We start from the raw sequence: 56390 nt of genomic DNA, 5'->3' as shown, positions 1-56390 counted from the left end.
CCATCGTCCCTGCCAGCGAATGCGACTGGCCGCTGGATACGTCGCTGTGGCTGCAGGTCAATGGCGAGGAGCGCCAGCGTGCCCACCTGAGCCAGCAGACCTGGGCATTGGCCGAAGTGATCAGCCGGCTGTCACGCCAGCTGCCGCTGCACCCGGGCGACCTGATCATGACCGGCAGCCCGCCCGGCGTGGCCCCGCTGAACCCGGGCGACACGATACACGCCGGGATCGACGGTATTGGCGAGCTGCACCTGCGTGTCGGCCCCCGCCCTGCCGGGCAAACAGCCAACGCAGCCTGAGCCTGACGGAGACCCGACATGACCCAGAACAAGAAAATCGCCCTGGTCACCGGTGCCGGTAGCGGCATCGGCCGCGCCGTCGCCCTCGCCCTGCTGGAGGATGGCTTCAGCCTGGTGCTCGCCGGGCGCCGCGCCGAACCCCTGCAAGCCGTGGTTGCACAGGCGCTGGCAGCAGGCGGTGAGGCACTGGCCGTGCCCACCGATGTACGCGACGAGCAAAGCGTCGCGCAGCTGTTCGCCACCATCGAAGAAGTGCACGGCCGGCTCGATGTGATCTTCAACAATGCCGGCATCAACGCGCCCGCCGTGCCGGTGGACGAGCTGCCGTTGGAGAACTGGCGCAACGTCATGGCCACCAACGTCGATGGTGTGTTCCTGTGCGCCCGCGCCGCCTTCGGCCTGATGCGCCGCCAGCAGCCGCAAGGCGGGCGAATCATCAATAACGGCTCGATCTCGGCGCACACCCCACGCCCGTTCACCGCACCTTACACCGCCAGCAAGCATGCGGTGCTGGGCCTGACCAAGGCGCTGGCGCTGGATGGTCGGCCTTACCACATCGTGTGCAGCCAGTTGGACATCGGCAACGCCCTGACCGAGTTGTCCGAGCGCATGACCCGTGGGGTGCGCCAGGCCAATGGCGAGATCGCCGCCGAACCGATGCTCGACGTGCGCCATGTGGCCGATGCGGTGCGCTACATCGCAGCGCTGCCGCTCGACGCCAACGTACTGAACATGACCGTGATGGCCAGCAACATGCCGTTCGTTGGCCGTGGCTGATCCCTGTTTATGATGGAGTGACCGATGAAACCAGAAGTCCTGCAACTGAGCCCTATCCTGATCCCGCAGATCCGTGAGCGCCTGGAACAGCTGTTCACCGTACACCGTTACTACGAACAGGCCGACAAGGATGCCTACGTCAGCCAGTATGCAAGCAACATTCGGGGCGTGATTACCGGCGGCCACACCGGCATCAGCCAGGCGCTGATGGCGCGCCTGCCCAACCTCGAAGTGATCGCCGTCAATGGCGTCGGCACCGACGCGGTAGACTTGGCCTATGCCCGCGATCACGGCATCCAGGTGACGGCGACCCTCGGTGCGCTCACCGAGGACGTCGCCGATCTTGCCATCGGCCTGCTGATCGGCTTGTGCCGGGGTATCTGCACCGGTGACCGCTTCGTTCGCGCCGGCCGTTGGGCCACCAGCACCACGCCGCTGGCACCGCTGCCACTGGCCCGGCAGGTGTCGGGCATGCGCGTGGGCATCGTCGGCATGGGCCGGGTCGGGCGGGCGGTAGCACAGCGGGCGACAGCCTTCGGTTGCCCGATCCGCTACACCGATCTACAGGCGCTGGATGTGCCCTACGGGTTCGAGGCAGATCTGCTGCAGTTGGCCAAGGACAGCGATGCGCTGATACTCGCGGCGGCGGCTGACAAGGGCGAGGCGCTGATCAATCGCGACGTGCTGCGGGCGTTGGGCGCCGAGGGGTATCTGATCAATATCGCACGCGGCAAGCTGGTGGATGAACCCGCGTTGGTCGCGGCGTTGCAGGCCGGCGAGATCGCTGGCGCGGCGCTGGATGTGTTTGCCGATGAACCGCGAGCGCCCGAGGCGTTGTTCGAGCGCGAAGATGTAGTCCTGCAACCGCATCGCGCCAGTGCCACGGTACAGACACGCACGCGCATGGGCGAGATGGTGGTGGCCAGCCTGGTGGATGTATTTGCCGGACGCACACCGCAGGGGTTGGTTATCTAGTCGGCTTGTGCTGGCCTCTTCGCGGGAAGGCCCGTTCCCACAGGTGCAGCGCCGTATTTGAAGGCGGTGCAGATTCCGTAGGCGCGGGCGTGCCCGCGAAGAGGCCGGCACAGGCAGCAAAGGGGTATCAGGCCACCGCCAGCTCCACCGCCTCCCCCTTCAACCGCACCGGCCACACCCGCAACCTCTGCCCGGCATCCTCCAGGCACTCCCCACTCAGCAGGCTGAAGTGCTGCTTGTAGAGCGGCGCTGCCACCACCAACTCACCTTGCACACTGCCCACCAGCCCGCGGCCGATGATGTTGGCGCCGGAGCGTGGGTCGCGATTGTCCACTGCATACAGCGGCTGGGACTGCCCCGGCAGGTAGAACAACGCCACCTGGGCCCCATCGAACCAAACCACGACGCCGGAGTCGGCCACCAGGTCTTGTGCCTGGCACACCGTCTGCCAGTTTTCTTGCGTGTTCACAGCAGCATTGGCCAGGTTCATCAGACAGCCTCCTCGACAGTTGGGATCAGGTGCAGCGGTGCAGCAGGCCGGCGTTGCTCGCGTTCGCGCACGAAGTGCACGTCCGGGTCGGCGCGTCGGTCGTTGACGAAGGTGCGGAAGCGCTTGAGCTTCTCCGGGTCGTTGAGGGCATTGGCCCACTCGCATTCATACTGGTCGACCACCTGCTGCATCTGCGCTTCCAGCTCATTAGCCAGGCCCAGGCTGTCGTCGATGATCACCTGCTTCAGGTAGTCCAGCCCGCCTTCCAGGTTTTCACGCCACACCGAGGTGCGCTGCAGCTTGTCGGCCGTGCGGATGTAGAACATCAGCACGCGGTCGATCAGGCGTACCAGGGTTTCGTCGTCCAGGTCGGTGGCGAACAGCTCGGCATGCCGCGGGCGCATGCCGCCGTTGCCGCACACGTACAGGTTCCAGCCCTTGTCGGTGGCGATAACGCCGATGTCCTTGCTCTGCGCCTCGGCGCATTCACGGGTGCAACCCGATACCGCGAACTTGAGCTTGTGCGGGCTGCGCAGGCCCTTGTAACGGTCTTCCAGGCGCAGGGCCATGGCGACACTGTTCTGCACGCCGTAACGGCACCAGGTACTGCCCACGCACGACTTCACCGTGCGGGTCGACTTGCCGTAGGCGTGGCCGGTTTCGAAACCGGCCTCGATCAGTTCGCCCCAGATCAGCGGCAGCTCGTGCAACTGGGCGCCGAACAGGTCGATGCGCTGGCCACCGGTGATCTTGGTGTACAGGTCGTATTTCTTGGCCACCTGGCCGATGACGATAAGCTTGTCGGGGGTTATTTCACCACCGGGAATGCGCGGCACCACCGAATAGGTGCCGTTTTTCTGCATGTTGGCCATGAAGGTGTCGTTGGTGTCCTGCAGCGGTACCAGCGCCGGGTCCATGATCGGCTGGTTCCAGCACGAGGCGAGAATGTTGCCCACCGCCGGCTTGCAGATGTCACACCCCAGATGGCCCTTGCCATGGCGCTCGAGCAGTTCACTGAAGGTGCGGATACCCTCCACCCGCACCAACCCGTACAGCTCCTGCCGGGTGTAGGCAAAGTGCTCGCACAGGCTCTTGTCCACCGCCACGCCGCGGGCCGTCAGTTCGTGCTCGAAGACTTGCTTGAGCAGGGCCGCGCAACCGCCGCAGCCGGTCGCGGCCTTGGTGCAGCCCTTGACCGCAGCCAAGTCGCTACAGCCACTGTCGATCGCGGCGCACACCGCCCCCTTGCTGACGTTGTGGCAGGAGCAGATGGTCGCGCTGTCGGGCAGCGCATCGGCGCCCAACGCCGGCGCACCACCGCCTTGCGGCAGGATCAGCGCTGCCGGGTCGGCCGGCAGGGCGATGCCGTTCTGGGCGTACTGCAACAGGGTGTCGTAATAGCTGTTGTCGCCGACCAGCACCGCGCCGAGCACGTGCTTGCCGCTGGCATCCACCACCAAACGGCGGTAAGCGCTGTTGGCTTCATCGATGAAGCGATAGCTGCGCGCGCCCGGCGTGGCACCGTGGGCATCGCCGATCGAACCGACATCCACCCCCAGCAGCTTGAGCTTGGTCGACATGTCGGCGCCGGTGAACGCCACCGCCGCCTCGCCCATCAGCAGCCCAGCCAGGTTGCGCGCCATGCTGTAGCCTGGGGCGACCAGTCCGAACACACTGCCGTTCCACGAGGCGCACTCGCCGATGGCGAAGATGCGTGGGTCGCTGCTGCGGCAGTGGTTATCGATGACCACGCCACCGCGCGCGGCGATGTCCAGGCCGCAACCTCGGCCCAGTGCATCCTGTGGGCGGATACCGGCGGAGAACACGATCAGGTCGGTTTCCAGGTGCTCACCGCCGTCGAAGTTCATGCGGTAGCGGTAGGTTTCACCGGCACTGACCGACTGGGTGGCGCGCGCCAGGTGCACCCCCACACCCAGCGCTTCGATCTGCGCCTTCAACGCGGCACCGCCCTCGCCGTCCAGCTGTACCGGCATCAGCCGTGGGGCGAATTCCACCACGTGGGCTTCCAGCCCCAGCGACTTGAGGGCGTTGGCCGCTTCCAGGCCAAGCAGGCCACCGCCGACCACCACCCCTCGGCGGGCACCGGCTGCAGCAGCACGAATGCCATCGAGGTCGTCCAGGGTGCGGTAGACCAGGCGGGCATTGCCGCTGGAGCCTTCGATCGGCGGTACGAAGGGATAGGAGCCGGTGGCCAGCACCAGTTGGTCGTAGCCATAGCGACCTTCGGCAGTGACGACTTCGCGGCGCTCACGGTCGATCTCCAGCACGGCCTCACCCAGGTGCAGGTGCACGCCATTGGCGTCGTAGAAATCGTGCTCACACAGGGCCAGGGTTTCGGCACAGCTGCCGCCGAAGTATTCGGACAGGTGCACGCGGTCATACGCGCGTTGGCGCTCTTCGCCGAATACCCGCACCTCGAAGCGCTGCAGGGCGCCGCGACTGACCAGTTGTTCGACGCAATGGTGGCCGACCATGCCGTTGCCGACGATGACCAGTCGCTCTCGTTGCCCGCTGCTCGCTGTTGCCTTCATAAGCCGATCCTCGATCAAAAAAAAAGCGCCTGGAGCCGAAGCTCCAGGCGCCTTTGCCTGTATTCATCACGGTAGGGGGCCCGGTTGATCGCCGTTGATCAGTGGGCTTTGTTGTATCCAAGGTTAAGCAGGGAGCGTGCCAATCGGGTTGCCTGGGTTGCCTGGGTTGCGTGGGTTGCCTGTGTCGGCCTCTTCGCGGGTAAACCCGCTCCTACACTTGCGCTGGGCCCGCCCAGCCAATGCACATTCAAGGTGCACAACACCCCATCTTGGAGCACGTCAGTACACATCGCGCCGATAACGCCTGGCCTTGCTCAAGCCTTCGACATAAGCCGCCGCCGCCGCCGCATCCATCCGGCCATGCTCGGCGACGATTACCCGCAACGCCGCATCCACATCCCTGGCCATACGCTGCGCATCGCCACACACATAGAAATACGCCCCCGCCTCCAGCCACTGCCACAACAGCGCACCCTGCTCAAGCATGCGCTGCTGCACATAGATCTTCTCGACCTGGTCCCGCGAGAACGCCGTGTTCAGCCGCAGGTGCCCCGCCGCCTCCCAGGCCTGCAACTGCTCCTGGTAATAGAAATCGGTCGCTGCGTACTGCTCACCGAAGAACAGCCAGTTGTCACCTTTTGCCCCCCGTGCCTCTCGCTCCTCGAGGAACGCACGGAACGGTGCAATGCCAGTACCAGGGCCCACCATGATCACCGGCACGCTGTCGTCCTCGGGCAAGCGGAAGTGCTTCGACACCTGCGGGAAGATCGCCACTTTCTGCACCTGCGCACGGTCGGCAAGGAAGCTTGAGCACACGCCTTTACGTTCGCCATAACGCACCGTCGATACCGTCAGATGCACCTGGCCTGGGTGCGCCAGCGGGCTGGAACTGATCGAATAGAGCCGCGGCTGCAATGGCTTGAGCAGTTCCAGCCAGCTGGCCAGCGGCAACTGCTGGGGGAAAGCGCGCAGCACATCGACCAGCTGCCGGCCCCACAGCCAATCTTGCAGCTCGGCCTTGCATTCAGGCTGCAGCAACCGCTGCAGGTCAGGCGCATTGCTGGCAAATGCCTGCAGTTGTTGTGCAGTGACCTTGGCAATTTCCAGATGTGCTTGCAGGGCTTCGGCCAATGGCATGGCGCAATGACCTTTAAGCTCGACCATCGCCTGGCCATCGAGCTGCATCAGTGTCAGCAGCTCTTCTACCAGGGCCGGGCAGTTGCGCGGCCATACGCCCAAGGCATCGCCGGCAGCATAACTGAAGCCGCTGCCGCCCAGGTCGAAGACCAGCTGGCGGGTTTCCTTGCTGGCGCCGGGGCCATTGAGCAGGCGGTTTTCCAGCACGGTGGCCATCCAGGGTTGCTGCTTGCTGAAGGCCGATACGGGTGCAGCTTCACTCGCCGGAGGTGGCGCCGCGGCAGTGCCCAGTGCAGGTAATAACGCTTCGAGCCAACTGGCAAAGGCTTCGTCGAAGTCTGGCTCGCAGTCCACCCGTTGCAGCAGGCGCTGCCCTCCCAGCTCGGCCAGGCGCTGGTCGAGCTTGCGGCCAAAACCGCAGAACTGGTCGTAACTGGAGTCGCCCAAGGCCAGTACGGCATAGGGCAGCCCGGCGCAGTGGGCGCCCTCCTCGCCCTGCAAGGCCTGCCAGAATGCCGCGCCGCTGTCGGGCGCGTCGCCATCGCCAAAGGTGCTGGCGATCAACACCACACTGGCAACACCCTGCAGCTGGCTTGGGCTGACCGCCTCCAGGCAGCTGAGTTGCACGTTCAGACCAGCATCGCGCAGGCGCGCGGCACAGCGTTCGGCCAGTTGCTCACCATTGCCGGTCTGCGAGGCCCACAGCACCTGATGCCATGGCGCGGCCTGTGCCGCGATGGGCGCAGTTGCAGGCTGGGCGAACAGCCCGGCCAGCAAACCGTCGACAAACAAACGACGGCTGGCAGCCAGCGGCGCACTGGGCGGCAGGCGGGGTACGCCCTCGGCGCGGGCCTGGTCCAGGCCCAGCAGGAAACCTTGCAGGTAATGACGCTCTTCTTCGGCCAGCACCGGAACCGGCAGGGTGTGCAGGCCAAGCAGACGGGACAGGGTGGCGGTCGGCATGCGGACAGGCTCTACAGTGGCAGTGTTCAGATCAAGGGCGTCGATGCGCTCGCCTGCGACCCGCTCCAGGGCTATGGCGCAGTGTTTGAAGGCAGGCTGCAGCGACAGCGGGTCGACCGCATCGCAGGTCGCGGCATTGATCGCCAATTGCTCGCCGATCAGGTCATTCCAGTGAAACGGCGCAAAGCAGTTGCCCGGCATGACCCGGTCACTGATGCGCGCCGGCAACACGGCGTGCCCCCGGCGTGAGCGAACGGCCACCTGGTCCTTTTCAGCGACACCCAGCCGGGCGGCATCCTCGGGGTGAATCTCAAGGTAGGGGCCGGGCTCCAGCTTGTTCAGTGCCGGCACCTTGCCGGTCTTGGTCAACGTGTGCCATTGGTGCTGCACACGGCCAGTGTTAAGCACCATGGGGTAGTCATCGTCCGGCACTTCCGCTGCCGGCAACCAGGGCCGCGCAAAGAAGCGCGCCTTGCCGCTGGCGGTGGGAAAGGCCAGTGCCGGCCGCCTACCCCGGGCATCGAGCAGGAGCGCCTGGCTGCTGCCGTCGTTGAGGTAGCGCAGCGGGCTACGATGCTGCTCGCTGCCCGGTGCACAAGGCCACTGGCGCGGCTGTGTCCGCAATTCGGCATAGCCGATACCGCGCAGGTCATAACCGGTAACAGGGTTGTGGAAGCGGCGTATTTCCTCATACACCGCTTCGGCATTGGGGTAGTCGAAGGCGTCGGCATAGCCCATGGCACACGCCACGCGGGCAATGATCTGCCAGTCCGGCAAGCTTTGCCCGGGGGGCTCGACAGCGCGTGGCATCAGGGTCAGGTTGCGCTCGCTGTTGATCATCACACCCTCACCTTCGGCCCACAGCGCGGCCGGCAGGAGGATGTCGGCGTAGCGGTTGGTTTCGGTGTCGAGGAAGGCGTCCTGGGTAATGACCAGTTCGGCCTTGCGCAGGCCGTCGATCACTTGCTGGCGGTTGGCGACACTGGCTACCGGGTTGCTGCAGATGACCCAGCAGGCTTTCACTTCACCGGTTTTCATCTGCCCGAACAGCGCCACCGTACCCTCGCCACCCTCGCTGCGCAGGCTGCCGGGTGGCAGTTGCCACTGTCGCTCGACGAACGCGCGGTCGTCGTCCGCCAACGCTGAGCGCTGGCCTGGCAAGCCGGGGCCCATGTAGCCCATGTCGCGGCCGCCCATGGCATTGGGCTGGCCGGTCAGCGAGAACGGGCCGCTACCGGGGCGGCAGATGGCACCCGTGGCCAAATGCAGGTTACAGATGGCGTTGCTGTGCCAGGTACCGTGAATGCTCTGGTTCAAGCCCATGGTCCAGCAGCTCATCCAGTTGTTGGCGCTGCCGATCCATTCGGCGGCCTTGATGATATCGGCCTCGGCCAGCCCGGTGATGGCGGCGACGCGCTCGGGGGGGTAGTCGTCGAGGAAGGCCGGCAGTTCGTCCCAGCCTTCGGTGTGGCGGGCGATGAAGTCGGGGTGGGTGCGGCCATTGCGATGCAGCAGGTGCAAAAGGCCGTTGAGCAAGGCCATGTCGCTGCCGGGGCGCACCTGCAGAAACAGGTCGGCCTTGTCGGCGGTGGCGCTGCGACGTGGGTCGACGACGATCAGCTTCGCACCGGCCTTGACCCGATCAAGCAGGCGCAGGAACAGGATCGGGTGGCAGTCGGCCATGTTGGCGCCGATCACCAAAAATACGTCGGCGTGCTCGAAGTCCTGGTAACTGCCAGGTGGGCCATCGGCGCCAAGCGACAGCTTGTAGCCACTGCTGGCGCTGGCCATGCACAGGCGCGAGTTGGACTCGATGTGGCGCGTACGGATAAAGCCCTTGGCCAACTTGTTGGCCAGGTACTGGGCCTCCAGCGACATTTGCCCGGACACGTAGAGCGCCACGGCATCCGGGCCGTGCTGGTCGATGATGCTGCGCAGACGCTCGGCGGTGGCAGCGATGGCCTGGTCCATGCTGGTGCGCACTGGCGGCTGGCTGCGTTGCTGGCGCACATAGGCGTCGGCCATGCGCCCGCTGGCACTCAGTGGCAGGTGTGCGGTGAGGCCTTTGGTGCATAGGCGGCCAAAGTTGCTCGGGTGCAGCTTGTCGCCGCTGATCTTGCCGACCTTGCCATCGGCAACGCTCATGACGATGCCGCAGCCCACGCCGCAGTAGGGGCAGACGCTGCGTACTTCGCTGTTGGCCATGGGCGGGCTCCTGTGGAAAACGCAAAAAGGCGCCGGCTGCCCCGGCATGCTGATGCAAGCGGGGCAACACGGCGCCTTTGTCGTGAAGTGGTGAGGGCTGTCGACGTTGATAGCCCGGGATGAGGGTAGATCAGCAATTTATGGGCCAGCTATACCGGCCCTTTCGNGGCGCCGTACCTGTGGGAGCGGGCGTGCCCGCGAAGAGGCCTGCACAGGTTACGCACCATGCAGTGGCAAGCCGGTACCCGCTGGCGCTATGCTGGGGCAATTTCCAGCATGAGCAACTGCCCTCCCCCCATGTCCCAGGTGATCCTCAAGACCCCCGCCCAACTCGACCTGATGCGCCGCGCCGGCCAGCTACTGGCCCAGGTGTTCACCGAACTCGACAGCTTCATCCGCCCCGGCGTGACCACGATGCAGATCAACGACCGCGCCGAGGCGTTCATCGTCGATACGCTCAAGGCACGGCCAGCAAGCAAAGGCCAGTACGGTTTCCCTTACTCGCTCAATACGTCGGTGGACCACGTGGTATGCCACGGCATCCCCAAGGTCGATGAGGTGCTCAAGGAAGGCTCGATCATCAACGTCGACATCACGCTGGAACAGGGCGGCTACATTGCCGATTCGTCGAAGATGTATTGCATCGGCAAGATCAGCGAAGAAGCCCGGCGCCTGGTCGACACCACCTATGACGCGTTGTGGAAAGGCATCGAGCAGGTGCGCCCTGGGGCAACGCTGGGCGATATCGGCCATGCCGTTCAGGCCCATGCCGAGGCGGCGGGTTACAGCGTGGTGCGCGAGTATTGCGGCCACGGTATTGGCCAGCAGATGCATGAAGGGCCAGAGGTACTGCACATTGGCCAGCGCGGCATGGGCATGAAGCTGAAACCGGGGATGGTGTTTACCATCGAGCCGATGATCAACCAGGGTGGCCGCGGCACGCGCGAGTTGAAGGATGGCTGGACGGTGATCACCCGGGACCACAGCTTGTCGGCGCAGTGGGAGCATACCGTGGCGGTGACTGAGGGTGGGTATGAGGTGCTGACATTGCGGGAGGAGGAACGGCGTGGCTGAAGCTGCGGCAAACGCGTGCAGGTAGGGGGACAAAATTCAGGCACAAAAAAAGCGACCCTAGGGTCGCTTTCTTTGTTACTTCCGGGTGTTCAGTGGGCCCTGGAAGTGGAATATGGCGCAGCGGACGGGACTCGAACCCGCGACCCCCGGCGTGACAGGCCGGTATTCTAACCGACTGAACTACCGCTGCGCTATACATCGAGTGGTGGGTGATGACGGGATCGAACCGCCGACCCTCTGCTTGTAAGGCAGATGCTCTCCCGGCTGAGCTAATCACCCTTCGTCTCGGTGTGGCGCGCATTCTACGGAGCGTCCCGCACCCTGGCAAGCACTTTTTAAACTTTTTTCAAAAAAAACCTCAGGCCTTTCAAAGACCTAGCGTTGTCGGGCGATTCTTTCGTGCATAAGCCACTGCTGGCCCTCTGACAGGGCTGGCCTCAATTCACCGCTCGGAGAATAATGCCCGCCTTATGCATTAAGGAGAGATTGCCCCTCATGTGGTTCAAGAACCTGCTGACCTACCGCCTGACCCAGGAAGTTCCGTTCGAGCCTGAAGCGCTGGAAGCCGCCCTGGCCAGCAAGCCGGCCCGCCCCTGCGCCAGCCAGGAGCTGACCACTTATGGTTTCGTCGCGCCGTTCGGCAAAGGCGAAGACGCTCCCCTGGTGCATGTCAGCGGCGAGTACCTGCTGATTGCCGCGCGCAAGGAAGAACGCATCCTGCCGAGCAGCGTGGTCAACGACGCGGTCAAGGAAAAGGTCGAAGAGATCGAGACCGAGCAAATGCGCAAGGTCTATAAAAAGGAACGCGACCAGATCAAGGACGAAATCATCCAGGCGTTCCTGCCGCGTGCGTTCATCCGCCGCTCGATGATCTTCGCTGCCATTGCCCCACGCCTGGGCGTGATCCTGGTCAACTCGGCCAGCGCCAAGCGCGCCGAAGACCTGCTGTCGACCCTGCGTGAAGTGATGGGTTCGCTGCCCGTGCGCCCGGCCACGGTGAAGATTGCGCCGGTGGCCACCATGACCGACTGGGTCAAATCGCAGCAAGCCGCCGAAGGCTTCTATGTGCTGGACGAGTGCGAACTGCGCGACACCGCCGAAGATGGCGGTATCGTGCGCTGCAAGCGCCAGGACCTGACTGGCGAAGAGATCCAGCTGCACCTGAGCACTGGCAAAGTGGTGACCCAGCTGGCCCTGGCCTGGCAAGACAAGCTGTCGTTCATTCTCGACGACAAGATGGTGATCAAGCGCCTGAAGTTCGAAGAGCTGCTGCAGGAGCAGGCCGAGCAGGACGGTGGCGATGAGGCTGCGCAACAGTTCGACGCCAGCTTCCAGCTGATGATGATGACCTTTGCCGAATTCCTGCCGGTGCTGTTCGAGGCGCTGGGTGGTGAAGAGATTCCGCAAGGGGTCTGACGGGTATGAGATGCGGTGCTGGCCTGTTTTCTGCCAGCACCGGCCTCTTCGCGGGTAAACCCGCGCCTACGACGGCCTGCACCCAATCACCAATGTGTGCCCACCCCCGATCAGGTGTAGGAGCGGGTTTACCCGCGAATACGGTAGCGGCGGCAACGGTGAACGACGGGTGGAAATTGGCCAGCAGGCCCGGCCCATTCGCGGACAAACCCGTGCCTACACATTTTGAGCAAGACAGTTGACCCTACAAGTGGGTGTGGTACCCCTTGCAGGCGTGGACTTGCCCGGAAGGCCGCAGATTGGCACCATGATGCACACTGTGAGGACGACCTCACGACGCACCGCGTGACCATTCCGGGGACGGCCCCATCATTCAAACGATGGAGACACACTCATGTCCTGGATCATCCTGTTTTTCGCCGGCCTGTTCGAGGTTGGCTGGGCCGTCGGCCTCAAATACACCGACGGTTTCACTCGACCACTACCCACTGTCCTTACCGTCGGCGCCATGGTCATCAGCCTGGGCCTGCTGGGCCTGGCCATGAAGGAGTTGCCGCTGGGCACCGCCTATGCCATCTGGACCGGCGTAGGCGCAGTCGGTACGGTCATCGCCGGGATCATGCTGTTCGGCGAGTCCATGGCCCTGGTGCGGCTGGTCAGTGTGGCGCTGATCGTCTGCGGCCTCGTCGGCCTGAAAGTCAGCGCCAGCTAACCCCCTATCGCAGAGGGCCGCGCAGGCGGCTGACCTGTTCGCGCAACACTTCAGGCTGCGCCGCCTCCACCGGGACGGCGGCGCCTGCCACGATGGTCACCCGCGACCACAGGCGCTTGAAGAAGCCCTTGGCCGGGTCGCGGCTGAAGAAGCTACCCCACAACCCCTGCAAGGCCAGCGGAATCACCGGTACCGGCGTTTCTTCGAGGATGCGGCTGACCCCACCCTTGAAGACATCGATTTCGCCATCGCCCGTCAGCTTGCCTTCCGGGAAGATGCACACCAGCTCGCCATCAGCCAGGTACTCGGCAATCCGCGCGAAGGCCCGCTCGTACGTCGCCTGGTCTTCGTTACGCCCGGCAATCGGGATGGCACCGGCAGTGCGAAACACGAAGTTGAGCACCGGCAGGTTGTAGATCTTGTAGTACATGACAAAGCGGATCGGCCGGCGTATGGCCCCGCCCAGCAGCAACGCATCGACGAACGACACGTGGTTGCACACCAGCAACGCTGCACCTTCGTCGGGGATGCGCTCGAGGTCTCGGTGCTGCACGCGGTACATCGAATGGCTGAGCAGCCAGATCAGGAAGCGCATGGTGAACTCGGGCACGATCCTGAAGATATAGGTGTTGACCGCGATATTGAGCAGCGACACCACCAGGAAAAGCTGCGGGATGCTCAGCTTGGCCACGCCTAGCAGGATGATGGTGAGCACCGCCGACACCACCATGAACAAGGCATTGAGGATGTTGTTGGCCGCGATTACCCTGGCGCGCTCGTCCTCGGCCGTGCGGGCCTGGATCAACGCATACAGCGGCACGATGTAGAAGCCGCCGAACACACCCAGGCCAATGATCGACAGCAAGATCCACCAGGCCTGGCTCATGCCCAGCAGTGCCAGCCAGTCGTGCGGCGCTGCTGCAGCCGGTACATCACCAGAGTGCCACCACCACAGCAGGCCGAACAGGGTCAGGCCGAACGAACCGAACGGCACCAGGCCGATTTCCACCTTGCGTCCACTGAGCCGCTCACACAGCAGCGAGCCCAGGGCAATGCCCACCGAGAACAGGGTCAGCACCAGGGTCACCACGGTGCCGTCACCGTGCAGCCAATCCTTGGCATAGGCCGGGATCTGCGTGAGGTAGATAGCGCCAACAAACCAGAACCACGAGTTGCCGACGATCGAGCGCGACACCGCCGGCGGCTGGCCCAGGCCCATGCGCAAGATCACCCACGACTGCTTGAAGATGTTCCAGTCCAGCGGCATTTGCGGCGAGGCGGCAGCCGCCCGCGGGATCCAGCGGCTGGCGAGGTAGCCGAGTACCGCCGTGCCGACCACGCCACCGGCCACCACTGTTGCGTAGCTGTCGGCCGACATCATCACCCCCGCGCCGATGGTGCCGGCGAGGATGGCGAGGAAGGTGCCGGTTTCCACCAGCCCGTTACCGCCCACCAACTCTTCCTCGCGCAGGGCCTGCGGCAGGATCGAATACTTCACCGGGCCGAACAGCGCCGAGTGGGTCCCCATACCGAACAGGGCCACCAGCATCAGCCACAGATGGTTGGTGACAAAGCCCAGCGCACCCATCGCCATGATCACGATTTCGGCCAGTTTGATTGCACGGATCAGCGCATCCTTGGCGAACTTCTCGCCAAACTGCCCGCCCAGCGCCGAAAACAGGAAAAACGGCAGGATGAACAGCAAGGCACACAAGTTGACCCAGATCGATCGGTCACCATCGCCCAGGCTGAGCTTGAACAAAATCGCCAGGATCAGCGACTGCTTGAACAGGTTGTCGTTGAAGGCACCCAGCGACTGAGTGATGAAAAACGGCAGGAAACGCCGCTTGCCGAGCAAGGTGAATTGCGAAGAGTGACTCATCGTCCTTGGTCCTGAGGGCTTTTCAATTGGAGGCTCGCCAAGCGCGCCGGGCCACAAATCTGCATGGGAAATGCGCTGGCTGGCAAGCACAGGCTCAGGCATGGCCACGCAAGATTGCGTTCAAGGACCTGCCAGCAGTTGCAGCACTGGCGCTACGTCACTCGAAGCCAAACAACGCCCGCGCGGTATCCACCAACAGCGCCTGGCGCAACTGCGCTGAACACCCTAAGGCCTCGAACTGTTCGACAGCGGTGCCGAAACTGACCTCCGACTCATGCTGGGTATGCGGCCAGTCACTGCCCCACATCAACCGCTCTGCGCCGTAATGGGCTTCCAGCGCGCACAGCGCCTGACGGGCGAATGCCAGGTTCTCTTCCGGCGAGCCCTGCAGCCTGTAGATGCCGGACACCTTCACCCACACCTTGCCCCCACCGCTCAGGGTCAGCAGTTCGGCAAACCCCGGCTGGCCCAGGCCAAGGCGGGCATCCGGGCGGCCGAAATGGTCAATCACGATGTCCAGCCCGTAAGGCTGCAATGCCCGCACCAGCACTGGAATGTCCGCCACCTGACGGTGCAGTTCCACGTGCCACCCCTGCTCGCCGATGCGCTCCAGCAGGGGCCGCCACTGAGCGCCGGTCAGGTCAGGCATGTCGTGCCCCATGAGGTTGAGGCGTACCCCCCTGACTCCCAACCGGGCCATTTCCGCCAAGGTCGCCGGCTCGACCTCCCGCTCCAGCATCACTACCCCGCGCAGCTGCCCCGGCACGGTCTGCAAGGCGCTGAGCAGGTAGCGGTTGTCCGTACCCAGGAAGCTGGGCTGAACCAGTACGCCATGGCTGCAACCATGGGCCCGCAGTTGGCCCAGGTAGTCGCCCAGCGGCGCATCGTAACTGGGCGCATAACGCCGCTGGCGGGCCAGGTTCAGCCCACGGCTGAACACGTGGGCGTGGCTGTCGATGGCAGTCAGGTGCAAAGCAGGTGCGTCGGGCATGGTTCTCATACAAACACGTTCAGGTTACTTGGCGACGGCACCGGCCGTTTCCGGCGCAGGTGCAGATTCAAGGTTGCGGCCACGGGTTTCGGGCAGGCACAGGGCTGCGATCACCGCAACGCCATACGCGATGCCGGCATCGATGCCGATGGCACTGCCCAGCGACATCGACTCGCTCATGTGCCCGACCAGGAACGGGAACACGGCCGACAGCACGCGACCGAAGTTGTAGCAGAAGCCCACCCCGGCGCCGCGCACGTCAGCCGGGTACAGCTCATTGAAAAACGCACCCAGGCTGGCCGGGATGCCGGCGGCGAAAAAGCCCAGCGGGAAGCCGAGGAACAGCATCTGGGTATTGGTCAGCGGGAAGAACACGTAGGCCTGCACGGTCAGTACACAGCACAGGGCGAACAGCAGGATGTTCTTGCGCCTGCCAATACGGTCGATCAGCAGGCCGCTGACCACGCAGCCGCACCAGAAGGCCAGGATGATCACCGCCAGGTAACCGCCCGAGTTCAGCACCGAAAGGTTGCGCTCTGTCTTGAGGAAGGTCGGCAACCAGGTCATCACCGCGTGGTAGCCACCGTGGGCACCCAGGCCGAGCAAGCCGCCCAGCAGGGTCACACGCAGCAGTTCCGGGCGAAAGATGCCAGCCATCGACTGCAAGAAGCTGGAGGGAATGGCTTTTTCTTTCTGCAGGCGCTGGAAGCTGTCCGGCTCAGGCACGTTGCGGCGTACCCAAATGATCAGCAGCGATGGCAGCAGACCGACGAAGAACATCACCCGCCAGGCAAACTCCTGCGGCACCAGTGAGTAGATCAGCGTAAACAGTGCCACCGCCAGCCCCCACCCCACAGCCCAGGCACTCTGCACCGTGCCCATGACCTTGCCGCGATACTTGGGGTTGATGGTTTCGGCCATCAGCACCGCGCCGGCTGCCCATTCGCCACCGATGCCAAAGCCTTGCATGGCCTTGACGAACAGCAACGGGTAGAAGCCGGTGACGAACGCCGAAAGGAAGGTGAAGAACGAGAACCAGAGAATCATCCATTGCAGGGTACGCACGCGACCATAGCGGTCGGACAGTGTGCCACCCAGCCAGCCGCCGATTGCCGAGGTCACCAGGGTCAGGCCACTGATCAGGCCGGCATCGCCCTTGGTCAGGGAGAACGCAGCGATCAGCGCGGGGATGGCCAGGCCGAACATTTGCACTTCCAGCGCATCGAGCGACCAGCCGCCGAAACAGGCCCAGAATGTCTTGCGTTCCCGTGAGGTGATCTCGCGATACCAGCTGAACATGATTGTTATCCTTCTATTCGTGGTGTGACGGGCAGGCGAAGCCACTGCGCCGTGGCAGCACGGCGCAGACAGGTAAAAGGGTGAAGCGACCGGTTTAGCGAATGTCGATGCGGTAGCGGAAGTGCTGCGCATGGCCGCGCGAGCGGCGCCATTCCAGAGGTTTGCCGGCGTAGTCGCGGGCCAGGCGCTCGATCACGACCACCGGGCTGTCGGCCGGCAGTTGCAGCAAGCGGCCATGCACCGCGTCGACCGCTTCGGCGGTCAGGGTTTCTTCGGCGTAGGCGACCACCTGACCGCACAGCGCTTCGTAGATCGGGTACAGCAATGGGCCCTTGCTGTTCAAATCCACGTCCAGCAGCGGCTGGAAGGTTTGGCGCGGCAGCCAGATTTCTTCGGCCAGCACCGGCTGGGCGCCGAGCAGACGTGTGCGAATGATGCGGATCACTTCTGCCTCCCCTGCCAGGCCCAATGCCTCGGCCACTGCCGAAGGCGCCGGCAGCGACTCGATGGAAAGAATGCGGCTTTCCGGCACTATGCGCTCGCCATTGGCGGCCTCGAAACGGAAGAAGCGGAACAGCGACGACTGGAACTGTGGGCGGCGAATGAAGGTGCCGCGGCCCTGCTGGCGCTCCAGCACGCCTTCGGCCACCAGGACATCGACGGCCTTGCGCACGGTACCAATCGACATGTCGAACTCGGTGGCCAAGGCTGCTTCGGTCGGGATCGCTTCCCCCGGGCGCCAGCGGTTGTTGGCAATTTGCGCGACCATGTGGTCGCGCAGTTGTTGGTAGCGGGGCAGTCGAGCATCACCGGTCAATGGGTGCATGGGTCTCGCTCTCGTCTTGTTATATAAACATATATATGAATTTTTCGAGAGTATTCCCTGAGCCTGACGGGCTGTCAATCCTCCGCCTGTCGCCCTTTTGCAGGCGAAACGGCCTTGTGTCGGGAAGGGCAGTGAAGCCGCCCGATTCACTGTAAGGGTGCCGGTGCTGCTACAAGGACCGCATGTGGCTTATGCTTGTGCTCGGCAAACCCGCACAACAAGGACGTGGCAATGCTCGCCGCCATAAAACGCTACCCGCACACCGTTCGCCTGCTGCTCACCACCACCTTCACGCTTACCGTCGCCCGCGCCCTCACCCTGCCCTACCTGGTGGTTTACCTGGCCGACAATTTCCAGCTGCCGATCAGCCAGATCGGTCTGCTGATCGGTGGCGCGCTGATCGTCGCCTCGCTGTTGAGTCTGTACGGTGGTCATCTGGTCGACACCTTGAGCAACCACACGCTGGTCAGCGCCAGTACCCTGCTGTTCGCCCTGGCCTTCGTCGGCGCGGTCGCCAGCCGTTCGGCACTGCCGTTCTTCTTCTGTCTGGTGTTGATCAACCTGGCCCTGGCAGTGGTCGACATTGCTGCCAAGGCGGGCTTCTGCGCGTTACTGCCGGTGGATGAGCGGGCCGAGGTATTCGCCATCAAGTACACCCTCAGCAACGTCGGCTACGCCGCCGGCCCGTTGCTGGGCGTGGCCATGCTTGAACTGAACGACCATGTGCCGTTCCTCGCCTCTGCCCTGCTTGGCCTGGCCATGTGCCTGGCTTACTGGCGCCTGGGTGATCGCAGCCTGCAGGCCAGCGCGCCGGACAAACCTGCGGCCGGCTTCGGCCAAGTGGCGCTGGGGCTGGCGCGGGATCGCCGGCTGGTGTGCTTTACCGTGGGTGGGGTGCTGAGCGCGGTGGTGTTCGGCCAGTTCACCGCCTACCTGTCCCAGTACCTGGTGGTCACCAGCAACCCGGCCGAAGCGGCACGGCTGATCGGCTATCTGGTCACCACCAACGCCGTGACGGTCATTGCCTTGCAGTACCTGATTGGCCGGCGCATCAGCCGCCAGCGCCTGATGCCGTGGCTGTTGGCCGGTATGGGCCTGTTCATCGCCGGCTTGCTGGGTTTTGCGCTGGCGGGCTCGGTACTGGCCTGGTGCCTGGCGATGCTGGTGTTCACGCTGGGCGAAATCATCGTGATCCCGGCCGAGTACATGTTTATCGACCTGATCGCACCGGAGCACTTGCGCGGGGTGTATTACGGCGCGCAGAACCTGTCCAACCTGGGGGCCGCGCTGGGGCCGGTGATGGTGGGGTTTGCACTGGTACACCTGTGGCCGGGGGCAGTCTTCTACCTGCTGGTGTTGTCGGTGATACTGGCAGGGGTGTTCTATGGGTTGGGTACCCGCAGGGGTTGATGTTGCCTGTTCCGGCCTCTTCGTGGGTGAACCCGCTCCTACAACCATCGTCTGCGCTGACGAAGCGGCACTTGCGTGCCAGACTGATTGATCGGGACCGCGTTACCTTTTTGCTTCGGAGTCTTCATGTCGTTGTCCAGCGGGCTGATCGCCGTGGTCGCCCTGGCCTATATGGCCATCATGTTCGCCATCGCCTTCTATGGCGACCGCCGCAGCACGCCATTGCCGCCAAAGCTGCGTGCCTGGGTGTACAGCCTGTCGCTGGCCGTGTACTGCACCAGCTGGACCTTCTTCGGCGCGGTCGGCCAGGCCGCCGAACAGCTTTGGGCATTCCTGCCCATCTACCTGGGCCCGGTACTGCTGCTGATCTTCGCGCCGTGGGTGCTGCAGAAGATGGTGTTGATCAGCAAGCAGCAGAACATCACCTCGATCGCCGACTTCATTGCCGCACGCTACGGCAAGTCGCAGACCCTGGCAGTGGTGGTGGCGCTGATCTGCCTGGTCGGCGTGCTGCCGTATATCGCCTTGCAGCTCAAGGGCATCGTACTGGGCGTGAACCTGTTGATCGGCGCCAACGCCGACGCCACCGGCACACGCGTGCAGGACACCGCGCTGGTGATATCGCTGGTACTGGCGCTGTTCGCCATCGTCTTCGGTACCCGCAGCCTGGATGTGACCGAACACCACCGCGGCATGGTCCTGGCGATCGCCTTCGAATCGCTGATCAAGCTGCTGGCGTTTCTTGCCGTGGGCATCTTCATCGTTTTCAACCTGTATGACGGCTTCGACGACCTGTTCAGCCAGGCCCGCCAGTCGATCCACTTGCAGGACTATTGGAAAGAAACCATCAATTGGCCGTCCATGGTGGTGCAAACCGCCGTGGCGATGATGGCAATCATCTGCCTGCCCCGGCAGTTCCACGTTACCGTGGTCGAGAACATCGAACCGCAGGACTTGCGCCTGGCGCGCTGGGTATTCCCCATGTACCTGGCACTGGCCGCGCTGTTCGTGGTGCCGATTGCCCTGGCCGGGCAGATGCTGCTGCCCGGCACGGTGATCTCCGACTCGTTTGTCATCAGCCTGCCCCTGGCCGAGGCGCACCCGAGCCTTGCCCTGCTGGCGTTCATCGGCGGCGCCTCGGCGGCTACCGGCATGGTGATCGTCGAGGCCGTGGCGCTGTCGACCATGGTGTCCAACGACATGCTGCTGCCCTGGCTGCTGCGCCGCAACAACGCCGAGCGGCCTTTCGAAGCGTTCCGCCACTGGATGCTTTCGGTACGCCGGGTAACCATCGTGGTGATCCTGCTGCTGGCCTATGTCAGCTACCGCCTGCTGGGTTCCACCGCCAGCCTGGCGACCATCGGCCAGATCGCCTTTGCCGCTGTGACCCAGCTCACCCCGGCCATGCTTGGCGCGCTGTACTGGAAGCAGGCCAACCGTCGCGGCGTGTTCGCCGGCCTGGCCGCTGGCATTTTCCTGTGGTTCTACACCTTGGTGCTGCCGATTGCCGCGCACAGCCTGGGCTGGTCGTTGCAGTTGTTCCCTGGCCTGGCGTGGCTGCACGGCAACCCGCTGAACCTGCCGATCAGTCCACTGACCCAAGGTGTGGTGCTGTCACTGGCGGGCAACTTCACCCTGTTCGCCTGGGTTTCGGTGCTGTCGCGCACACGGGTTTCCGAGCACTGGCAGGCCGGCCGGTTCATTGGCCAGCAGACCAGCGCGCGGCCCAGCAGCAAGCCGCTGCTGGCGGTGCAGATCGACGACCTGTTGACCCTGGCCTCGCGCTTTGTCGGGGAAGAGCGCGCACGGCAGAGCTTCATCCGCTTTGCCTACCGCCAGGGCAAGGGCTTCAACCCGAACCAGAACGCCGATGGCGACTGGATCGAGCACACCGAACGCCTGCTGGCCGGGGTACTCGGTACCTCCTCGACCCGCGCCGTGGTCAAAGCGGCCATCGAAGGCCGCGACATGCAGCTGGAAGACGTGGTGCGCATCGCTGACGAAGCCAGTGAGGTGCTGCAGTTCAACCGCGCCCTGCTGCAAGGCGCCATCGAGAACATCAACCAGGGCATCAGCGTGGTCGACCAGAACTTGCACCTGGTGGCCTGGAACCGCCGCTACCTGGAGCTGTTCAACTACCCGGACGGGCTGATCAGCGTAGGGCGACCGATTGCCGATATCATCCGCTACAACGCCGAGCGCGGCCTGTGCGGCCCCGGCGAGGCGCAAGTGCATGTGGCGCGGCGGCTGCACTGGATGCGTCAGGGCCGCGCGCACTCCTCCGAGCGGCTGTTCCCCAATGGCCGGGTGATCGAGCTGATCGGCAACCCGATGCCGGGCGGCGGCTTTGTCATGAGCTTCACCGACATCACCCCGTTCCGCGAGGCCGAGCAGGCCCTGCGCGATGCCAACGAACGCCTTGAACAACGCGTGGCGGAGCGCACCCACGAACTGTCGCAGTTGAACCAGGCGCTGTCCGAAGCCAAGAGCCAGGCCGAAGCGGTGAGCAAGTCCAAGACCCGCTTCCTGGCCGCCGTCAGCCATGACCTGATGCAACCGTTGAACGCCGCACGGCTTTTCTCTGCCGCCTTGTCGCAACAGGCCGAGGGCATGAACGAAGAGGCCCAGCAGTTGGTACAGCACATGGACAGCTCGCTGCGCTCGGCTGAAGAGCTGATCAGCGACCTGCTGGACATCTCGCGCCTGGAAAACGGCAAGATCACCCCGGATGCCAAACCCTTCGCCCTCAACGAGCTGTTCGACACCCTGGGCGCCGAGTTCAAGCTGCTGGCGGCCGAGAAAGGCCTGGAGTTCCGCCTGCGCGGCAGCCGCCTGCGGGTGGACAGCGACATGAAACTGCTACGCCGGGTGCTGCAGAACTTCCTCACCAATGCCCTGCGCTACGGCAAGAGCCCGATCCTGCTAGGCGCGCGCCGACAGGGCGAGCGCCTATGGCTGGAGGTCTGGGACCGTGGCCCGGGCATTGCTGACGACAAGCTGCAAGTGATCTTTCAGGAGTTCAAGCGCCTGGACAGCCACCAGACCCGTGCCGAGAAGGGGCTAGGCTTGGGCCTGGCCATCGCAGACGGCCTGTGTCGGGTGCTGGGGCATCCGCTGGAAGTGCGCTCATGGCCAGGCAAGGGCACGGTGTTCCGCGTCAGCGTACCGATTGCACGCCAGACCGCCGCGGCGCCAAGCGCGCCCGTGGAACAACAGGGCGGCCAGCCACTGGCCGGGTTGCACGTGCTATGCGTGGACAACGAAGACAGCATCCTGATCGGCATGAACAGCCTGCTGAGCCGCTGGGGTTGCCAGGTATGGACCGCGCGCAACCAGGCCGAATGCGAAGCCCTGCTGGCCAAAGGCATGCGCCCGCACCTGGCATTGGTGGACTACCACCTGGACGACGGCGAGACCGGCACCGGACTGATGGGCTGGCTTCGAGCACGGCTGGGTGAGCCGGTACCCGGTGTAGTGATCAGCGCCGACGGCAGCAAGGAAACCATCGCCCTGGTACATGCATCAGGGCTGGACTACCTGGCCAAACCGGTCAAGCCGGCGGCCTTGCGCGCCCTGCTCAATCGCCATCTGAGCCTGGCTCAGTAACCGCTACGTCGGGCAGCGCCTCGTCGGACAGCGCCCGCTCCAGCAGGTCTGCCGGCAAACTCTTGCTGGCACGGGCGCCCAGTAGCTTAAGCTGCTCGCTGCGGCTGACCAGGTTGCCACGCCCTTCGCACAGCTTGTTGCGCGCGGCGGCATAAGCCTTGTCCACCTGCTGCAAGCGGCTGCCCAGCTCGTCCAGGTCCTGGATGAACAGCACGAACTTGTCGTAGAGCCAGCCGGCACGCTCGGCAATTTCGCGGGCGTTCTGCCCTTGACGCTCCTGCTTCCACAGGCTGTCGATCACCCGCAAGGTCGCCAGCAACGTGGTAGGGCTGACAATCACGATCTGCCGGTCGAAGGCCTCCTGGAACAGGTTCGGCTCGGCCTGCAGGGCCGCCGAAAAGGCCGCCTCGATGGGCACGAACAACAACACGAAATCCAGGCTGTGCAGGCCTTCAAGGCGGCTGTAGTCCTTGCTCGACAGGCCTTTGACGTGGCTGCGCAGCGACTGCACATGCTGCTTGAGCGCAGCTTCGTCGTTGCCGGCAACGAACTGCTGGTACGCAGTGAGGCTGACCTTGGCGTCCACCACCACCTGCTTGTCGCCGGGCAGCATGATCAGCACATCCGGCTGGAAACGCTCGCCATCGGCGCTTTTCAGGCTGACCTGGGTCTGGTATTCGCGGCCCTTTTCCAGGCCGGCATGCTCCAGCACGCGTTCGAGGATAAGCTCACCCCAGTTACCCTGGGTTTTCTGGCCCTTCAAGGCCTGGGTAAGGTTGGTGGCTTCGTCGGACAGGCGCAGGTTCAGCTGTTGCAGGCGCTCCAGCTCCTTGCCCAGCGAGAAGCGCTCGCGGGCCTCTTGTTGATAGCTTTCCTCCACGCGTTTTTCAAAGGCCTGGATGCGCTCCTTGAGCGGGTCGAGCAACTGGCCAAGGTGCTGCTGGCTGGTCTGGGCGAAGCGCTGCTCGCGCTCGTCGAAGATCTTGGTGGCCATGTCGGCGAACTGGGCGCGCAAGGTGTCACGGGCCTCCTGCAGGTCTTCCAGGCGTTGCTGGTGGCTTTCCTGCTGTTCACGCAGTTCTGCGTCCAGGCGCGCGGTTTGCGCTTCCAGGCGGCGCAGTTCGGCTTCGCGGTTGGCGCGCTCAAGGCTCCAGGCGTGGGCCGCATCACGGGCATTGTCGCGGTCGATCTGCAGCAGCTCCAGCTCACGGCCTTGGGCGGCCAGCTGGGCCTGTTTGACGGCGTTGGCCTCACTGAGGTCGCTGACCTCGTCGCGACTGGCGTCCAGTTGCGCCTGCAGGCCAGCCTGGGCCAGCTGGGCAGCGTTGAGGCGCTCTTCGAGCAAGGCCTGCTCACCTTGCCGTGCGCCCTGGCGGCGCTGCACCTGCATGACCCACACCAGGCAGGGTATTGCGCCTGCCACCAAGCCCAGCAGAATGCTGGCCAGATCCACTGTCATGCTTACCCCGAACGCTCTGATGCAAATAGAGTGCAGCTTATCAGCCTGATGGGTGTGTTGCCTGCATCCGCCTCTTTGCGGGGAAGCCCGCTGCGCAAGCCTGAAGGCAAAGCCCGCACGGTCGCCCGTAGGAGCGGGTTTACCCGCGAAGAGGCCGGCCCTGCTGGCCAATTTCCACCCGCCGTTCACCGTTGCCGCCGCTACCTTATTCGCGGGTAAACCCGCTCCTACACACGCATCGGGGGTTGAACACAGGCCACCGTAGGAGCGGGTTTACCCGCGAAAGGGCCGGGCCTGCTGGCCAATTTCCACCCGCCGTTCACCGTTGCTGCCGCTACCGTATTCGCGGGTAAACCCGCTCCTACCACGGCGGTTGACACACATCGGTGATTGCTCGCGAAAGGGCCCGTGCAGGCAAAAAAGCTCAGACAGAAAACCACTGTCGCAACAAGCGCCGCGCTTCCTGCGACCCCTGCCCTGCCGCAAGCTCAAGCCAATAGCGCGCCTGCTCCGGCTCGTTGTGCTGACACAGCCGAGCGTACTCCAGCTGCGCCCGCCGATCCCCTGCGCGGGCAGCCTGACGCAGCAGCTCATGGCCTATACGCCGGTCACGGGCGTTGCCACAATCGCGGCACAGCATCTGCCCCAGGCGGCTCTGCGCCACAACCACACCTTGGCGCGCCGGCTGCTTCAACAAGCGCCCGGCCAGGTGCTTGACCTGAGGGTTGTCGCCCAGACGCGGGCTGTCGAGCAACCACAGGGCCACTTTCAGGGAAAAGCGTTTGGCAGGAGGTGCAGATGTCGATGCAGCGGGGCTGGAAAGGTGTTTACCGCGAAACTTCATGAGCAACAGGTTTGGTAACTCGAAAGGCGCGCCACTCTACTCTTTTTTTTTCGCCCTGGCCTGTCGATTTCTGAAGGATTGAAAAAAAATTCAATGATCTTTTCTTGACGTTTTCAGGTGGATGACCAACCGGTCTGTTGGAGCATGGCGATTGTCGGACAGTCCATCCCATTGCTGGCACGCCCGTGCTAGAGCAAGCGCTCGGGACAATCCACAGTTCCTGTGGATAACTCGGTGGACAACCCCCTCTCATACCCCTCAAACCCCCGTGAATTGGGGGCTTTGGTCAAACTGACGATTTTTTCACCAGCTAAAAATAGTGTTTTTTTTCATTGACTTAACCACGCAGTCAAGGCATTGGCGAGGCTGCTGGGTGGTGTTGCCAAGCCGTTACAAGCGCTGCCCCGAATGTGAACAAGTGCACCATAAACCTCCATTTGGGTGCACGAAAAGGGCACATCGGACGGCATTTGGGCCATTTGCCCCCTCTTCCCAGCAGCGAAAATTCGCGCCATACTGCGCGGCTCACCTGAACAAACGTAGTGCTTGCCAAACATCTTCGCTTCCGGTAAGGTGCCCCTCGTTAGTACCAAGCTGAAAGTCAATTCTGGCCGCAAGCGTCCTTGCAGGCTCGCTCCCCCCAAGAGCGTCCCTGCTGAAACAAGGACCGGCCCATTCAATGATTCCCTCGCCAGCCTTACGCTGCGCAAGCACGAATCACATGACAGATTGATCAGGATCCCACCTCGACGGCCTAGAACCTTGGCCCCGGCGTGCTGCCTGCCTTCCGAAGTACCTACCAGTCAGCCCAAGCGCCTACATTTGATTGCGCCCCCTCTGGCTGCCCTGTTCCAGTCAGGTTCGTTCGTCCCTTAATAAAGGCGTCACTGGAACGTTTCTATCATGCACGGATCATATCCCCCGTGTTTAAAGCAGGAACCTCCAACAATATGCAAACTCATCATCAGATTCAGGCTGCCATTGGCACCCTCTCCCAGGCCTTCTCGCCGTTGAAGTGCCTTATCGTTGCCCCACGCAAGGGCAGCTTCAGCTTTACCTTGGTAGACGAACACGGCGTTGCCTGCCACACCGAACGCCTGTACCACGAGCAGTACAGCCGCCATGAACCGCTGCAGGCGGTGATCGCCCGGACGCGTCAGTCGCTCACCGCGTGACCGGCGAATACCGCGGTATTCAAGCGCTGAATCATCCAATCGCAAGACTGCCTGAACGCCTTTGGCGTAATTGCCTTAGGGCATATAGCCCGGAGCATCAGGCAGTAATCGATTTAAAAACAGCTCTTTACACCACGATTATCACACTACACTTCAACTCGAGCGGTGCTTTCCGCTCCCGGCGGGCCTGATCATTCACCAGCTGCCAAGCTCCAGCGCCCGTCCGGCCCTTACCTGCTCGAGGGCATCATGGGTATTGCGGCGAATGAATTGTGTCAGTATGTGATCCGACCCACCCTGGTCTACCTGAACCGTCACTGCGCCAGCGCCGAAGCCTTGCTACTGGGTATCGCCGCCAGCCAGTCAGCACTCGGCTCAGCCCTGCACGACCGACGCGGGCACGGCCTCTACCGCATCGGCGAACATCGTCACCAGGCGCTCTGGGACGAATACCTGGCCCGTGACCCCGACCTCGCCAGCCTGGTCCGCGGCCTGGCCAGCCAGCATGCCTTCCTGGGTGGCCCGCACCTGGAGCTCACCGTCAACCTGCGCTATTCCACTGCCATTGCCTGGATGCTCATCGAAGAGCAGGCCACCCCATTGCCTGCGGCGGACGATCTGCTGGCACTGGCGCGTATCTGGCGACAGATTTTCAACCCCCAGGGTCGTCTGCGCGACTTCACCCATGCCTGGCATGCCTGCATAGATCAGAAATTGCCACAGGCATCTTGAGACGCGTCCTACAAGTAAACCGGAAAAAATGGAATTTTGGTCGGATTGTCCTACAAAACTGCGCTAACTCCTGCGATTGAGCCTATAGCGCAGCGCGTGATTTGTTGGTAGCTTTTCGCCCCGGAGACCCAAGGAGTTTTCTAATAATGAAAAAAGTAATGCTCAAAACCTCCCTCGGCGTAGCCGTTGCGCTTGCTTCCAGCCAACTGCTCGCCGCCGGGTTCGCGCTGAACGAACAAAGTATCAGCGGTATGGGAACCGGTTTTGCGGGGCGCTCGTCCTCTGCCGACGATGCCAGCACTGTGTATGGCAACCCAGCCGGCATGTCCCGCCTCAAGCGCGAACAATTCACCGTGGGCGGCGCTGCCGTCATCGCCAAGACCGACATATCGGGCCCAGGCAGCAACTTCGGGGGGGAAACCGATGGTGACATGGTGCCTCTCGTTGGCGTACCCATGGGCTATTACGTCAAGCCGATTGATGATCACTGGAGCGTTGGCTTCGGCGTTTACGTGCCATACGGCCTGATCACCGACTACGGTAGCGATGACGCTGCACGCTACTGGGGCAAGAAGAGCAAGGTCGAGGTTGTCACCTTCCAGCCAACCGTCAGCTACGCCTTCAACGACAAAGTGTCGATCGGTTTTGGCCCGACCATCAACCGTATCAAGGGTGAACTGGGTTCGAACCTGAGCAGCAAGGCCCTCCTGGGGCCCAATGGCCCTGATGGCGAGACCAAGATCAAGGGCGACGACACTGCAATCGGTTACAACATCGGCGTTCTGGTGCAAGCTACGGACCGTACCCGTCTGGGCCTGACCTATCACTCGATGGTCGACTACAAGCTTGAAGGCAATACCCGCGTTTCCTACCCGATTCCACAGCTTGGCCTGAACGGCAAGTTCGACGCCAGCCTGAAAATCAAGACACCAGAGTCAGTGGACTTCTCGGTCACTCATGAACTGGATGACCATTGGACACTGTATGCGGGTAGCACCTGGACGCGCTGGAGCCGCCTGGAAAGCATCGTCGTCGAGAACGAAGCACCGGCAGGCTACCCGTTGAAGACCATCACCGAAGAGCAGAACTGGCACGACACCTGGGCCCACGCCATTGGTGCGTCCTACAAGGTGAACAAGGAGTGGACCCTGCGCGCAGGCTTCTCCGTCGACCAGTCGCCCACCAACAACCATGATCGCTCGCCACGCATTCCGACTGGCGATCGTAAAGCGGTCAGCTTTGGTGCCGGCTGGAGCCCGAACGATGACATGACCATCGACGTTGCCTATTCGTATCTGTGGGAAGAGGATACCAAGGTCAACAACCTGCCAAGCTCGCAACAACAAGGGCTGTTGAAAGGCAGCTACCAGGCCAAGTACGAGAACAGCGCTCACGGTATCGGTGCATCCCTCACCTACCGCTTCTGATTCCTGTGCGTTACATGAAAACCGCCTTCGTGGCGGTTTTTTCATGCCTGCACTTTCCAGCTGTCGCCCAGGCATTCGCGCAGGTAGTCCATGAATGCGCGCACCTTGGTGGTCATGGCAAAGCGATCGGCCAGGCACAGGTAGATGTCCATGGGCTCGGTCTGGGCGTAAGCCTGGCTGCTGTCGCAGTATTCGAACAGCGGCACCAAGGCCCCCGAGGCCAGGTGCGGCCGCACGATGAACTCGGCCAGACGGGTGATGCCACCATCGTGCAAGGCCATCTGGGTCAGGGCATCGATATCGTCGCTGATCAATACAGTGCCGAATTCCGCTTCGAAGCGCAGGCCGTCCCGCATGAAGCCCCAGCGCAAGAAGCGGCCATCCACCGGATAGCGAAACACCAGGCAACGGTGCCCGCGCAAGGCCTCGGGCGTGGCAGGTACGCCAGCACTTTGCAGGTATCCGGGTGAGGCACAACAAATGAACGGGATGCGGGCGATGCGCCGGGCCAACAGCTGGTCTTCGAGCTGCGGGGCAATGCGCAGGCTCACGTCAACGTCTTCACGGGCATGGTTGACCCGACGATCAGTCGTTACCAACTCTATCGAAAGCAAAGGGTAGCGGGCACTGAAAGCAGGTATCAATGGCGCCAGCACATGGCGGCCGAAGGCAGAGGTCGAAGCAATGCACAGCCGCCCCTGAGGCTCGCTGTCGGGTGTTGTCACCGCCTGTTCGGCCAGGGCCAAATCACGCTCGATATGCTTTACACGCTCGTAATACTGGGCGCCAGAGGGCGTCAGGGCCATGCTGCGGGTGGTTCGACTGAGCAGGCGAACTTGCAGGTGGCTTTCCAGCCGCGCCAGGTTCTGGCTGACGGCTGCCGGACTAAGGCCGAGGATACGGGCACCAGCGGCGATGCTACCGGCTTCGACCACCTTGATGAAGCAGCGAATGGCGTTGAGCAGGTCCATGGGGAGCGCCTGGATTCGTAAGAATTTCTTTATAAAGAACTCAATGCCGCGGGTCTACAGCTGCAGGCGTGCAGGTTGCTAATCTGCGCTTCCACTCAGTTTTCAGGAGTTCGCATGAGCAACCTGCCCCGATCGCGCAGTCGACGTAAATTGCACCCGGTCGCTACCCCCTACGTTTTCGCGCTCTACATGTCGTCGATCATGGCACTGTTGATGTGCTTCGTGATCACGGCGGCCAATGCCGGGTTTACCCCGGAGTATCTGGGCAATGTGCTCAAGGCCTATCAGCTGGCGATGCCGGTGGCATTTGTCTGTGTGCTGGTGGTCCGGCCGGTGGTGGTGCGGTTGGTGGCGATTACCGTGCATGCACGGTGAAGCCACCCGCAGCCAGCCACTTCCTGTTTTTGATCTTGATCTTCGCGACTTCAGGAGGCCTGCGCTTGGCCTCCTCAAGTCGCAATCTGCGTCGCCTGAACTACCGCGCGCTTAGACGCAAAAGCCGCAGCAAGCACAGCCTGGTTACTGCTGTGAGGCGATGGCCTTTTCGATAGCGGCGCGGAACGCAGGATCATCCGGTTTGGTCAGGCTGGAGAAGTTACCGATCACCTTGCCCTTGCGATCGACAACATACTTGTAGAAATTCCACTTCGGCGCACTGCTCTGGCTGGCCAGCTCCGCAAACAGCGGTATCGCATCCTTGCCCCGCACCGCCTGCGTCTTGGTCATGGTGAAGGTGACACCGTAGTTGGCATAGCAAACCTTGGCAGTCTTCTCACTGTCGGCGTCTTCCTGCTTGAAGTCATTGGACGGCACGCCGAGCATTTCCAGGCCTTGCTCGTGATATTCCTTGTACGTCGCCTCAAGCCCCTCGAACTGCGGGGCAAAACCGCAATAACTGGCAGTATTCACCACCACGAGCGGCTTGCCGGCAAAGCGCTCGCAGAGGTCGACCTGCCCCTTACCGCGCAATTCCGGCAGGCTGCCCTGCAACAACGCAGGGCAATCTGCAGCCCAGCTCGATGTGCTGGCAAGCAGGGCCAGCACCGGCACCGTCAACCAATGTGCACGCATGACTCGTCTCTCCTGCATCGCTACCTTTGAACTTGCAGGGTAGCGCCTAACAAACACCCATGCCCAGTTGCATCAACGCCATCCCTCCCTGATGCCAGCCCCACCACACCAGTGCCAGCACCAGCAGCACGGCAATAGCCAACAGCCCGCGGACCAGGTAACGGTTCATGCAGCCTGTGCCTGCAGGCGTGAAACCGGGCGTTCGCGCACCGGCCAGTTAAGGGCAGCGGCCAACAAGCTGAGCAGGATGGAAATCTGCCAGACCAGGTCGTAGCTACCGGTGCGGTCATACACCACCCCACCCAGCCAGCCCCCCAGGAACGCACCCAACTGATGGAACAGGAACACGATACCGCCCAGCATGGACAGGTTGCGCACCCCAAACACCGTGGCCACGGTGCCATTGGTCAACGGAACCGTGGACAACCACAGCAGCCCCATGGCAATGCCGAACAGGTAAGCACTGAACTCGCTCACCGGCGCCCACAGGAACAGCACGATCACCACCGCACGCAGCAGGTACAACCCGGTCAGCAGGCGCGGCTTGGACATGCGCCCGCCCAACCAGCCAGCAGTGAAGGTACCGACGATGTTGAACAGGCCGACCAGCGCCAGCACTGTCGTACCGGTGGCCGCAGCCAGGTGCTGGTCAACCAGGTAGGCCGGCAGGTGAACGCCAATGAATACGACCTGGAAGCCACAGACAAAAAAGCCCAGCGCCAGCAACCAGAAGCCTGAGTGCGTGCACGCCTCGCGCAGCGCCTGGCCCAGGGTCTGCTCGGCACCGTGACTGGGTAACGGGCGATCGCGCAGCAGGCCGACGAAAGGCACGATGAACGCCACCAAAAGGCCCAGTACCAGCAACGCTGCCGACCAGCCCAGCCACTGAATCAGGCCTTGGGTGCCCGGCAACATGGCGAACTGGCCGAATGACCCGGCGGCGCTGGCGATCCCCATGGCCATGCTGCGCTTTTCGGCCGGCACGGCACGCCCGACCACACCGAGAATGACCGAGAACGACGTGCCGGACAGGCCGATGCCGATCAGCAAGCCCGCACTCAGCGACAACGACCAGGGCGAATCAGCCAAGCCCATCAAGATCAAGCCGGCGGCATAGAGAATACCGCCGATGATGACCACCCGCGCCGCACCAAGCCGGTCGGCCAAGGCGCCAGCGAACGGCTGCGCCAGGCCCCAGATCAGGTTCTGCAGGGCAATGGCGAAGGCAAACACCCCACGCCCCCAGCCAAAATCAGCACTCATCGGTCCCAGAAACAGGCCAAAGCCGTGCCGTACGCCCAGAGACAGCGCCAGTATCAAGGCCGCCCCCACCAACACCCATCCGCTGGTTCGCCACACCGAAGTCATTGTCGTTATCTCCAGCACATCGCAAGGTTTTACGGGTATATACCCGCTTATAGTCGTTTCACTTCAGGCCAGTTGTTCCAGCAGTCGCACCAGTTCATCCCGCTGCCCCAACCCAAGCCGTTCAACCAGTTCTTTCTGGGCCTGCTCCCAGGCTGGGTGGGCAACGTGCAGCAGTTGCTTACCCGCCGCGGTCAACAGCACCACGCGGTTACGCTGGTCATCGCCCTCGCCCAGTGCTACCAGCCCATCCGCCTCCAGCACACGCAGGTTGCGGCCCAGGGTACTGCGCTCGAGCCCCATGGCTTCGGCCAGGGCTGTGATGCTGGGTCGGTCGAGCCGCTGCAGGTGCCGCAGCAGGGAAAACTGGGCGACATTGACCCCGAAGCCGGCTAGGGCTTCGTCGTAATGCCGGCTCACGCCGCGGGCGGCGCGACGCAGGTGGGTACAGATGCATTCACTGGTCAGCATGGATACGTGTATATACCCGCGTACTGAGTGTTGCAAGAAGTTTCACGAAAGAGTGAGAAGCGTCAGTCCGGGTTCAAGCGCCTGCGGATCGGCTCGAACTCAACCGTGGCCTTGCGCACCAAGGGGTCTGGCGCGCCCTGCTCGACCGCCTGCCAGTAGCGCCACGGCACCTTCGCCGTACCCAGTTCGTAGTCCATGCCATCCCAGTTGTCTTCACGGAAGCTATAGAACGCCCAGTGCAACCGATTGCGATCAAGCACGACGAGTACATCTTCAAGGTACTGCCGACAACCCGGCAGCCTGCGCATGCAGCCAAACTCGCCCACCACCAGACGAGAAAGCGGCAGCTCCATGGCCTCGGCCCATGCCAGCGGCTGGCGCAAGTAGCCTTCAACTCGCCGCCCATCCCACAGCTGTGTCTGCCCGGCAAAAGATACGGGGCCTGGATAGGCGATGGGCTGTTTGCGCGCCATGTTCGGCGCACTGGTTGCGGCATAGGGCTCATACATGTGCACGCTATACAGCACTCGCGGGTCTTCCAGCGGCGCCGGCCAGTAGCCGAACGCGTCTGCGCCTGCATACCAGCCGGCATCGACCATGATCGGCGTATCAGCATCTTCTTCGCGTATGGCCGCTATCAGTTGCCGGTACAGCAAGGGCAGATCGCGCGCACCGCCCTGTTCTTGCGCATACCACTGCTGCATCTGCCCGAGTTCGGCATGTTCAGCCAGGCCGCCCTGTTTCTCCGGTGCTGGCTCATTGATCAGGTTGTAGGCCGCGATGGCCGGATGACTTTTCAGTTCGCGCGCCATATCTCGCCAGAACGCCGCAGCCTGGGACCAGTAACGTTTGTCTTGCCACAGGCGATCATCGAACTGGCCCTGGTTGTTTTGCGACCAGCGCATACCCGGTAGCGAGAGTGGCGCGATGACCACCTTGAGCCCCGCCTGGTGCGCCCGGTCGAGGGTGGCACGCAGCACAGCCAGGTCGGCATCGGGCAGGCCTTCATAGGTATCGGCGCTGCCGAGGAGGAAATCACGTTTCACCGGTTGCCATTTGTCGTACGACAGCCGCACCCATGTGGCGCCGTACCCCCTCAGGGCATCGAAGTAGGCTTGATCGGGTGGCAGCCGGTTGAAGCTGTTGCCGCCGTGGCGTGGGGTGTCCCAGAACGCCATGAGGTCTGCAGCAGTGGCTGGGAGGGTGGACAGGACCAATAGACTGGCAAAGATCCAGTGACGCACGGGAAGCCTACCTGGTTGCTGGGGGGAGGCTGAGGATACGCCGGCAAGGAAGAGGCAGGCGCTTCCGGACCGTTTCTGGAAGTTACTGCCCCTCCACACCTATGGCGTGCTGCGAAAGCACCGCAAAGCAGCCGCTAAAGGGCCGTCCAGATCAAGCGCTCAAAGCCCCAGCGCCAACCCGAGCACGACGGCCAGCTCCAGCAGCTCCAGCAACGCACCGGCGGTATCACCGGTGGTCCCGCCCAGGCGCCGGCACATCAGATGCCGCAACCAGGCAAACACCGCCAGCGCCAGCAGCACGCTCCATCCGCCCAAGAAGAGGCAGAACAGCACACAAACCAGCAACACCCACCCCGCCGCGCGCCGGGGCAAATGTTCGGCCAACGCCTGGCCCAACCCGCCAGGTCGCACATAAGGTGTGCCAAGGAACAGGCCCAACATCGCCGCCCGCCCGATCAACGGCGCCAGCAGTAATTGCGCGCCGATGCCCTGCCCGACCAGCACCCACAATGCGCAAAACTTCAGCAACAACACCAAGACCAGGGTGACCACGGCAATCGGCCCACTGCGCGGGTCTTTCATGATCCGCAAGGTGCGCTCACGGTCGCCGAAACCACCTAGCCAGGCGTCGGCACTGTCCGCCAGGCCATCCAGGTGCAAGGCACCACTGAGCAGTACCCACAGTGTCAGCAGCAAAGCCGCGTGCAGCGGCGACGGCGTGCCCTGAAGCAGATGACTGGCCAACCACAGCAGCAAGCCGAACAGCAACCCGACCAGCGGGTAGTACAGCAGCGAACGCCCTACCTCACGCGGTGCCGGCATGCCCGGCAGGCTCACCGGCAGGCTGCTGAGAAATTGCAGGGCGATCCAGAACGGCAACATCTCAAGGCGCCTCGACCAGTTGCCCATCGCCACCTGGCACCAGCCGCATCAACGCGCCATGGCCCACCTCGACCTGCAGCAACTGCTCCCTGGGCAAGCCACGGGCACAGGCCAGTAACAGCCGCATGACGCCGCCATGGGTGACCAGCAGCACGCGCTTGCCGGCATGTTGAAGGCGCAAACGCTCGACAGCCGCCAGCACCCGTTCGGCAAACGCCTCGACCGGCTCGCCATTGGGCGGTGTGAAGGCGTAAGGGTCGGCCCAGAAACGGCCCAGTGCATCAGCCTGGTGCTCCATGATCTGCGCGGCACTTTGGCCCTCCCAATCACCGAAGTGCAGTTCCTGCAGGGCGGGCTCACGCTGCACAGGCAGGTTCAACTGCGCACCCAGCTCATCGGCAAAACGCCCACAACGTTGCAGCGGCGAGCTGACCAGCACCTGCCATGGGCCGCCGTCGGCCACCGCGCGGCGCATCTGTGCCCAGCCCTTGTCGGTCAAGGCATCATCAAGGCTGCCACGCAGGCCGCCTTGTTCCGTTTCACCATGGCGCAGCAAGTCGAGGATCATGCCGGGCGGTCCGCCACCGCGGCCTCGGCAAAGGTCGCCATCTGCCCATGCAGCGCACAGGCCAGGCGCAACAGCGGCACCGCCAAGGCAGCGCCACTGCCCTCACCCAGGCGCAAGCCCAAGGCCAGCAGGGGCTCGGCCTGCAGTGCAGCAAGCAAGGTCTTGTGCCCGGGTTCAGCGCCCTGATGAGCGAACAACAGCCAGGCCCGACACTGCGGGTTGAGGCGCACTGCCACGAGCGCAGCGACACTGCAGATAAAGCCATCCACCAGCACCGCGACACCCGCCTGCGCACAACCTATGTAGGCACCGACCAACGCCGCGATCTCGAAACCGCCAACACAGCCCAGTACCTGCAACGGGTCTTCAGCACGCAGGCCATGCAGGCGCAGCGCCCTCTCGATGACTTCAGCCTTGTGCTGTACCCCGGCGTTGTCCAGACCGGTGCCAGGGCCGCTCAGCTCCGACGCCGGACACCCCAGCAGAACACTGGCCAAGGCTGCGGCGGCTGTGGTGTTACCAATGCCCATCTCGCCACCGATGAACAGCTGTGCGCCCTGTTCGGCGCCGCGCTGGGCACTGTCGCGACCGGCCTGCAAGGCCGCTTGCAGCTGGTTTTCGGTCATCGCGGGTTGACGGGCAAAGTTGGCAGTACCGGTGCCCAGGCGCAGATGGCGCACGCCGGGCAGTTCCAGCTGCGCGTCAATGGTGCCCAGGTCGACCACGTCCAGGCTGGCCTGCAGCTGCCGCGCCAGCACACTGATCGCCGCGCCCCCGCCGACGAAGTTACATAGCATCTGCCCGGTTACCGCCTGCGGATAGGCCGAGATGCCCTCTTCGACCACGCCGTGGTCGCCGGCAAAAATGGTAATGGCAACCTGATCCAGCGTGGGTCGTTCAAGCCCCTGAAGGCCAGCCAGCTGAATCGCCAGCGCTTCAAGTTGGCCGAGCGAGCCTGCAGGTTTGGTCAGTTGCTGCTGACGGGCGCGGGCCTGGTCCATGGCGGCGTTGTCGAGGGGTTGGCAGGCGTCACGCCACCAGGCTTGGGTCATAGTGCAGGTCCTTTGAGGATTAAGGGCAGGCCGGCCACGGTCAGCACGACACGCTGACAGCGTTCGGCCACCGCCTGGTGCAGCCAGCCGGCCAGGTCGACATAGCGCCGGGTCAGCTCGCCCATGGGCACGACGCCCAGGCCGGTTTCGTTACTGACCAGGATAAGGGTGCCAGGTAACTGTTCCAGGCACGCCAGCAGGGCATCACGCTCCTCGGCCAGGCGCTGGTCATCTTCCAGCATCAACAAATTGGTCAGCCACAGGGTCAGGCAATCCACCAGCAGGCAGCGCCCTTCGGCCGCTTCGGCGCGCAGTACCGCGGCCAGGGCCAAGGGCTCTTCGATCAACCCCCAGTCATCCGGCCGGCGCTGACGATGCAGCAACACGCGTTCGTTCATTTCGCCATCCAGCGGCTGGCTGGTGGCGATGTAGGTCACCGGCAAGCCGCTGGCACTGGCCAACTGTTCGGCCAGGCGGCTTTTGCCAGACCGGGCGCCACCGAGAATCAGGTTACGCATGTCAGGCTACCCCACACAGTTGGCGCAACTGCGCGGTGTCCAGGTGCTTCTCCACCAGATCGGCCAGGCGCTCGATGTCGTGTTCGCGCAACGCTTCGTAGTCGATAACCTGCACATCCTCCAGCCCGGCCCAGCGCAATAGCGCGGCACACGACTGGCTGCCTTCGAACAGGCCATGCAGGTAGGTGGCGAGGATCTGGTCATCGGCACTGACAGCACCATCATGGCGGCCATCAGCCAGTTGGACAGCGGGTTGCGCCAGCGCAGGCCCCGTCGTAACGCCAGCATGAATTTCATAACCAGTTACCGTTGCCGCTTCAAGGCTCAGCGTGCCGGCCACATTGCGCAGTTGCTTCTCGGCTTCGAGCACCGTGGCATAGTCGAGCAGGCCGAGCCCCTGGCTAGAGCCTGCGGCCCCCTCCAGCCCCAGCGGGTCATGCACTTCCCGCCCCAGCATCTGCAGGCCACCGCAGATACCGATCAGCTTGCCACCATAGCGCAGGTGCCGCTCGATGGCCTTGTCCCAACCGCGCTCGCGCAGTTGTGCCAAGTCGCCCCGCACGCTCTTGGAGCCCGGCAAGATGATGAGGTCGGCAGCCGGAATCGGCTGGCCAGGGCCGATGAACTGCAAGTCCACCTGCGGGTGCAGGCGCAGCGGGTCGAAATCGGTGTGGTTACTGATACGCGGCAGCACTGGCACGATCACCTTGAGCACGCGCGCGTGCTTGACGCCTTGACGCACATCGATACCGTCTTCGGCTTCCAGGTGCAGGTCGGTAACGTAAGGCAGTACGCCCAGTACCGGTTTGCCGGTGCGTTGTTCCAGCCAGTCCAGCCCTGGCTGCAGCAGGGCGATATCGCCACGGAAGCGGTTGATGACAAAACCTTTGACTCGCGCCTGTTCAGTGGTCGACAGCAATTCCAGCGTGCCCACCAGATGGGCGAACACACCACCGCGGTTGATGTCGGCCACCAGGATCACCGGGCAGTCCACCGCTTCGGCAAAGCCCATGTTGGCGATATCGCCGGCACGCAGGTTGATCTCTGCCGGCGACCCCGCACCCTCGACCATGACCACCGGGTACGCGGCACTCAGGCGTTGGTGAGACGCCAGCACCGCTTGCATGGCCGTGGTTTTATAGTCGTGGTAGGCCACTGCATTCATGCTGGTGACCGCCCGACCGTGGATGATGACCTGGGCGCCGGTATCGCTGTTGGGCTTGAGCAGCACCGGGTTCATGTCGGTGTGCGGTTGTAGCCGGCAGGCCTGGGCCTGCACCGCCTGGGCACGGCCGATTTCCCCGCCATCAGCCGTCACCGCGCTGTTCAGCGCCATGTTCTGGGGTTTGAAGGGCACCACAGCGACGCCCTGGCGCAACAGCCAGCGGCACAACGCGGTCACCAGTGTGCTCTTGCCTGCGTCGGAGGTGGTGCCTTGCACCATGAGGGTCGTCATGCCGTTTCCTTCTGATAAGCCGCCAGGGCCTGGGCCAGGCGCTGTTCGTCCGCCGTGCAGGCAGGCAGCCCCAGGCGCACGGCTGCTGGCTGTTCGAACAGCCGTACCAGGATGCCGCGCCGGGCGAGAAATTCATGCAGGCGTGCAGCGTGCTCGCTACGCACGTACTGGAACAAGTCGCAGCCACCACTAGGCGCCAGGCCGGCACTGCGCAACACGTGCGCAAGCCGCTGGCCGGCAGCAGCACAGCGTTCGGCCTGCGCGCGCTGGGCAGTTTGATCGGTCAGGCTGGCCTGGGCCAGCACCCGGGTCGGGCCGTTGACGGTCCAGGGGCCGAGCAGCTCGGCCAGGCGCAGCAGCAAGCTGTGTTCGGCGGCAACGAAGCCCAGGCGCACGCCGGCCAAGCCGAAGAACTTGCCAAACGAGCGCAGCACGATCAGCCCCGGGCGTTCGGCGCAGTCCACCACGCTGTCCGCCGGGGTGTTGTCCATGAATGCTTCGTCGACCAGCAGCCAGCCACCGCGGGCCGCCAGGCGAGCATGCCAAGCCAGCAGGCGTTCGCGCGACACCCGTTGGCCGGTCGGGTTGTTGGGGTTCACCAGCACCAGCACATCGAGACCGTCGAGCGCAGCCTCAACTTGCGCCTCATCCAGCGCCAGCAGTTGATGCCCCGCCCGTTGCCAGGCATAGGGGTGTTCGGCATAGCACGGCGTCAGCACGCCTACCCGAGCGGCTCGACGCAGCAGTGGCAAGGCCTGGATAGCGGCCTGGGAGCCGGCTACCGGCAGCAACTGGCGGGCGCCGTAATACGCGCGCGCGGCGTCCTCCAGGCCGTCCTCGGTTTCCGGCAGGCGGGCCCAGGCGTCGACGGGAATCGGCGGGACAGGAAATGGCCAGGGCGCAATGCCGCTGGACAGGTCGAGCCACTGCTCACGGGGGATACCGTATTGCTGCACCGCGCGTAACAGGCGGCCACCATGTTCAAGCATTGATATAGGCCCCCAGGCAAATCATCAGCAGCCACAGCCACACGCCGCGCTGCACCAGCTGCCAGCCGCGCTCGATGGCATCGGCATCGGCCACTGGCCCCTCGCCCAGACGCGGCCGCTCATGCAGTTCGCCGTGGTACACCGCCGGGCCACCAAGCTCGACGCCCAGCGCGCCGGCGCCGGCAGCCATCACCGGCCCGGCGTTGGGGCTGTCCCACAGCGGGCCCTGTTTGCGCCAGCAGGCCAGGGCCAGACGGGTTTTGCCCAACAGGGCATAAGTCAGGGCTACCAGCCTTGCAGGTATATAGTTGAGCACATCGTCGATGCGCGCCGCGCACCAGCCAAAGCGCTCGAAACGTTCGTTACGGTAGCCCCACATGGCATCCAGCGTGTTGCTCAGGCGGTACAGCACCACACCGGGCGCACCGGCCACCACAAACCAGAACAACGCGGCGAACACTGCATCGCTGCCGTTCTCCAGCACCGACTCGGTCGCCGCTCGGGCCACTGCTGGCTCGTCCAGTTCGCGCGTTTCGCGGCTGACCAGGTAGCCAACGCGGCGCCGCGCCTCCACCAGGTCGCCCTGGCGCAAGGCGTTGGCCACCGGCAGCACATGCTCGCCCAGGCTGCGCAGCCCCACAGCGCAGTAAAGCGCCAGCACGTCAACCAGCCAGCCAATATACGGCAGCCACGAAAGGACCAGCGCCATCAGGGTTAGCGGCACCACCGCCAGAAACCACGCGCTCACGCCGTGGCTGCGCCAGCCGCGCCCACCCGCATTCAGGCGGCGCTCCAGGTTGCCGGCCATGTTGCCGAACGCCACCAAGGGGTGGCGCCGCTGTGGTTCGCCCAACAAAGCGTCCAGGGCCACCCCGGCCACGGTCAGCAAGGCCACGCTCATTGACGCTCTCCCCATTGGTTTTCGTAAAGCATTTCACTCAGAGGCCGCTCTTCGGCCCAGCTTTCCTGCACCAACATCGGCACCGGATAGAACGCGGCGACCGGCCCAAGGCACAGTACCGCCACCGGCTTGGCCCCGGCGGGCATGCCCAGCAGCGCGGCCAACGCCTGCGGGTCGAACAGCGATACCCAGCCCATGCCCAGCCCTTCGCCACGCGCGGCCAGCCACAGGTTCTGGATGGCACAGGCCAGCGAGGCCAGGTCCATCTCCGGCAGGGTGCGGCGGCCGAAGATGTGTGGCTCGCGGTTGTCCATCAAGGCCGCCACCAGCAGCTCGGCACAATCGTTTATGCCCTCCACCTTCAATTTCATGAAGGCATCGGATCGCTCGCCCAACGCCTCGGCCGTGCGTACCCGCTCCGCCTCCACCAGGGCCTGGATGCGCCCGCGCAGGTCACGCTGGGTGATGCGGATAAAGCGCCACGGCTGCATAAGCCCGACACTGGGCGCCTGATGCGCGGCGGCCAGCAAGCGGCCAAGCAGTTCGGGCGCCACCTGGCCACCCGCAAAATGGCGCATGTCGCGGCGCTCGCCGATGGCCCGGTAAATGGCGGCGCGCTCGGCGTCGCTATAGGCGTGATCATTCATGGTCGCAACAGCGCCGCCGCCGCATCCGGGCAGGAAGGGAAATAGAAGTGCACGTAAGAGGCCGTCAGCCGGCCCAGACGATAAACCGCCTCGTTGCCACGCCCGCCGTTGGGGCTCAGGCCCCGGGCAATCGGTTCCAGCGCAGTGCTGGTCAGCGAATGGTGATAGGTGTGACCGCGCAAGGTCCCCTCCGGCAGCTCCACCGCCTGCAGCGCCAGGGCGGCCAGGCGCTTCTGCATGGTCGCCTCACCCGGCAGCAGGCCGAGCAGTTCGGCACGTTCACCGGCCACGTCAGTCAGGGCATCAAGCAGGTAAAGCATGCCGCCGCACTCGGCCAGCAATGGCTTGCCCTGCGCGTGGTGGGCACGGATCGCCTCGCACATCGGTGCGTTGGCGGCCAGCGCATGGTGATGCAGCTCAGGATAACCACCCGGCAGATACAGGCTGTCTACCGCCGGCGGTTCGTGGTCGTGCAGCGGCGAGAAGAACACCAGCTGGGCACCCTGGTTGCGCAACAGGTCGAGGTTAGCGCCATACGTGAAGGCGAACGCCTCGTCCCGCGCCACGCCAATGCGCACACCGGCCAGCGAGGCCACGCAGGCTTGCGGTTCAGGCTCGGCAAAGCTGACTGGCGGCGGCAACGCCGCATCGCAACTGGCGCCCAGCGCTTCGGCGGCGGCGTCCAGGCGGGTGTCCAGGTCATTCAACTCGCTGGCCTGCACCAGGCCCAGGTGGCGGCTGGGCAGTTCGATGCCGCGTTCGCGGGACAAGCCGCCATACCAGCGCAAGCCCTCGGTCAGGCTGCCTTCGAGCAGTTGCGCATGACGCAGGCTGCCTACCCGATTGGCCAGCACGCCGGCGAACGGCAGATCGGCCTGGTACCGCGCCAGGCCCAGGGCCAGGGCACCGAAGGTCTGGGCCATGGCTGTGCCATCGATCACCGCCAGCACCGGCACGCCAAAGTGGCGCGCCAGGTCGGCGCTTGACGGGGTGCCGTCGAACAGCCCCATCACCCCTTCGATGAGGATCAGGTCAGCCTCGCCAGCAGCTTCCCACAGCAGACGACGGCTTTCTTCGGCACCGATCATCCACAGGTCCAGCTGATACACCGGCGCGCCACTGGCCCGCTCGAGAATCATCGGGTCAAGAAAGTCTGGCCCGCATTTGAACACCCGCACCTTGCGCCCGAGGTTGCGGTGCAGGCGGGCCAGCGCAGCAGTGACGGTAGTCTTGCCCTGGCCTGAGGCGGGTGCCGCGATCAACACGGCGGGGCAGTGGCGCGATCGACTCACAGTTCGACGCCCTTCTGTGCGCGGATACCGGCCTGGAAGGCGTGCTTGAGCATGCCCATTTCGGTCACGGTGTCGGCCAGTTCGATCATCTCAGGCTTCGCAGCGCGGCCAGTGACAATCACATGCTGCATGGGCGGGCGGGCCTGAATGTCGGACAGTACCTGGTCCAGGTCGAGGTAGCCATGTTTGAGGGCGATGTTGAGCTCGTCCAGCACCACGAACTGTACACCTGGGTCCTGCAGCAACTGGCGCGACACCGCCCAGGCGGCTTGCGCAGCGGCGATGTCACGCTGGCGGTCCTGGGTTTCCCAGGTAAAGCCCTCGCCCATCACGTGGTAGCGCACCTGTTCAGGGAAGCGACGGAAGAACAGCTCCTCGCCGGTGCTGTTGCGGCCCTTGATGAACTGCACCACACCGCATTGCATGCCGTGGCCCAAGGCGCGCGCGAGCATGCCGAAGGCCGAACTGCTCTTGCCCTTGCCATTGCCGGTCAGCACCAGCAGCAGGCCGCATTCGTTAGGGGAATTGGCGATGCGTTCGTCGATGACCGCCTTCTTGCGCTGCATGCGCGCCAGGTGGCGTTCGTCGCGTTCGGTGGAATCGCTCATCAGGGTTCTCCGCTGGCTGGCACCACGGCAATGCGCGGCGACAGGTAATAGGCAGGCAAACGGAGAACGCGCAGAGGCCATGGCTGGGCGCCACGGTGCACCGCGCATCACCCTCCGTGATGCCGTTGGCAGTATCAGGCCGGTCTCCGGGCTTGTGAGTGGGCCTTGGCCCTGGCCTGCGCGCCTTCCCGGATGCTGGCATCCAGTGGCCCTGCGCGGCCTTTTACTCATCCACCGTTGCGGGGGCAGCGCCGGAATCGCGCCATGCTGGCGCCCACCGGCTTCCCAGTTTCACCCTGCCCAGTCGGGGCTGGCAGGGCACCTGAAACACGCCGCGAAGGTTAGAGGGTTGCACCGGGAGCGTCAATCGAAGCGGGAGGTCTGGCGGGTGAGCAAAACACCTTGAATCCAGGCAGCCGGTATCGGCCCCGAGCTAGAGGGGCCGCTAAACAGGCATGGATATCAAGGGTTCTGTGCCAGATGCCCTTGCGGAATCACCCGCTTGGCCTGCAGGTAGGCCTTGGCCCAGTAGCTGTTCGACAGGTAGTCCAGGCGCACGGTGCCACCGGTGGAAGGTGCATGCACGAAGCGCCCGTCCCCGACATAGATGCCGGCATGGCTGACCTGCGAGCCGCCACTGGTGGCGAAGAACACCAGGTCACCAGACTGCAGCGAACTGACATCCACCGTCGGTGCGCGCATGACAATCATCTCTCGCGTCGAGCGCGGCAGGCTGATGCCAGCAGCATCACGGTACACATACTTGATCAGGCCGCTGCAGTCGAAGCCGGAGTCCGGCGTATTGCCCCCCCAACGATAGGGCGTGCCAACCAGACCAATGGCGCGGATCAGTACGTCATCGGCAATCGGTGAAGGACTGGGCTGGCTATAGGTAACCTGCGGCTGTACCACAGGGGCCGGCGCAGGCGCACGGCTGGAGCATGCAGCCAGCAAGGCTGCCAAGGAGAAAAATGCGAAGCGCGCCATCTTTACCATGGCCAGAACATCCTGTCTGAGACCGCTGCGCTGCAGCCGAAAAGAGTTGAGAATTTAGATTAGACGCTTTCTGTAAATGCGCACGGCGGCGAGCTTTTTTTAAAGCATCACCGCCGCGGCAGGGTACATCATTTTGATATCAGTTGCGCGCGATGTTGGTCGGCGCCATGGCCAAGGCTCGCTTGGCTTCAATGAAAGTCTTGCTCCAGTAACGATCACCGAGGCTGTCGATGCGCACACCACCACTGCGGCGGCTGCTGGAGTGGATGAACTGGTTGTCACCCAGGTAGATCCCGGCATGGCTTACCCGGCCACGGCCATTGGTGCTGAAGAACAGCAGGTCACCTGGCTTGAGCTTGTTGCGGGCCACTTTCGGGGCATCGACGTTGATCATTTCACGCGTGGAGCGCGGCAGCGTCATGCCCGCCTCTTCGCGGAACAGGTAACCGATGAAGCCACTGCAGTCGAAGCCGGACTTTTCCGAGGTACCACCGAAGCGGTAGCGGGTGCCGATCAACGACATGCCGCGCTCGAGAATGCTGTCAGCCAGAACCGGCAATTGGTAAGGCTTGCTGCCGGAGAAAGACGCCAGGTCATCTTCGGTGGCCAGCTCTTCCGGCTCGCCGAACACCGACGAAGAAGAGGCTTTGGCGTTGATTGCCGATTGTGCAGTGATCGGCGTGTGATCCTGGGGCTGGGATACCGGGCCTTGGGCCGCGCAGCCAAAAAGCAGGGTCACGAGTGCGAGTGGCACGAGGGGTGCGAAGCGCTTCAGCATGGGCACGACCGTGTCTGTAATCCTTTAGAAGGGTGAAACTATGCCCTCTATCATGGCCATTTGCAAATTTTATCGAAAAAGATGTGACTTTTTTGTTTTACCGCTCTGGCCCAAGGTTTTCAGGGGGTTACCAGCCGAGGGTTTCCTTGAGAAACGGAATGGTGAGCTTGCGTTGAGCCTGCAGCGACGCCTGATCGAGGCGCTCGAGCAAGTCGAACAACGCGCTCATGCTCCGCGCGCCGCGGGTGAGGATGAAATGGCCGACTTCGTCGGTCAGGTGCAGGCCACGGCGCGAAGCTCGCAGCTGCAAGGCGCGCAGCTTGTCTTCGTCGGACAGGCCGCGCATCTGGAACACCAGGGCCAGGGTCAACCGCGACTTCAGGTCCGGCAGCTTGATCGGCAGCTCACGCGGTGATGCCGAGGCAGCCAGCAGCAAGCGTCGGCCGCTGTCGCGCAGGCGGTTGAACAGGTGGAACATGGCCTCTTCCCAATCCGCCTTGCCGGCGATCACATGCAGATCGTCGATGCACACCAGTTCGTACTGGGCCAGGTAGTCGAGCAGTTCGACGCCACGATCGAGCAATTGCGCCAGCGGCAGGTAGACAGCAGGCTCGCCACGTTGCTGGAAGCGATGGGTAGCGGCCTGCAGCAGGTGGGAACGGCCAACACCCTGCTTGCCCCACAGGTAGATAAGGCTCTCGGTCCAGCCGGCGTCGGCTTCGCATAGCCGCTCGACGTAACCCAATGCCGCAGCATTGGCGCCCGGATAGTAGTTGATGAAGGTGGCGTCATCGCGCAGGCGCACACCCAGGGGCAACTGGATCGGTGGTTTCATGCTCGCGGGCGGTCGACGGGACCGCTGGGGGCCTTTGGTGAACAATCTGCAAAGTCTATACCCGCAACGCGGGGCGCACAATCTCGACTGCAGATAGGGCAAGCAAAATCAACAAGTTGCGCTGCACAAGCGAACGACGGATGCAGGACAAACCGTGCCCAGCGCCCGCGAGATCGGGCGCCGCGAGGCGGCGCTCAATTTCGCGGGCGCGAAACAGCTCAAGACGAAACACGGGGTGTTCAAAGCTCCGGGTCGATGTTCCCGGCGTACATATCCGACTCCTTGTACAGGGCATGCACATGCCGCAGCAGCACCATGATCACCGCCGCCACCGGCAGCGCCAGCAGCACACCGGTGAAGCCGAACAGTTCACCCCCGGCGAGGATGGCAAAGATCACTGCAACCGGGTGCAGGCCGATGCGATCGCCCACCAGCAGAGGGGTCAGCACCATACCCTCCAGCGCCTGCCCAACCATGAACACCGCAACGATGCCCAGCATCGGATACAGGTCGCCACCGAACTGGAACAGGCCGGCCACCAGCGCGGCACCAATGCCAATGATGAAGCCCATGTACGGCACGATGGCCGCAAGGCCTGCAAGCATGCCGATCAGCAGACCGAGTTCAAGCCCCACCAGCATCAGGCCGGCTGAATAGATGACGCCCAGGGCCAGCATCACCATCAGTTGCCCGCGCACGAATGCCCCCAGCACTTCATGGCATTCACCTGCCAGGCCCATCACTTGCGGCTCGCGCTGGCGCGGCAGCAGGCCGCGCAGCTTGCCCATCATCAAGTCCCAATCGCGCAGTAGATAGAAGCCCACTACCGGAATCAGCACCATGTTGGCCAACCAGCCCACCAACGCCAGGCTGGAGGCGGTGGCCTGGGACAGCAGCATGCCGACGATATCGGTGGTCTGCCCCATGTGCGCGCCGATGGCGGCCTTGATCTTGTCGAACTTCCAGAAACCATCGGCCAGGCCAAGGCGGCCCTGTACCCACGGCAGCGCGACATGCTCAAGCCAGTCGAGCATCTGCGGCGCCAACTCGTACAGGCGCACCAACTGCTTGGCCAGCATCGGCACAAGCACCAGCAACAACGCCAACAGCAACAGGGTGAACAGGCCGAACACCACCACCACACCCCAGGTACGCGAAAGCCCCAGGCGCTCGAGACGATCGACCAGCGGGTCGGCCAGGTAGGCCAGCATGATGCCGACCAGGAACGGCGTAAGAATATTGTGCAGGCTATAAAGCAGCACAGCGATCAGCAGTGCAGCGCCCAGCCAGATCCAGCGACGCATGTCAGTCACGGTAAGCGCCCCTTACCAGCGAAAACGCAAGCCGTCGAACGGCTTGGGGGCTGGCTGCGCAGGCGCGGGCTGCCCAGCTGCGGCGTCCACTGCCGGTGCTGGCATGGCCGGCACCGCCGGTGCCTGCTCGACCGGCACTTCCTGCAGCTTGGCCAGGCCAAGCTGGGCACGCAGCTGTTCACGATTACCCGTAACCCCGTAGGTCAGGGTAGTGCCTTCAGCCGCCTGCAAGCGTGGGCCATAGGGCTCCAGCACGCGAGCCAGCTCGGCATAGCGCTGCAGGTTCATGCCCTGCACTTGCACCTGCAATTGGCTGCTGGCACCCGGCCGGGTAACGTAGCGCGGCGCCAGGCGGCTGCTTACCGCCATCATCACCGCGTCAGCCAAGGCGGCCTGGTCGGCGCCCTCGGCAGTGCCCTGCTCACGCTGGTCGCCCAGCCACAGCTGCCACTTGCCCTGCCACTTGCCGTCGGCTTCCTGGGCATGTACCGCCAGCAAAGCATCGGCGCCGTAGCGCTCGGAAGCGTCGCGCAACGGCGCCGGATCGTTGCCTTCGATCTGCTTGGCATTGGCGACCAGTTGCTCCTGCAAGTCGGCCAGCGGCAAGCGCAACGGCAGACCACGGTGCTGGGCGGCGCGGCGCAGGGGTTGGGCACTGGCCTGGCCATCACCGACCAGGCTGCTGCCCTCAATGGTGTCGTTCAACCACCACCCCAGTATCGAGGGCCGGTTACTGCCCCACAAAGCCAGGCCAGCCTTGCGCAAAGCCCGCTCGGTGCTACCTGGGTCGAACTCGACCACTACTGACTCGGGCGGGCCGGCTTCACTGCCCACCTGGTTGATGATTTGCTGTGGGTCCTTGCGCAGCTCGGCCAATGCAGGGCTCTGCACGGCCTTTGGGTCACCGGTCAGACGCTGCACCAACGTGTCCAGGGCTTTGACTGTGGCTGCGGTACGGGCTTCGGCACCCGGCCCGGTGACCGGCTCGCGCACCTGATAAAGGCCGGAGACATTTTCAGCCAGGGCCGTGGCCGAGATCAGGGCCAGGCAACCAGCTGCCAGAATATTGAACAAACGCATGGAGGATTCCTGTCCAGTCGAGCTTCAAGCCGTAAGCTTCAAGCTGCAAGAAAAAGCAGGCCGAGCGCCAGGCTGCATCGTCGTGCAGCCGCAAGCTCGTTGCTTGCAGCTTATACACATGCAACCGCATCAACCACCCTCCCGCTTTTTTCAACAATTACCGCCCTGCCCGTCGGCCTGAGGATGGCCGCTGCCCGGCAACCCTGATAAAATCGCGCGCCTTCACAGACCACTGACGTTTCAGACCGCCGCCGCTTATCAGCCGGCCTTGGCCGTCATGGTCGTTTTTAAGAATCCCTCCCTCCTAAAGGCCTGGATCAATGAGCAAGCAACCCTCCCTGAGCTACAAGGACGCCGGTGTAGACATCGACGCCGGCGAAGCACTGGTCGAACGCATCAAGGGCGTGGCAAAACGCACCGCACGCCCTGAAGTCATGGGTGGCCTGGGCGGCTTCGGCGCCCTCTGCGAGATCCCGGCCGGCTACAAACAGCCGGTGCTGGTCTCCGGCACCGACGGCGTCGGCACCAAGCTACGCCTGGCGCTGAACCTGAACAAGCACGACAGCATCGGCCAGGACCTGGTCGCCATGTGCGTCAACGACTTGGTCGTGTGCGGCGCCGAGCCGCTGTTCTTCCTCGACTACTACGCCACTGGCAAGCTGAACGTTGACGTGGCCGCCACCGTGGTCACCGGCATCGGTGCCGGTTGCGAACTGGCCGGCTGCTCGCTGGTCGGTGGTGAAACCGCCGAAATGCCTGGCATGTACGAAGGCGAAGACTACGACCTGGCCGGTTTCTGCGTAGGCGTGGTGGAAAAGGCCGAAATCATCGACGGCTCCAAGGTTGCCACCGGTGATGCGCTGATCGCCCTGCCGTCCTCGGGCCCGCACTCCAACGGCTACTCGCTGATCCGCAAGATCCTCGAAGTGTCGGCTACCGATATCGAGAACACCCAGCTGGACGGCAAGCCGCTGACCGACCTGCTGATGGCGCCGACCCGCATCTACGTCAAACCGCTGCTGCAGCTGATCAAAAACACCGGCGCCGTCAAGGCCATGGCCCACATCACCGGCGGCGGCCTGCTGGACAACATCCCGCGCGTACTGCCGAAAAACGCCCAGGCCGTGGTTGACGTGGCCAGCTGGCAGCGCCCGGCGGTGTTCGACTTCCTGCAGGAAAAGGGCAACGTCGACGAGCACGAAATGCACCGCGTACTGAACTGCGGCGTGGGCATGGTCATCTGCGTGGCCCAGGACCAGGTCGAAGCCGCCCTGAACGAACTGCGCGCCGCCGGTGAGCAACCGTGGGTCATCGGCCACATCGCCGAAGCCGCCGAAGGCGCTGCCCAGGTCGAGCTGCAGAACCTCAAGGCACACTGATGCCGAGCAAGACCTGCAATGTAGTGGTACTGCTGTCGGGCTCCGGCAGCAACCTGCAAGCCCTGATCGACAGCTGCCAAGGGCAGGACAGCCCGGTGCGTATCCGCGCGGTGGTTTCCAACCGCGCCGATGCCTACGGCCTGCAACGTGCCGCAGCGGCCGGCATCGACAGCGTCGTGCTCGACCACACCCAGTTCGACGGCCGTGAAGCCTTCGATGCCGCGCTGATGGCGCGCATCGACGGCTTTGCCCCGGACCTGGTCGTGCTGGCCGGTTTCATGCGCATCCTCAGTGGCGGCTTCGTGCGCCACTATCAGGGCCGCCTGCTCAACATCCACCCGTCGCTGCTGCCCAAGTACAAGGGCCTGCATACGCATCGCCGGGCATTGGAAGCTGGCGACGCCGAGCATGGCTGCAGCGTACACTTCGTGACTGAGGAACTCGATGGCGGCCCACTGGTCGTACAGGCTGTGGTACCGGTGGCGTCTGATGACACCGTCGAAAGCCTGGCACAGCGGGTACACCATCAGGAACACCTGATCTACCCACTGGCAGTGCGCTGGTTCGCTGAAGGGCGCTTGCGTCTTGGCGAACAGGGTGCATTACTGGACGGCCAGCCACTGGCGGCCAGCGGTCACTTGATTCGATCCTAGGAGAATTTATGCGTCGCGCCCTGCTCTTGGCTCTCGCCGTGCTCGCCCTGCCCCTCCAGGCAGCTGATCTGAAGCCCTTCTCGGCCAGCTACACCGCCGACTGGAAGCAACTGCCCATGAGCGGCACCGCCGAGCGCAGCCTGGTCAAAAATGCCAACGGTACCTGGGACCTTAACTTCAAGGCTTCCATGATGATCGCCAGCTTGACCGAGCAAAGCACCCTGCGCCTGGACAACGACACCCTGCTGCCACAGAAGTACCACTTCGAGCGTGGCGGCCTGGGCAAGGCCAAGAAGGTCGACCTGAACTTCGACTGGAGCACCAAGAAGATCACCGGCAGCGACCGTGGCGATGCCGTCAGCCTGCCACTGAACCGCGGCGTACTGGACAAGTCCTCCTACCAGTTGGCCCTGCAGCACGACGTGGCCGCAGGCAAGAAGAGCATGACCTACCAGGTGGTGGACGGCGACGAGATCGACACCTACGACTTCCGCGTACTGGGCACCGAAAAGGTCACCACCAAGACCGGCCAGGTCGATGCCGTGAAGGTCGAGCGCGTGCGCGATCCAAGCCAGAGCAAGCGCATCACCGAGCTGTGGTTCGCCAAGAACTGGGACTACCTGCTGGTGCAACTGCGCCAGGTGGAGACCGATGGTAAGGAGTACGTGATCGTGCTGCAGGATGGCACGGTCGATGGCAAGCCGGTGAAGGGCAACTGATCGCACACTGCCTGCAACACCTGAAGCCCCGCCCAGTGCGGGGCTTTTCTTTGCTGCGAAAAAGCCCACCCAGGCAGCATCCCTTTGAGCTTCATGAAACTTGTTTCATGCCTGTTTTACTTACTTAGTCTGCTAACAAACTCTATAAAGAAGACGTGCGACACACTGTCGCAGCCATCTTGAAGAAGTGGAGTTTACCGATGACTGTCCAAGTAACCGAACGCGACGAATCGAGAATGTCCCACGAAGGCCTGGCCGCTGGCGTGCGGATCTGGGATGTGTACCAACAAGGTCAACTGGTGGGCATGTTCCATAACGAACACGAAGCACACCAATACCGCGTTGAGCTTGAAGACCTGGAAAACCAGCGCGCCACGCAATGACCCTGGCCATTGCGGCGAACCCCTGACTCACCAGGGCTGAGTGAGCAACCCCACAATACTGCGGCATTACCGGAGCATTGTGGGGTTGCCATGTCAGGGCCTACACCGCCCCGAAACGCACCTCTACTGACAGGCTGCCCAGGTTATCGCTCAGGCCAGCCCCGTAACGCCCGTCCAGGTCGTCATTGATGCACAACTGCAGCTCACCTTGCTGGCCACGCGGCAATTGCACCTGGTTGCCGACCAGGAACGGCGCACCGCTGTTGCCGATACGCCCGATCAACGCCCCTTCCGGTTGACCAGGCAAGGCATAGCCGGGCTTGGCGATCAACCTTGGGTTGCCCGCCGCGCCAACCATGCCGGTGGCCGGGTTCGCCGTCCACTGCCCGCCCGTGCATACCGCCAACTGCCAGCTCTGCCCATTGACCTGCATGCCCGTGCCCTGCCATGCCTGGTTGGCCTGCACCTGCACAGTGCGCTTGAGCAGGTCGCTGGCCACCACGTCGGCGGCCTGGAACGTCAACGCGGTAATGGTCAAGGTCGGGTTGGCGGTGCCGGTAGTGGGGAACACGCCGTCGCCGACCAGGAACAGGTTGGGGTGGTCCCAACTGCGCTGGTCCTTGTCCACCACCGACGTGGTGCGGTCCGAGCCCATGCGGTAGGTGCCCATCAGGTGGCCAGCGCCGTAGAACGGGTAGTTCTGGCCGTCGTACTCAAACACCGTTTGCGAGCCGGGCTCAAGCTTAGGGTTCAGGTCGGTCAGCTCGGTCGCGCCCATCAGTTCGGTGATGATGTGCGTGGCGGCCAGGCGCGCCTGCTTGAAACCCTCCTTGGTGTAGTCGGACAGTTCGTAGGTAATCTGCGGCCGAGGCAGGCCCAAGCCGTCGGTGAACTCCGTGCTCCTCTCCACCCGGCACAGCGCATTATCGGGGTCTTTCTCCACCTGCTCGATCAAGAAGCCCAGACGGAACTGGCGGGTCAGCACGCTGTTGAGCTGCTGCACCAGCGCCTGGCCGGACAACGCCAGCTTGTTGGGGTTAGCGCCGCCGTGGTTGGTGCCGTCGATGAAATCGCAGACCGAGGTGTAGGGGTCATTCACCGACCAGTTCCAGCCCTCGTTGCCGATTTCGATACGCCAGGCGGCACGCTGGCTGCGGAACGGGCCATCGCGCATGTCCTCAATCCCCGAGGTGGACAACGGCCCCCGGAACGGGAACAGCGGCTTGCCTTCAGGCATCAGGCCCCAGGCCAGGTACACCGGGTGGTCAGCCAACGCCTGGCCGACCTGGCCGCTGCTGTTGGCGACCCCTTTAGGGCTGTTCGGGCCGATGGAGTTGAGCAGCAACTTCGGCGTTTCGATCGCGTGGGCGGCGATCACGTAGCGTTTGCCCTGGGCCGTGCCGTTCTGGCGCGTACCGTTGTTCTGGTACTGGATGAAATCGATGCCCGTGACCCCATTGGCATCGACCTGCACCTGGCTCGCCACGGTCTGGTAGAGGATGCGCACGTTGCCGGTATCCAGTGCCTTGGCCATGGTCACGGTGGCGTCGTACTTGGCCTGGATCGGGCAGATCGGCGTGCAGCTGGTGTTGCCAGCACACACCCGACGGCCGTTATCATTCTGCGAGTTGCGCCCGGCCGGGGTCTGCCGGACGTTGAGGGTGACACCTGGGTACGGCTTGCCGTCGGGCCCCTTCTCCGGGCTCTGGTACACGGTGCCCGTGACGTGCTTGCCCAGGCCTTGGTCGACCAGCGACGGCGGGATGCCATGCATGCTGTATTTGTAGCCCTGCGGGAAGGTCACGCCCAGGTAGGTCTGCGAGGCGACATCGGCGGACACGCCCATCTCTTCCTCGGCGCGGCAGTAGGCAGTCTGCAGGTCGTCGTAACTGATCGGCCAGTCGACCCCGACGTTGTACGCAGTGCGCATGCGAAAGTCGTTGGGCAACAGGCGCAGGGCCGTGCCCATCCAGTGCCACATGGTGCCGCCGCCTACCCGCTCGTAGGTGCTGGCGAACAGGTGCGGCCCCTTCTGCACCAGGTAGCTTTTCTGCGCCTTGTTCGGGTCTTGGCTACCCGCGGTGATCAGGTCCTGGATGGTCGCCCGTGGCGCGAACTGCGTGGCCGGAGTCTGCTCGCTCTGCTCAGGTGGGTACGGCGACTCGGGCGCCTTGAGCACCGCGGTGTAGAAGCGCTCCAGGTACTCGCTGCGATTGGGCGGAATGGCCGGGCCCGATTCGAGCACCAGCACTTTCAACCCGGCCAGGCCCAACTGGTAGGCCATGACACTGCCGGCCATGCCGGCGCCCACTACGATCACATCGGCAGTTTCGATGTTCTGGGTTTGTACATTGCTCATGGCTGCTGCCCTTCCTTGGCGTCGACACCGGTGAATTGCTTGAGGGTCGGTGGCTGCTCACCCCAGTATCCGAAGTGGAACTGGCTGTAGCCCATGGGGTGAGATTGGGCGATCTTCCATGCCCAGCTCTCCTTGTAGGCCTGGTCGGAGACCACCCGCGTGTCACCCGTGCGGGCGTTGCCCAGGTCGTAGGGTTGGTACCAACTGCCGAGCAGCCACAGCTTCATGATCGAGCGGGCGCCCTGGGCGATTTGCGGGTTCGCGTTAGCGAGCACGGCACTGGCGATTTGCGCGGGCGGCTGGCTCTGGATGCTGGCGTACAGCTCCAGCAGGCTGCTGAACGCCTCAAGGCCCATGCCTTGCTGGGCGGTGGCGAAGAACACCGGCGGCAGGTTGATCGGGTCGACGGAAGGCGCCAGCAGCTTGGCCGACAGGCCAGTGAGTACGGCGGACAAGCCGATGAAGTTTTGCAGGTTCTGGTCGCTCATGGCATCACTCCTTGGCGCCGGTGGATTGGGCACGTTCAAGCAGGAAAGTGAAATCGGCGAAGCTGGTGCGTGGCGACTGGGTCACGCGGGTGGTCGCGTTGTTGTGGCACTCCATGCAGCTGGACGAGGCCTGCGGGGTGGTGCCCTGGTTGTAGGTCTCCAGGGTGGCGTTGGCCAGGAAGTTCGGCGCAGGCGTACCTAGCGGGTTGGTCGGCGACGGCACCTGGCAGTCATCGGCCGGGTCGGTGGGCCACTGGGTGCTGATCAGGTGGTAGTTGGCCCACACCGTGCCCTTGAGCGCGCCTTGCCACTGCGCGTTGAGCTGTTGGGTGGCGGCGGTGATGGGAATGTCACGCACGATCTGCGAGGGGATGGCCTTCTTCGACGGGTCCCACGGTTGCGCGGGTGGCTCGTTCACCGGGCGGTTGCTGGCCTGGGCGTCGTAGAACAGGTAGGGCCCTTTGCGCTCGTTCATTGGCGTGGTCTTTTCCGGCACGTTGCGCACGTGCTCGAACGTCGACCATACCCACTGCGGTGCGCCCTCGGTCTTGTGCACGATGTGCAGGCCTACCAGCCCGACCTTCTGCGCATTGCACGATTCGGGGATCACCGCCCCCTTGTTCGGGTCGGCGTTGCCGGGGGTGTAGACCAGCGCGTCGACGGCGTGGAACTCCTGCGGGTTGTCGCTGCCATCGAGCACTTTCCAGGCCGACTTGACCATGATCGCGCCGACCTGCTGGGCCTTTTGCGAACCGCAGGCGAAAGCGATGCGGTTGTCGGCCTTGCTCAGGAACGCTTGCTGGCCTTCCTTGCTGTACAGGCCATTGTTGACGATGTCATCGAACATTGGCTGGTTGACCATGATCGCGTTGCGCGTGTAGGTGCCGCTTTGGTCGACCAGCGGGCCAGTCTTGAATGGCTGGATGAACTCATCGAGCACGCCGGCGACCTTGCCCATCTGTTGCAGCACCGGCAGGTCACCCTTGCCTTGGCAGGCCGCGGGCACTGGCGCCTGCTGGTCCCAGGCGACGGGCTTCTGCCCCTTGGGCAGGAAGATCTCGTAGCTTTCTTTCCACGATTCCCACACCGTCTTGCCGGGCGCGCCGATCTTCGCCGAGGTGTTGGCACTGCCGTCGGCGTTGGCGGGCCAGTTCAGGGCGACGAAGGTTTGCCACGACAGCACGTCGAAATCGTGTTGCAGGTTGTCCAGGGTGAAGGGGGGATTGGCGGTGACATCGAAGGGAATCGCAGGTGACAGCACCGGCGGGCTGGCCGCATCGGCCATGGCGAACGCACTGGTGAAGCTCGCACCCAGGCACGCCAACCGTTTCAGGGTTATTTTCATTGTCGTCTCCTCAGCAGATAAAGCGTCGGGACGACGAGGCGTAGTGGCCCTTCCTGGACCGAATGTTCAGCGCTATCCCTGACGCTAAGCTGGAGGCTAGCCGTTGTGCCGGAACCCTAAGAAATGTCCGACGAACGGAGGGAACCAAGACGATAGTGCAAGTGACTAACCGCGCCGGTTCAGTGAGCGGCGAACCCTTTCGGGTCAAAAGGCCAGCGCCCTCTTGAGAACGCGCGTGTCACGATGGCCGCGGGAGCGACCGTGTGCAGCGAAAGGGCCGCAGAGCGACCCTGCGATCTTGAATGAACCGCATTAACGCCAAGGCGAGGTTTTCGTGCTTACCACATCAGATCATCAGGGATCTTGTAAGCCGCGTACGGGTCGTCTTCGTCCGTTTCCTCGACATGGCTGTTGAGCAGCAGAATACGGCCAGGGTCGCGCTCCTGGATCTTCAAGGCGGCCTCACGGGGGATAACCTCGTAACCACCGGCATGGGCTACCACGGCCAGCGCGCCGTTGCTCAGCTTGGTGCGCATCAGGGCGTTGACGGCAATGCGCTTGACCTTCTTGTCGTCGACGAAGTTGTAGTAATCCTCGGTGCTCAGTTTGGGCAGGCGAGTGGCCTCGATCAGTTGCTTGACCTGCGCGGCACGGGCCTTCTGCTCGGCCTTTTCCTGCTGCTGGCGGTTCAGTTCCTGGTCACGCCGGGCTTTTTCAGCCATGGCTTCCTTGGCCATGCGCTGCTGGCTGTCGTCGACTTCGACCTGGCCTTTGTGCTCCATGCGCTTCTGTTTCTTTTCAGCTTTGTTGGTCTGCGAGACCTGTTTCTGGTTGACCAGACCGGCTTTGAGCAATTGGTCGCGAAGGGAAAGGCTCATGAATATTCACTCACTTATGCAACAGCTCAGCCGCAGCTGGGCAGGTTCTTTTCCTGACGTTTGGCTTCCCCCCAAAGGGCATCCAGCTCGTCAAGGTCACAATCTTCAATGGGGCGGCCACTGTCGCGCAATGCCTGTTCGATAAAACGGAAACGTCGTTCGAACTTGCGATTGGCGCGGCGCAGCGCATGCTCTGGGTCTTGCTTGAGGTGACGGGCCAGGTTGACCGCAGCAAACAGCAAGTCGCCGACTTCATCTTCCAGCGCATCGGCGTCGCCGTCGGCCATGGCCTGCAGCACTTCATCCAGCTCTTCGCGGACCTTGTCCAGCACCGGCAACGCCGCCGGCCAGTCGAAACCGACCGTGGCCGCACGTTTTTGCAGTTTGGCTGCCCGCGACAGCGCCGGCAAGGTTGCCGGCACGTCATCAAGCAGCGACAGCTGTTCGGGCTGGCTCTTCTCCGCGCGCTCTTCGGCCTTGATTTCTTCCCAGCGCGACTTGACCTGGGCTTCGCTCAGGCTGGGCGTGTCCACCGGCGCGTACAGCTCGCCAGTGGGGAATACGTGCGGGTGGCGGCGGATGAGTTTGCGGGTGATGCTGTCAACCACGCCATCGAACTCGAAACGCCCTTCTTCGCGGGCCAGCTGGCTGTAGTAGACCACCTGGAACAGCAAGTCGCCCAGCTCGCCTTGCAAGTGCTCGAAATCGCCGCGCTCAATGGTGTCAGCGACCTCGTAGGCCTCTTCGATAGTGTGTGGGACGATGCTGGCGTAGTTCTGCTTCAGGTCCCACGGGCAGCCGTACTGCGGGTCGCGCAGGCGGGCCATGAGATGCAGCAGGTCGTCAAGGGTGTAGGTCATACAGGCAGGTCCTTCGGTGGTGGCTTCTTCGCGGGCTT

General features: G+C 63.5%; 51 protein-coding genes, 2 tRNA genes and 1 riboswitch (1 of these 54 only partly in view). Of the genes, 16 read left to right on the top strand and 37 right to left on the bottom strand.

Annotated features, from left to right (window positions below):
* The 3 genes in view from ACTJJN_RS14240 to ACTJJN_RS14230 are tightly spaced (at most 24 nt apart) and all read left to right on the top strand, a layout consistent with a single transcriptional unit that may run on beyond the window.
* On the top strand, nt 1–299 hold the final stretch of the coding sequence (locus ACTJJN_RS14240) for a fumarylacetoacetate hydrolase family protein (protein WP_012053425.1). Its footprint begins 412 nt before the window's first position; 299 of the gene's 711 nt are visible here — the last part of the coding sequence; its start codon lies beyond the left edge, outside the window; it ends in the stop codon at nt 297–299.
* Between the two features lie 18 nt (nt 300–317).
* On the top strand, nt 318–1076 hold the full coding sequence (locus ACTJJN_RS14235; protein WP_012053426.1) for an SDR family oxidoreductase: 759 nt from the start codon (nt 318–320) through the stop codon (nt 1074–1076).
* Nucleotides 1077–1100: 24 nt separating this feature from the next.
* Entirely contained in the window at nt 1101–2051 is a 951-nt protein-coding gene (locus tag ACTJJN_RS14230; protein WP_440781348.1) for a 2-hydroxyacid dehydrogenase, read from the top strand.
* A gap of 127 nt (nt 2052–2178) precedes the next feature.
* Here ACTJJN_RS14230 and nirD read toward each other — a convergent pair whose 3' ends face one another.
* From nirD to ACTJJN_RS14215, 3 genes are all read right to left on the bottom strand, one after another.
* Nucleotides 2179–2541 (bottom strand): nitrite reductase small subunit NirD, encoded by a 363-nt coding sequence (gene nirD / locus ACTJJN_RS14225; RefSeq protein WP_088513586.1) that lies wholly within the window; start codon nt 2539–2541, stop codon nt 2179–2181.
* Nucleotides 2541–5093 (bottom strand): nitrite reductase large subunit NirB, encoded by a 2553-nt coding sequence (nirB, locus tag ACTJJN_RS14220; RefSeq protein WP_440781347.1) that lies wholly within the window; start codon nt 5091–5093, stop codon nt 2541–2543. Before nirB ends, nirD begins: the two co-directional genes overlap by 1 nt.
* A gap of 279 nt (nt 5094–5372) precedes the next feature.
* Nucleotides 5373–9398, bottom strand: coding sequence for a bifunctional nitrate reductase/sulfite reductase flavoprotein subunit alpha (locus tag ACTJJN_RS14215; protein ID WP_012053430.1), 4026 nt, complete (start codon nt 9396–9398; stop codon nt 5373–5375).
* Between the two features lie 225 nt (nt 9399–9623).
* On the opposite strand from ACTJJN_RS14215, the gene map reads away from it, so the two are divergent.
* Nucleotides 9624–10472: a type I methionyl aminopeptidase gene (gene map / locus ACTJJN_RS14210; protein ID WP_033726391.1), complete on the top strand. Its 849-nt coding sequence runs from the start codon at nt 9624–9626 to the stop codon at nt 10470–10472.
* Between the two features lie 113 nt (nt 10473–10585).
* Here the strand turns inward: map and ACTJJN_RS14205 are convergent.
* Together ACTJJN_RS14205 and ACTJJN_RS14200 are read right to left on the bottom strand one after the other, a co-directional pair.
* Nucleotides 10586–10662, bottom strand: a tRNA-Asp gene (locus ACTJJN_RS14205).
* 13 nt (nt 10663–10675) lie between these two features.
* Nucleotides 10676–10751: transfer RNA gene (locus ACTJJN_RS14200), tRNA-Val, on the bottom strand.
* A 216-nt stretch (nt 10752–10967) separates the two neighbouring features.
* Between ACTJJN_RS14200 and rdgC the strand changes: the two genes are divergently transcribed.
* Complete coding sequence (rdgC, locus tag ACTJJN_RS14195) at nt 10968–11888, top strand: recombination-associated protein RdgC (RefSeq protein WP_003252510.1); 921 nt, start codon at nt 10968–10970, stop codon at nt 11886–11888.
* A 394-nt stretch (nt 11889–12282) separates the two neighbouring features.
* On the top strand, nt 12283–12600 hold the full coding sequence (gene sugE / locus ACTJJN_RS14190) for a quaternary ammonium compound efflux SMR transporter SugE (RefSeq protein ID WP_003252507.1): 318 nt from the start codon (nt 12283–12285) through the stop codon (nt 12598–12600).
* 4 nt (nt 12601–12604) lie between these two features.
* Here sugE and ACTJJN_RS14185 read toward each other — a convergent pair whose 3' ends face one another.
* The 4 genes from ACTJJN_RS14185 to ACTJJN_RS14170 all read right to left on the bottom strand — a co-directional run bounded on the left by ACTJJN_RS14185 (nt 12605) and on the right by ACTJJN_RS14170 (nt 17598).
* Complete coding sequence (locus ACTJJN_RS14185; protein WP_012053433.1) at nt 12605–14482, bottom strand: MFS transporter; 1878 nt, start codon at nt 14480–14482, stop codon at nt 12605–12607.
* A gap of 157 nt (nt 14483–14639) precedes the next feature.
* Entirely contained in the window at nt 14640–15473 is an 834-nt protein-coding gene (locus ACTJJN_RS14180) for an amidohydrolase family protein (RefSeq protein WP_041168519.1), read from the bottom strand.
* 24 nt (nt 15474–15497) lie between these two features.
* Nucleotides 15498–16772 (bottom strand): MFS transporter, encoded by a 1275-nt coding sequence (locus tag ACTJJN_RS14175; protein WP_004575314.1) that lies wholly within the window; start codon nt 16770–16772, stop codon nt 15498–15500.
* Between the two features lie 94 nt (nt 16773–16866).
* Nucleotides 16867–17598, bottom strand: coding sequence for a GntR family transcriptional regulator (locus ACTJJN_RS14170; RefSeq protein ID WP_014592076.1), 732 nt, complete (start codon nt 17596–17598; stop codon nt 16867–16869).
* Between the two features lie 231 nt (nt 17599–17829).
* Here ACTJJN_RS14170 and ACTJJN_RS14165 point away from each other — a divergent pair, with 231 nt between their 5' ends.
* Together ACTJJN_RS14165 and ACTJJN_RS14160 are read left to right on the top strand one after the other, a co-directional pair.
* On the top strand, nt 17830–19008 hold the full coding sequence (locus ACTJJN_RS14165; RefSeq protein WP_017147896.1) for an MFS transporter: 1179 nt from the start codon (nt 17830–17832) through the stop codon (nt 19006–19008).
* 126 nt (nt 19009–19134) lie between these two features.
* Complete coding sequence (locus ACTJJN_RS14160) at nt 19135–22614, top strand: hybrid sensor histidine kinase/response regulator (protein ID WP_221100941.1); 3480 nt, start codon at nt 19135–19137, stop codon at nt 22612–22614.
* Here the strand turns inward: ACTJJN_RS14160 and rmuC are convergent.
* On the bottom strand, nt 22586–23959 hold the full coding sequence (gene rmuC, locus ACTJJN_RS14155) for a DNA recombination protein RmuC (RefSeq protein WP_161774447.1): 1374 nt from the start codon (nt 23957–23959) through the stop codon (nt 22586–22588). The two genes, ACTJJN_RS14160 and rmuC, sit on opposite strands and share 29 nt — an antisense overlap.
* Nucleotides 23960–24497: 538 nt before the next feature.
* Nucleotides 24498–24917 carry a tetratricopeptide repeat protein gene (locus ACTJJN_RS14150; RefSeq protein WP_088513577.1) on the bottom strand — a complete coding sequence of 140 codons (420 nt, stop codon included), beginning with the start codon at nt 24915–24917 and terminating at the stop codon, nt 24498–24500.
* A gap of 950 nt (nt 24918–25867) precedes the next feature.
* Between ACTJJN_RS14150 and ACTJJN_RS14145 the strand changes: the two genes are divergently transcribed.
* The 3 genes from ACTJJN_RS14145 to ACTJJN_RS14135 all read left to right on the top strand — a co-directional run bounded on the left by ACTJJN_RS14145 (nt 25868) and on the right by ACTJJN_RS14135 (nt 28251).
* Nucleotides 25868–26092, top strand: coding sequence for a hypothetical protein (locus ACTJJN_RS14145; protein WP_010952743.1), 225 nt, complete (start codon nt 25868–25870; stop codon nt 26090–26092).
* Nucleotides 26093–26341: 249 nt separating this feature from the next.
* Nucleotides 26342–26824, top strand: coding sequence for a hypothetical protein (locus tag ACTJJN_RS14140; RefSeq protein WP_003252489.1), 483 nt, complete (start codon nt 26342–26344; stop codon nt 26822–26824).
* A 146-nt stretch (nt 26825–26970) separates the two neighbouring features.
* Entirely contained in the window at nt 26971–28251 is a 1281-nt protein-coding gene (locus tag ACTJJN_RS14135; RefSeq protein WP_012053441.1) for an OmpP1/FadL family transporter, read from the top strand.
* Between the two features lie 41 nt (nt 28252–28292).
* On the opposite strand, the gene ACTJJN_RS14130 is transcribed toward ACTJJN_RS14135, so the two are convergent.
* Complete coding sequence (locus ACTJJN_RS14130; RefSeq protein ID WP_088513576.1) at nt 28293–29222, bottom strand: LysR family transcriptional regulator; 930 nt, start codon at nt 29220–29222, stop codon at nt 28293–28295.
* Nucleotides 29223–29336: 114 nt separating this feature from the next.
* On the opposite strand from ACTJJN_RS14130, the gene ACTJJN_RS14125 reads away from it, so the two are divergent.
* Entirely contained in the window at nt 29337–29597 is a 261-nt protein-coding gene (locus tag ACTJJN_RS14125; protein ID WP_012053443.1) for a DUF2798 domain-containing protein, read from the top strand.
* A gap of 144 nt (nt 29598–29741) precedes the next feature.
* On the opposite strand, the gene ACTJJN_RS14120 is transcribed toward ACTJJN_RS14125, so the two are convergent.
* The 20 genes from ACTJJN_RS14120 to ACTJJN_RS14025 form a co-directional block, all read right to left on the bottom strand.
* Nucleotides 29742–30293 carry a glutathione peroxidase gene (locus ACTJJN_RS14120; protein ID WP_003252479.1) on the bottom strand — a complete coding sequence of 184 codons (552 nt, stop codon included), beginning with the start codon at nt 30291–30293 and terminating at the stop codon, nt 29742–29744.
* A 46-nt stretch (nt 30294–30339) separates the two neighbouring features.
* A complete protein-coding gene (locus ACTJJN_RS14115; protein ID WP_003252477.1) occupies nt 30340–30462 on the bottom strand; it encodes a hypothetical protein in 123 nt (40 codons plus the stop codon).
* Nucleotides 30459–31661, bottom strand: coding sequence for an MFS transporter (locus ACTJJN_RS14110; RefSeq protein WP_017147897.1), 1203 nt, complete (start codon nt 31659–31661; stop codon nt 30459–30461). The genes ACTJJN_RS14115 and ACTJJN_RS14110 overlap by 4 nt, the downstream gene beginning before the upstream one ends.
* Nucleotides 31662–31724: 63 nt before the next feature.
* The gene (locus ACTJJN_RS14105) at nt 31725–32129 is read right to left on the bottom strand and encodes a MarR family winged helix-turn-helix transcriptional regulator (RefSeq protein ID WP_014754241.1); all 405 of its coding nucleotides are present in this window, start codon (nt 32127–32129) and stop codon (nt 31725–31727) included.
* Between the two features lie 62 nt (nt 32130–32191).
* The gene (locus ACTJJN_RS14100; RefSeq protein WP_080754568.1) at nt 32192–33307 is read right to left on the bottom strand and encodes a glycoside hydrolase family 5 protein; all 1116 of its coding nucleotides are present in this window, start codon (nt 33305–33307) and stop codon (nt 32192–32194) included.
* Between the two features lie 225 nt (nt 33308–33532).
* Nucleotides 33533–34255, bottom strand: a complete 723-nt coding sequence (locus ACTJJN_RS14095; RefSeq protein ID WP_004575325.1) for an adenosylcobinamide-GDP ribazoletransferase — start codon at nt 34253–34255, stop codon at nt 33533–33535.
* A 1-nt stretch (nt 34256) separates the two neighbouring features.
* On the bottom strand, nt 34257–34823 hold the full coding sequence (locus ACTJJN_RS14090; protein ID WP_012053447.1) for a histidine phosphatase family protein: 567 nt from the start codon (nt 34821–34823) through the stop codon (nt 34257–34259).
* Nucleotides 34820–35875: a nicotinate-nucleotide--dimethylbenzimidazole phosphoribosyltransferase gene (gene cobT, locus ACTJJN_RS14085; RefSeq protein WP_012053448.1), complete on the bottom strand. Its 1056-nt coding sequence runs from the start codon at nt 35873–35875 to the stop codon at nt 34820–34822. The genes ACTJJN_RS14090 and cobT overlap by 4 nt, the downstream gene beginning before the upstream one ends.
* Nucleotides 35872–36393 carry a bifunctional adenosylcobinamide kinase/adenosylcobinamide-phosphate guanylyltransferase gene (gene cobU, locus ACTJJN_RS14080; RefSeq protein WP_003252463.1) on the bottom strand — a complete coding sequence of 174 codons (522 nt, stop codon included), beginning with the start codon at nt 36391–36393 and terminating at the stop codon, nt 35872–35874. Before cobU ends, cobT begins: the two co-directional genes overlap by 4 nt.
* 1 nt (nt 36394) lies before the next feature.
* Entirely contained in the window at nt 36395–37849 is a 1455-nt protein-coding gene (locus ACTJJN_RS14075) for a cobyric acid synthase (protein ID WP_440781346.1), read from the bottom strand.
* On the bottom strand, nt 37846–38838 hold the full coding sequence (cobD, locus tag ACTJJN_RS14070; protein ID WP_012053450.1) for a threonine-phosphate decarboxylase CobD: 993 nt from the start codon (nt 38836–38838) through the stop codon (nt 37846–37848). The genes ACTJJN_RS14075 and cobD overlap by 4 nt, the downstream gene beginning before the upstream one ends.
* On the bottom strand, nt 38831–39739 hold the full coding sequence (cbiB, locus tag ACTJJN_RS14065) for an adenosylcobinamide-phosphate synthase CbiB (protein ID WP_088513573.1): 909 nt from the start codon (nt 39737–39739) through the stop codon (nt 38831–38833). The genes cobD and cbiB overlap by 8 nt, the downstream gene beginning before the upstream one ends.
* A complete protein-coding gene (gene bluB, locus ACTJJN_RS14060) occupies nt 39736–40386 on the bottom strand; it encodes a 5,6-dimethylbenzimidazole synthase (protein ID WP_003252453.1) in 651 nt (216 codons plus the stop codon). The genes cbiB and bluB overlap by 4 nt, the downstream gene beginning before the upstream one ends.
* Nucleotides 40383–41678: a cobyrinate a,c-diamide synthase gene (locus ACTJJN_RS14055; protein WP_440781345.1), complete on the bottom strand. Its 1296-nt coding sequence runs from the start codon at nt 41676–41678 to the stop codon at nt 40383–40385. The genes bluB and ACTJJN_RS14055 overlap by 4 nt, the downstream gene beginning before the upstream one ends.
* Complete coding sequence (gene cobO, locus ACTJJN_RS14050) at nt 41675–42286, bottom strand: cob(I)yrinic acid a,c-diamide adenosyltransferase (RefSeq protein ID WP_003252448.1); 612 nt, start codon at nt 42284–42286, stop codon at nt 41675–41677. The genes ACTJJN_RS14055 and cobO overlap by 4 nt, the downstream gene beginning before the upstream one ends.
* Before the next feature lie 120 nt (nt 42287–42406).
* Nucleotides 42407–42627: riboswitch (cobalamin riboswitch) on the bottom strand.
* Between the two features lie 121 nt (nt 42628–42748).
* On the bottom strand, nt 42749–43282 hold the full coding sequence (locus tag ACTJJN_RS14045; RefSeq protein WP_003252446.1) for a C40 family peptidase: 534 nt from the start codon (nt 43280–43282) through the stop codon (nt 42749–42751).
* A 139-nt stretch (nt 43283–43421) separates the two neighbouring features.
* On the bottom strand, nt 43422–44060 hold the full coding sequence (locus ACTJJN_RS14040) for a C40 family peptidase (RefSeq protein ID WP_003252444.1): 639 nt from the start codon (nt 44058–44060) through the stop codon (nt 43422–43424).
* 127 nt (nt 44061–44187) lie between these two features.
* Nucleotides 44188–44895, bottom strand: coding sequence for a DnaA regulatory inactivator Hda (gene hda, locus ACTJJN_RS14035; protein WP_003252443.1), 708 nt, complete (start codon nt 44893–44895; stop codon nt 44188–44190).
* A 239-nt stretch (nt 44896–45134) separates the two neighbouring features.
* The gene (locus ACTJJN_RS14030) at nt 45135–46208 is read right to left on the bottom strand and encodes an AI-2E family transporter (protein ID WP_003252442.1); all 1074 of its coding nucleotides are present in this window, start codon (nt 46206–46208) and stop codon (nt 45135–45137) included.
* A 12-nt stretch (nt 46209–46220) separates the two neighbouring features.
* Nucleotides 46221–47288, bottom strand: coding sequence for a DUF2066 domain-containing protein (locus ACTJJN_RS14025; RefSeq protein WP_088513572.1), 1068 nt, complete (start codon nt 47286–47288; stop codon nt 46221–46223).
* A 320-nt stretch (nt 47289–47608) separates the two neighbouring features.
* On the opposite strand from ACTJJN_RS14025, the gene purM reads away from it, so the two are divergent.
* From purM to ACTJJN_RS14005, 4 genes are all read left to right on the top strand, one after another.
* Entirely contained in the window at nt 47609–48667 is a 1059-nt protein-coding gene (gene purM, locus ACTJJN_RS14020; protein ID WP_003252437.1) for a phosphoribosylformylglycinamidine cyclo-ligase, read from the top strand.
* Entirely contained in the window at nt 48667–49320 is a 654-nt protein-coding gene (gene purN / locus ACTJJN_RS14015; protein WP_014754253.1) for a phosphoribosylglycinamide formyltransferase, read from the top strand. The genes purM and purN overlap by 1 nt, the downstream gene beginning before the upstream one ends.
* Before the next feature lie 8 nt (nt 49321–49328).
* Nucleotides 49329–50039, top strand: a complete 711-nt coding sequence (locus ACTJJN_RS14010; RefSeq protein ID WP_014754254.1) for a DUF3108 domain-containing protein — start codon at nt 49329–49331, stop codon at nt 50037–50039.
* 200 nt (nt 50040–50239) lie between these two features.
* Nucleotides 50240–50422, top strand: a complete 183-nt coding sequence (locus tag ACTJJN_RS14005) for a hypothetical protein (RefSeq protein WP_003252431.1) — start codon at nt 50240–50242, stop codon at nt 50420–50422.
* A gap of 100 nt (nt 50423–50522) precedes the next feature.
* Here the strand turns inward: ACTJJN_RS14005 and ACTJJN_RS14000 are convergent, their stop codons facing one another.
* The 5 genes from ACTJJN_RS14000 to mazG all read right to left on the bottom strand — a co-directional run bounded on the left by ACTJJN_RS14000 (nt 50523) and on the right by mazG (nt 56352).
* The gene (locus ACTJJN_RS14000) at nt 50523–52781 is read right to left on the bottom strand and encodes a GMC oxidoreductase (protein WP_088513571.1); all 2259 of its coding nucleotides are present in this window, start codon (nt 52779–52781) and stop codon (nt 50523–50525) included.
* Nucleotides 52778–53269 (bottom strand): hypothetical protein, encoded by a 492-nt coding sequence (locus tag ACTJJN_RS13995; RefSeq protein ID WP_003252427.1) that lies wholly within the window; start codon nt 53267–53269, stop codon nt 52778–52780. Before ACTJJN_RS13995 ends, ACTJJN_RS14000 begins: the two co-directional genes overlap by 4 nt.
* A 4-nt stretch (nt 53270–53273) precedes the next feature.
* Nucleotides 53274–54614 carry a hypothetical protein gene (locus ACTJJN_RS13990; RefSeq protein WP_012053459.1) on the bottom strand — a complete coding sequence of 447 codons (1341 nt, stop codon included), beginning with the start codon at nt 54612–54614 and terminating at the stop codon, nt 53274–53276.
* Nucleotides 54615–54952: 338 nt separating this feature from the next.
* Nucleotides 54953–55492 (bottom strand): DUF2058 domain-containing protein, encoded by a 540-nt coding sequence (locus tag ACTJJN_RS13985; protein WP_003252424.1) that lies wholly within the window; start codon nt 55490–55492, stop codon nt 54953–54955.
* A 26-nt stretch (nt 55493–55518) separates the two neighbouring features.
* Nucleotides 55519–56352 (bottom strand): nucleoside triphosphate pyrophosphohydrolase, encoded by an 834-nt coding sequence (mazG, locus tag ACTJJN_RS13980; protein ID WP_003252422.1) that lies wholly within the window; start codon nt 56350–56352, stop codon nt 55519–55521.
* Between the last annotated feature and the right edge of the window lie 38 nt (nt 56353–56390).

Source organism: Pseudomonas sp. 22515 (genome assembly GCF_052044625.1).
GTDB lineage: Bacteria > Pseudomonadota > Gammaproteobacteria > Pseudomonadales > Pseudomonadaceae > Aquipseudomonas > Aquipseudomonas alloputida.
The sequence above is the reverse complement of the archived record's forward strand: the minus strand, read 5'-3'. Positions and strand labels throughout refer to the sequence as shown.

What these genes read in the sequence shown, in the direction of transcription:
- ACTJJN_RS14010 (WP_014754254.1), top strand. Translation starts at nt 49,329, where the DNA reads ATGCGTCGCGCCCTGCTCTTGGCTCTCGCCGTGCTCGCCCTGCCCCTC.
- cobD (WP_012053450.1), bottom strand. Translation starts at nt 38,838, where the DNA reads ATGCTTGAACATGGTGGCCGCCTGTTACGCGCGGTGCAGCAATACGGT.
- map (WP_033726391.1), top strand. Translation starts at nt 9,624, where the DNA reads ATGCAGTGGCAAGCCGGTACCCGCTGGCGCTATGCTGGGGCAATTTCC.
- cobO (WP_003252448.1), bottom strand. Translation starts at nt 42,286, where the DNA reads ATGAGCGATTCCACCGAACGCGACGAACGCCACCTGGCGCGCATGCAG.
- ACTJJN_RS14140 (WP_003252489.1), top strand. Translation starts at nt 26,342, where the DNA reads ATGGGTATTGCGGCGAATGAATTGTGTCAGTATGTGATCCGACCCACC.
- ACTJJN_RS14160 (WP_221100941.1), top strand. Translation starts at nt 19,135, where the DNA reads ATGTCGTTGTCCAGCGGGCTGATCGCCGTGGTCGCCCTGGCCTATATG.
- ACTJJN_RS14170 (WP_014592076.1), bottom strand. Translation starts at nt 17,598, where the DNA reads ATGCACCCATTGACCGGTGATGCTCGACTGCCCCGCTACCAACAACTG.
- ACTJJN_RS14100 (WP_080754568.1), bottom strand. Translation starts at nt 33,307, where the DNA reads ATGGCGTTCTGGGACACCCCACGCCACGGCGGCAACAGCTTCAACCGG.
- ACTJJN_RS14105 (WP_014754241.1), bottom strand. Translation starts at nt 32,129, where the DNA reads ATGCTGACCAGTGAATGCATCTGTACCCACCTGCGTCGCGCCGCCCGC.
- ACTJJN_RS14045 (WP_003252446.1), bottom strand. Translation starts at nt 43,282, where the DNA reads ATGGTAAAGATGGCGCGCTTCGCATTTTTCTCCTTGGCAGCCTTGCTG.
- nirD (WP_088513586.1), bottom strand. Translation starts at nt 2,541, where the DNA reads ATGAACCTGGCCAATGCTGCTGTGAACACGCAAGAAAACTGGCAGACG.
- nirB (WP_440781347.1), bottom strand. Translation starts at nt 5,093, where the DNA reads ATGAAGGCAACAGCGAGCAGCGGGCAACGAGAGCGACTGGTCATCGTC.
- cobU (WP_003252463.1), bottom strand. Translation starts at nt 36,393, where the DNA reads ATGCGTAACCTGATTCTCGGTGGCGCCCGGTCTGGCAAAAGCCGCCTG.
- ACTJJN_RS14185 (WP_012053433.1), bottom strand. Translation starts at nt 14,482, where the DNA reads ATGAGTCACTCTTCGCAATTCACCTTGCTCGGCAAGCGGCGTTTCCTG.
- ACTJJN_RS14145 (WP_010952743.1), top strand. Translation starts at nt 25,868, where the DNA reads ATGCAAACTCATCATCAGATTCAGGCTGCCATTGGCACCCTCTCCCAG.
- ACTJJN_RS14040 (WP_003252444.1), bottom strand. Translation starts at nt 44,060, where the DNA reads ATGCTGAAGCGCTTCGCACCCCTCGTGCCACTCGCACTCGTGACCCTG.
- ACTJJN_RS13990 (WP_012053459.1), bottom strand. Translation starts at nt 54,614, where the DNA reads ATGAAAATAACCCTGAAACGGTTGGCGTGCCTGGGTGCGAGCTTCACC.
- ACTJJN_RS14175 (WP_004575314.1), bottom strand. Translation starts at nt 16,772, where the DNA reads ATGTTCAGCTGGTATCGCGAGATCACCTCACGGGAACGCAAGACATTC.
- ACTJJN_RS14125 (WP_012053443.1), top strand. Translation starts at nt 29,337, where the DNA reads ATGAGCAACCTGCCCCGATCGCGCAGTCGACGTAAATTGCACCCGGTC.
- ACTJJN_RS14120 (WP_003252479.1), bottom strand. Translation starts at nt 30,293, where the DNA reads ATGCGTGCACATTGGTTGACGGTGCCGGTGCTGGCCCTGCTTGCCAGC.
- sugE (WP_003252507.1), top strand. Translation starts at nt 12,283, where the DNA reads ATGTCCTGGATCATCCTGTTTTTCGCCGGCCTGTTCGAGGTTGGCTGG.
- ACTJJN_RS14230 (WP_440781348.1), top strand. Translation starts at nt 1,101, where the DNA reads ATGAAACCAGAAGTCCTGCAACTGAGCCCTATCCTGATCCCGCAGATC.
- purM (WP_003252437.1), top strand. Translation starts at nt 47,609, where the DNA reads ATGAGCAAGCAACCCTCCCTGAGCTACAAGGACGCCGGTGTAGACATC.
- cbiB (WP_088513573.1), bottom strand. Translation starts at nt 39,739, where the DNA reads ATGAGCGTGGCCTTGCTGACCGTGGCCGGGGTGGCCCTGGACGCTTTG.
- ACTJJN_RS14025 (WP_088513572.1), bottom strand. Translation starts at nt 47,288, where the DNA reads ATGCGTTTGTTCAATATTCTGGCAGCTGGTTGCCTGGCCCTGATCTCG.
- bluB (WP_003252453.1), bottom strand. Translation starts at nt 40,386, where the DNA reads ATGAATGATCACGCCTATAGCGACGCCGAGCGCGCCGCCATTTACCGG.
- ACTJJN_RS14150 (WP_088513577.1), bottom strand. Translation starts at nt 24,917, where the DNA reads ATGAAGTTTCGCGGTAAACACCTTTCCAGCCCCGCTGCATCGACATCT.
- purN (WP_014754253.1), top strand. Translation starts at nt 48,667, where the DNA reads ATGCCGAGCAAGACCTGCAATGTAGTGGTACTGCTGTCGGGCTCCGGC.
- ACTJJN_RS13995 (WP_003252427.1), bottom strand. Translation starts at nt 53,269, where the DNA reads ATGAGCGACCAGAACCTGCAAAACTTCATCGGCTTGTCCGCCGTACTC.
- ACTJJN_RS14110 (WP_017147897.1), bottom strand. Translation starts at nt 31,661, where the DNA reads ATGACTTCGGTGTGGCGAACCAGCGGATGGGTGTTGGTGGGGGCGGCC.
- ACTJJN_RS14115 (WP_003252477.1), bottom strand. Translation starts at nt 30,462, where the DNA reads ATGAACCGTTACCTGGTCCGCGGGCTGTTGGCTATTGCCGTGCTGCTG.
- ACTJJN_RS14095 (WP_004575325.1), bottom strand. Translation starts at nt 34,255, where the DNA reads ATGTTGCCGTTCTGGATCGCCCTGCAATTTCTCAGCAGCCTGCCGGTG.
- ACTJJN_RS14165 (WP_017147896.1), top strand. Translation starts at nt 17,830, where the DNA reads ATGCTCGCCGCCATAAAACGCTACCCGCACACCGTTCGCCTGCTGCTC.
- rdgC (WP_003252510.1), top strand. Translation starts at nt 10,968, where the DNA reads ATGTGGTTCAAGAACCTGCTGACCTACCGCCTGACCCAGGAAGTTCCG.
- ACTJJN_RS14090 (WP_012053447.1), bottom strand. Translation starts at nt 34,823, where the DNA reads ATGATCCTCGACTTGCTGCGCCATGGTGAAACGGAACAAGGCGGCCTG.
- ACTJJN_RS14005 (WP_003252431.1), top strand. Translation starts at nt 50,240, where the DNA reads ATGACTGTCCAAGTAACCGAACGCGACGAATCGAGAATGTCCCACGAA.
- ACTJJN_RS14130 (WP_088513576.1), bottom strand. Translation starts at nt 29,222, where the DNA reads ATGGACCTGCTCAACGCCATTCGCTGCTTCATCAAGGTGGTCGAAGCC.
- mazG (WP_003252422.1), bottom strand. Translation starts at nt 56,352, where the DNA reads ATGACCTACACCCTTGACGACCTGCTGCATCTCATGGCCCGCCTGCGC.
- ACTJJN_RS14215 (WP_012053430.1), bottom strand. Translation starts at nt 9,398, where the DNA reads ATGGCCAACAGCGAAGTACGCAGCGTCTGCCCCTACTGCGGCGTGGGC.
- ACTJJN_RS14180 (WP_041168519.1), bottom strand. Translation starts at nt 15,473, where the DNA reads ATGCCCGACGCACCTGCTTTGCACCTGACTGCCATCGACAGCCACGCC.
- ACTJJN_RS14000 (WP_088513571.1), bottom strand. Translation starts at nt 52,781, where the DNA reads ATGAGCAATGTACAAACCCAGAACATCGAAACTGCCGATGTGATCGTA.
- ACTJJN_RS13985 (WP_003252424.1), bottom strand. Translation starts at nt 55,492, where the DNA reads ATGAGCCTTTCCCTTCGCGACCAATTGCTCAAAGCCGGTCTGGTCAAC.
- hda (WP_003252443.1), bottom strand. Translation starts at nt 44,895, where the DNA reads ATGAAACCACCGATCCAGTTGCCCCTGGGTGTGCGCCTGCGCGATGAC.
- cobT (WP_012053448.1), bottom strand. Translation starts at nt 35,875, where the DNA reads ATGACCCAAGCCTGGTGGCGTGACGCCTGCCAACCCCTCGACAACGCC.
- ACTJJN_RS14235 (WP_012053426.1), top strand. Translation starts at nt 318, where the DNA reads ATGACCCAGAACAAGAAAATCGCCCTGGTCACCGGTGCCGGTAGCGGC.
- ACTJJN_RS14135 (WP_012053441.1), top strand. Translation starts at nt 26,971, where the DNA reads ATGAAAAAAGTAATGCTCAAAACCTCCCTCGGCGTAGCCGTTGCGCTT.
- ACTJJN_RS14075 (WP_440781346.1), bottom strand. Translation starts at nt 37,849, where the DNA reads ATGACGACCCTCATGGTGCAAGGCACCACCTCCGACGCAGGCAAGAGC.